Here is a 57,671-nt window from a genome sequence, read left to right on the forward strand (position 1 = left end):
AGGGGATCGAACCCCCGACCACCTCGTTGTAAGCGAGGGGCTCTACCGCTGAGCTATACGCCCGTGCTCATTTCGCGGCCACAGACTAGACGAGAGCCGCGGTCCGGCGCGAAGCGGCCGGCCGGGAAGGCCCGGGGACAGACGTCGGACCGCCGGTGTCTCGGGTCACCAGCGGTCCGACCCGGGGAGCGTAGGCCCCGCGCCGGGCGTGGTGCGAGCGATCCCGGGAAAGCCGCCCGGGCGGTCTAGTCCCGCGGGGCCGCTCAGGTCAGGGCGTGCAGCTGGCGCAGGTGCTCGTCGAGGTCACGGCCCTCGGGCATCGCGTTGTGCACCGACCAGCGCACCCGGCCCTCGCGGTCGATGACGTACGACGAGCGCCGCGGTGCGCCGATCCGCTCGTCGAAGACGTCGTAGGCCCTGGTGACCGCGCCGTGCGGCCAGAAGTCCGAGAGCAGCGGGAAGTTGTGTCCCTCGGCGTCGGCGAACGCGCGCAGGGCGAACATCGGGTCGCAGGAGATCGCGAGCACCTCGGTGTCGAAGGTCAAGAACTCATCGAGGCGGTCGCGCACCCCGGCCAGCTCGCCGGTGCACACCCCGGAGAAGGCGTAGGGGTAGAACAGCAGCGCGACGGCCTTGGTGCCGCGGAACGACGACAGCGTCACGTCCTGGCCGAACTGGTCGCGCAGGGTGAAGTCGGGCGCCAGCCCGCCGAGGGACAGACCCGCGATGCCCTCCTGGTCGGTGCTCACGACGACTCCTTCCTGACGGGCGTGCCCGGTGTATCCGGCCGGGCCAGATCCCGCTTGAGGACCTTGCCGGTGGCGTTGCGGGGCAGCTCGTCGAGCATGACGATGTCCCGCGGGACCTTGAACCTCGCCAGATTCTCCTTCACCCACTCGCGCAGCTGCACGTCGGTCACCTCCGCGCCGTCGCGGAGCACGACGTAGGCCACCAGACGCTTGCCGTACTGCTCGTCGTCGACGCCGACCGCGGCCACCTCGAGGACGGCCTGGTGGCGGGCGAGGCAGTCCTCGACCTCGCGCGGGAAGACGTTCTCGCCGCCGCTGACGATCATCTCGTCGTCGCGTCCCTCGACGTAGAGCCGGCCGTCGGGCCCGAAGCGCCCGACGTCGCCGGTGGCCATCAGCCCGTCGATCATGTCCTTGCCGCCACCGCCGCTGTAGCCCTCGAAGAGGATCGTGTTGCCCACGAAGATCCGGCCCGGGGTGTCCGGCGCCGCGGGCTCGCCGTCCTCGTCGTAGACACGTACGACGGTCCCCCACGGCGGCCGGCCAGCCGAGGTGGGCGCCTCGCGCAGGTCCTCGGGGGTGGCGATCGAGGCGTAGGCGACCTCGGTGGAGCCGTAGATGTTGTAGAGGTGGTCCCCGAAGTGGTCCATCCAGCCCAGCGCCAGGTCGCCGGGCAGCGCCGAGCCCGACGACGCCACCACCTGCACGGTGGGCAGGTCGTGGGCGGCCAGGACGTCCTCGGGCAGCGCCAGGATGCGCTGGAGCATGACCGGGATGACCACCACGCACTCGCAGCGCTCGTCGGCGACGACCCGCAGCGCGTCCTCGGGGTCGAAGCGACGCCGCAGCACCAGCGTCGTGCCGAGCAGCATCGCCAGCGCCATGTGCGCGTAGCCCCAGGTGTGGAACAGCGGGGCGGCCACGTGGGTGCGCCAGCCGGCGCGCAGCGGCATCCGGGAGAGCAGCGAGACCGCCGCGTCGATCCCGGGCTCCGCCCGGGGCGCGGCCTTCGGGGTGCCGGTGGTGCCGGAGGTCAGGATCACGATGCGCCCGTGGCGCTGGGGTGCGTCGAGGTCGTCGCCGCAGGACGCCGCGATCAGGCCGTCCAGCGTCAGCCGCTCCCCCGCGGACCCGGCGTGGCCGTCGCTCCACGCGACCACCCGGATGCCGGGGACCTCGTCGGCGAGCAGGCCGGCGAACTCCTCGTCGTGGATCACCACGCGCGGCCCCTCACGCTCGAGGACCTCGAGCAGCTGGGGGCCGGCGAAGGCGGTGTTGAGGTAGAGCGCGTCGGCACCGAGGCGGTTGATCGCGATCGTGGCCTCGACGAAGCCGCGGTGGTTGCGGCACATGAGCGCCACCGAGTCGCCCTCGCCGACGCCGAGCTCGCGCAGCCCGCGGGCCAGCGCGTTGGCGCGGCGGTGCAGCTCGGCGTAGGCCAGCGAGCCACGCTCGTCGATGATCGCGACCCGGTCCGGCGTACGCAGCGCGACACTGGCGAACCCGCCGCCGGGGCCGGTCCCCCAGCGGCGCAGGGTGCTCATGAGCCCGAGCAGGACCGAGGGGCCGTGAGGGCGGATGACGCCGGAGCCGAGCAGCACCCTGCCGGCCGTGGCCGTCGAGGCGAGCCGGGCCGTCAGGGTGTCGAGCACAGGTGGGTTCCTTCGGTGCCGCGGAGGGAGCAGTACTGCCCCAGCCGGTCAGGCCGGGGTCTTGGGTGCCACCAGTCGCGTCGCCGCCCAGTCCTTGCTGACGGTCGCCGTCGTGGTCTGCGCGAGCCCCGCGATCGGAGCCGCCTCGGCGATGTCGGACGCGTCGACGGCGTTCGGCCTGCCGACCTTCGGGGTCATCAACCAGATGGAGCCACCGCCGACGAGGTCGGTCAGGGAGTCGACGAGTCCATCGACGAGGTCGCCGTCGTCTTGTCGCCACCACAGCAGGACCGCGTCCACGACGTTGCCGTAGTCACCGTCCACCATGTCGGCGTCGAGGGCGTTCTCGATGGCAACGCGGAGTTCGTCGTCGGCGTCGTTGTCCCAGCCAAGTTCCTGAATGACCATGCCGGCCTTGAAGCCGAGCCGGGCAGCCGGATCGGCAGGGGCGCCTGTCTGGGTGGACCCGCCACCCGCGGTCGAACTCACTGAGGCCTCCAGACATCTGATGAGATACGGCCCCCCGGGATGTCGGAGAAGCCGGATGTGAGGAGTAGTCCAGCGGAGTCGGAGCCGCTGCGCAAGCCGGTACACGCCACGACCTCGTCGTACGGCGTCCCGGGACCGGCTCCGCGGGGGCCCGCGGCGGGCGCTGGGGACCCTCGTGGCGGGGTCGAGTGGAGACCTGGCGCACCCCGTTCCCTCATCTACTGGGCGGTAGATACCGCCTACTTTCGCGGCGTGGGAACATGGCCGGGTGACCGAGGAAACACCCTTCCCTTCAGGCACTCGCTCCGGCAGCACCCCTTCTGTGATCCACGAGGGCCTGCCGACCCAGCTGCCGGACATCGACCCTGACGAGACCGCGGACTGGCTCGCCTCCTTCGACGCGCTCGTCGACGAGCGCGGCCGCTCCCGCGCCCGCTACATGATGCTGCGCCTGCTCGAGCGCGCCCGTGAGATGCAGGTCGGGGTGCCCGCCCTGCGCTCCACCGACTACATCAACACGATCCCGCCCGAGCGCGAGCCGTGGTTCCCGGGCGATGAGGAGATCGAGCGCCGCATCCGCGCCTTCATCCGGTGGAACGCCGCGGTGATGGTCTCCAGCGCCAACCGCAAGGGTCTGGAGGTCGGCGGCCACATCGCCACCTACCAGTCCTCCGCGAGCCTCTACGAGGTCGGCTTCAACCACTTCTTCCGCGGCAAGGACCACCCCGGCGGCGGCGACCAGATCTACTTCCAGGGCCACGCCTCCCCCGGCATCTACGCCCGCGCGTTCCTCGAGGGACGCCTGGAGGAGGAGCAGCTCTACCGCTTCCGCCAGGAGGTCCAGCACGGCACCGGCAAGGGCCTGTCCTCCTACCCGCACCCCCGCCTGATGCCGGACTTCTGGGAGTTCCCCACGGTCTCCATGGGCCTCACCGGCATCAACTCGATCTACCAGGCGCGGTTCAACCGCTACCTGCACAACCGCGGCATCAAGGACACCAGCGACCAGCACGTCTGGGCGTTCCTCGGCGACGGCGAGATGGCCGAGCCCGAGTCGCTCGGCGCGATCCGGATCGCCGCCCGCGAGGAGCTCGACAACCTCACCTGGGTCATCAACTGCAACCTGCAGCAGCTCGACGGCCCGGTCACCGGCAACGGCAAGATCATCCAGGAGCTGGAGGCCAACTTCCGCGGCGCCGGCTGGAACGTGATCAAGGTCGTGTGGGGCCGCGAGTGGGACGACCTGCTCGCCCGCGACGTCAACGGCGTGCTGGTGAACAAGATGAACACCACCGCGGACGGCGACTTCCAGACCTACTCGGTCGAGGACGGCGCCTACACCCGCGAGCACTTCTTCGGCGGCGACGAGCGGCTGCGCAAGATGGTCGAGCACATGAGCGACGCGCAGATCGCCAAGCTGCCGCGTGGTGGCCACGACTATCGCAAGGTCTACGCCGCGTTCGACGCCGCGACCAAGCACGTCGGCCAGCCGACGGTCATCTTGGCCAAGACGGTCAAGGGCTGGACGATCGACGCCCTCGAGGGCAAGAACGCCACCCACCAGATGAAGAAGCTGACCCCGGAGGACATCAAGCGCTTCCGCGACCGCCTCTACCTCCCGATCTCCGACCGCGACCTGGAGCGCTCTTATGAGGAGACCGGCGCCGCGCCGTTCTTCCACCCGGGCGCCGAGTCGCCGGAGATCCAGTACATGATGGAGCGCCGCCGTCAGCTCGGCGGCTCCGTCCCGCGCCGCGTGCAGCGCTCCAAGCCCCTGACGCTCCCCTCGGACGCGGCGTACAAGGACCTCAAGCAGGGCGGCGGCAAGAACAAGATCGCCACCACGATGGCCGTCGTACGCCTGCTCAAGGAGTGGATGCGCGACCCCGAGATCGGCAAGCGCCTGGTCCCGATCGCGCCGGACGAGTACCGCACCTTCGGCATGGACGCGATGTTCCCGAGCGCGAAGGTCTACAACCCGGCCGGCCAGCAGTACGAGTCGGTCGACCGCAAGTTGTTGCTCTCCTACAAGGAGTCCAAGCAGGGCCAGATGCTCCACGAGGGCATCTCCGAGGCCGGCGCCGTCGCCTCGGCGACGGCCGCCGGGTCGGCGTACGCCACCCACGGCGAGCCGATGATCCCGTTCTACATCTTCTACTCGATGTTCGGGTTCCAGCGCACCGGCGACTCGATCTGGGCGATGGCCGACCAGCTCTCCCGCGGCTTCCTGATCGGCGCCACCGCCGGTCGCACCACGCTGACCGGCGAGGGCCTGCAGCACGCCGACGGCCACTCCCCGCTGCTGGCGGCGACCAACCCGGCGGTCGTGCACTACGACCCGGCGCACGCCTACGAGATCGCGCACATCATGCAGAACGGTCTCGAGCGGATGTACGGCACCGGCGGCCCCGCGGGCAACGGCGAGAACGTCATCTACTACGTGACCGTCTACAACGAGCCGGTCACCCAGCCGGCGGAGCCGGCCGACGTCGACGTCGAGGGCATCCTCAAGGGCATGCACCAGACGGCCGTCGCCGAGGGCGAGGGCCCGCGGGTCACCCTGCTCGGCTCCGGCGTGGGCTACCCCTGGATCGAGGACGCGGCGCGGATCCTGCGCGAGGACTGGGGCGTGCAGGCCGACCTGTGGTCGGTCACCTCCTGGAACGAGCTCGCCCGCGACGCCATCGCGGCCGAGGAGTGGAACCTGCTGCACCCGGGCGAGTCCTTGCGCACGTCGTACGTCGAGGAGCGCCTCGTCGACGTCGAGGGCCCGGTCGTCGCGGTGTCGGACTTCATGCGGGCCGTCCCGCTGCAGATCGCGCGCTGGGTGCCCGGGGACTACCGCGTGCTCGGCGCCGACGGGTTCGGCTTCGCCGACACCCGCCCGGCCGCGCGCCGGTTCTTCCACATCGACGCCCAGTCCGTCGTCGTCCAGGCGCTGCAGGCGCTCGCCGACGCCGGGCAGATCGACCCCGCCCAGGTGGAGAAGGCGTTCACCACCTACCGCATCGACGACCCGACGGCGGTCGCCGACGTGGAGCAGGAGGGCGGCGACGCCTGAGTCGCCTCCGCACCCGTGCCAGGGCCCGTCACGCCTCGCGTGGCGGGCCCTGGCGCGTCCGCGGGGCCTGTCGGGTCAGGCGGGGCCGTTGGCGACCGCGTGCAGCGGGTCGCTCGCCGGGTCACTCATCGGGGCCGCGCCGGTGCGCAGCAGCGCGCGCCAGCGCGCACGGGAGTACGTCGCGGGCGGCGTCTCCTCGACGAAGTCGGCCAGGAGGCGGGCGAAGCGCACCGGGTGGTCCTTGTGCGGGAAGTGCCCGGCGTCGTCCAGGATCTCGACCCGCGCCGCCGGGGCGAGGCGGGCCACGACCTCGGCGTGCTCGACCGGGATCACCGCGTCGTCACGACCCCAGAGCACCGCCATCGGCAGCGCGCTGGTGAGGTAGGCCCGGTCCGCCATCGTGACGATCTGGCCCTGCCAGTCCACCACCGCGCGCACGACGTGGCGCAGCGCGTGGCGAGTCGCCGGGTCGCGCAGCGAGTCATAGATCGTGGCGACCTCGCCGAGGTCGCGGGTGCGCGGCAGCCCGCTCGCCGCGAGCATCCTCATGCCGACGACGCCGACGTGGCGGACTCCGGGCGCGGTGAGCACGCCCATCACCTGGTGGAAGCCGGGCGTGGTGACGGCCCGCACCAGCGGCGAGACCTCGGGCCCGAGCCCGCCCGGCGCCACCAGGACCAGGCGCTCGGTGCGCTCGGGGAACTGGTAGGCGAACTGCATCGCCACCCCACCGCCGAGGCTGTGCCCGACCACCGTCACCCGGTTGATGCCCAGGACGGTGAGCAGGTCGCGCATCGCGTTGGCGTAGCCGCCGACGCTGTAGTCGGCGCGCGGCTTGTCGGAGCTGCCGTGGCCGAGCAGATCGGGGGCGATGACGGTGTGGCGCCGCGCGAGCTCGTCGATGACCGGTGACCAGGTGGTGTGGTCGCAGCCCATCCCGTGCAGGAGCAGCAGCACCGGCCCGGTCCCGACCTTGACGAAGGCGCGCCGGTGACCGTGGATCGTCACCGACTGCACCTCGTGCGCCGCCTCAGCCACCACCGTCTCCCGCCGTCGAAGCCAGAGGACCGATTCAACCAGACCGGGGCCTGCGCGGCGGGCGGACGCGGTCTAGCCTCGGGGCGTGTCCCGCCGCGTTCCCGTCACCGCTCACCCCCGCGCCACCGCCGCCCTGCGACGCGCGACCGGCTCGCTGAGCACCGCGGCGATGGCCCGCATGGAGACCGAGTACGCCTGGTTCCGCGCCCTGAGCGCCGAGGACCGCTCCTGGGTCGGGATGATCGTCCAGGCCGGCGTCAAGGGCTTCGTGGACTGGTACCGCCGCGACCCGGGGCAGGCGCCGGCCCCCGAGGGCTCGCTGCTGGCCGCCTCGATCTTCGGCGCGGCGCCGCGTGCGCTCGCCGGCGTGATCACCCTGCGCCAGACCGTCGACCTGGTGCGTCTCTCGATCGAGGTGGTCGAGTCCAACCTCGACGACCTGCTCGACGCCGAGGACTCCGCCGACGCCCACGTCGCGGTCTCCCGCTATGCCCGCGAGATCGCCTTCGCGACCGCCGAGGTCTACGCCCGTGCCGCGGAGGTCCGCGGCGCCTGGGACGCCCGGCTCGAGGCGCTCGTGGTGGATGCCGTGCTGCGCGCCGAGACCGACGAGGCCATGCTCTCGCGGGCCAGCGCGCTCGGCTGGTCGGCGCGCGGCGACGTGGCGGTCGTGCTCGGCGCCGCGCCCGCACGTCGTACCGAGACCGACCTCTTCGAGGAGGTACGCCGGGTCGCGCGGGCAGCGGGACTGGAGGCCCTCTGCGCGGTGCAGGGCGAGCGCCTGGTCGTGGTGCTCGGCGGCGCCGACGACACGCGCGCGGCCGGTGCCGCGGTCGCCGACCTCTTCGGGGACGGCCCCGTCGTGGTGGGCCCGGTGGTCAGCGACCTCGGCGCTGCTCACGCCTCCGCGCGAGCAGCCCTCTCCGCCCACCGCGCCGCGGCCGGCTGGCCCGAGGCGCCGCGGCCGGTGCTGAGCGACGAGCTGCTGCCCGAGCGGGTGCTCGCCGGCGACGGCCACGCCCGCCGGCTGCTGGTCGACGAGGTCTACCTGCCGCTCGTGCGGGCCCGGGCGGCGCTCGCGGAGACCCTCGCGGCGTACTTCGGGGCGGGCGGCTCGATCGAGGGCACCGCGCGCCTGCTCTTCGTGCACCCCAACACCGTGCGCTACCGCCTGCGCCAGGCCGCCGAGGTCACCGGCTTCAGCCCCTCCGACCCCCGCGACGCCTTCACCCTCGAGATCGCGCTGGTGCTCGGCCGCCAGTCCGGGCGCGGCGCGGACGAGGTGTGACCGGGAGACCACCGGGGCTTTTTGTAGGGTTCCCACAACAGATCGCGACCGACTTTCGTGAGCGCCGGCGCGGATTCCGGGCCCGCCGACAGGCAGAGTGGTCCGTGTGCTCGTCATCGTTGCTCCCGGCCAGGGCGCCCAGTCGCCCGGCTTCCTGAGGTCCTGGCTGGAGGACCCGACCTTCGCGTCGCGGTTCGACTGGCTCTCCACCGTCGCCGGCATCGACCTCGCCCACTACGGCACCGAGGCCGACGCCGACGCCATCCGGGACACCCGGATCGCCCAGCCGCTGCTGGTCGCCACCGGTCTGGTCGCCGCCCTCGAGCTGTTCCCCCACCCCACCGACGCGTTCAGCCGCATCGGCGCGGTCGCGGGCCACAGCGTGGGCGAGCTGGCCGCGGCCGCCGGCGCCCGGGTGATCACCGCCGAGCAGGCGATGGTGCTGGTGCGCGAGCGCGGCAACGCGATGGCCGCGGCCGCCGCCGCGACCCCCACCGGGATGACCGCCGTCCTCGGCGGCGACCGCGACGAGGTGCTCGCGAAGCTCGCCGAGCACGGCCTGACCCCGGCCAACGACAACGGGCCCGGCCAGGTCGTGGCCGCCGGCACCCTGGCCCAGCTCGAGGCGTTCGCGGCCGACGGGCCGGCCAAGGCCCGCCTGATGCCGCTGAGCGTCGCCGGCGCGTTCCACACCGAGCACATGGCGCCCGCGGTCGGGCACCTGCAGAAGCTCGCCCGTTCGGTGTCGGTCCACGACCCGCGCACCCGCCTGATCTCCAACAAGGACGGCCAGGTCGTCCACGACGGCCAGGAGGTGCTGCGCCGCCTCGTCGGGCAGATCGCCAACCCGGTCCGCTGGGACCTGTGCCTGGAGACGATGGCCGACCTCGGCGTCACCGGCATCTTGGAGATGCCGCCGGCCGGCACCCTGACCGGCATCGCGAAGCGCGCCCTCAAGGGCGTCGAGACCTTCGCGCTGAAGACCCCCGACCAGCTCGAGGACGCCCGCGCGTTCTGCGACAAGCACGGCGAGGCCAGCCACTTCGGCGCCAGCCCGACCTGGCGCATGGTGGTCTCCCCGGCCAAGGGCACCTTCCACGTCGCCACCGAGGCCCGCGACCTCGGCGCGCTGCACGCCGGCGCCACGATCGGCGACGTCGCCAGCCTGCGCGACCGGATCCAGGTGACCGCCGCCCACGGCGGCCAGGTCGTCGAGTGGCTCGTCGAGGACGGCGACCCGGTCGCCCCCGGCCAGCCGCTGCTGCGCCTGCACCCCGAGGGCGCCAGCTGATGGCCATCCTCTCCCCCGCCACCGGCGCCCGGTACGCCGCGCTGAAGGGCGTCGGCGCCTACCGTCCCCGCCGGGTCGTGCCGAACTCCGAGATCGTGGACGCGATCGACTCCAGCGACGAGTGGATCCGCCAGCGCTCCGGCATCGTCTCGCGCCGCTGGGCCTCCCCGGAGGAGACCGTGCAGATGATGGCCTCCGCCGCGGCGCGCGACGCGCTCGCCGACGCCGGCGTCGAGGCCGCCCAGATCGACTGCGTCATCGTCGCCACGGTCAGCCACCTGATGCAGACCCCGGCCGTCGCCACGCTGATCGCCCACGAGCTCGGCACCGACGACGCCGCCGCCTTCGACATCTCCGCCGCGTGCGCCGGCTTCTGCCACGGCGTCGCCATGGCCAACGACATGGTCACCGGCGGCTCGGCCGGCCACGTGCTGGTCATCGGCGTCGAGCGGCTCTCCGACATCACCGACACCACCGACCGCGGCACGGCGTTCATCTTCGCCGACGGCGCCGGTGCGGCGGTGGTGGGCCCGAGCGACACCCCCGGCATCGGCCCGGTCGTGTGGGGCTCCCAGGGCGAGCACTTCGACCACATCCGGCAGCGCGAGGACTGGCGCGACGTGCTGGCCGCCGAGACGCCGCTGATGCCGCACCTCACCATGCAGGGCAACCCGGTGTTCCGCTGGGCGTCGTTCGCGATGGCCAAGATCGGCCAGGAGGCGCTCGACCGTGCCGGCATCACCGCCGACGAGCTCGACTGCTTCGTGCCGCACCAGGCCAACATGCGCATCATCGACGCGCTCGCCCGCTCGATGAAGCTGCCCGACACCGTGCGCATCGCGCGCGACATCGCCGAGATGGGCAACACCTCGGCGGCCTCGATCCCCCTCGCCCTGGAGCGCATGCGCGCCGACGGCGAGGCCCGCTCCGGTGACACGGCGCTCTTCATCGCCTTCGGCGCCGGCCTCGCGTACGCCGCGCAGGTCGTCGTCGTCCCCTGAGCCGGCCCCTCGGGGCCCGCACCACCGCAGGACCGCAGGACCGCACCACCCCAGCACCATCCACCAGCACCACCACGACCAAGGAGAAGCCCCATGGCCACCACCGAAGAGATCCGCGCCGACCTCGCCGAGATCGTCAACGAGGTCGCCGGCGTCGACGCCGCCGATGTCCAGCTCGACAAGTCCTTCGTCGACGACCTCGACGTCGACTCGCTCTCGATGGTCGAGGTCGTCGTGGCCGCCGAGGAGAAGTTCGGCGTCTCGATCCCCGACGACGAGGTCAAGAACCTCAAGACCGTCGGTGACGCCGTCGCGTTCATCGAGCGCGCCCAGGCCTGAGCCACCCCACCCCCAACGATCAGGAGCCAACACACGATGAGTCGAACCCGAGTCGTGGTCACCGGCCTCGGCACCACCAGCCCCCTGGGCGGCGACGTGGCCAGCACCTGGGAGGGCCTGCTCGCTGGGCGCTCCGGCGTGCGTCACCTCACCGAGGAGTGGGCCGCCGACCTGCCGGTCAAGATCGCGGGTCGGATCGCCATCGAGCCGACCGAGGTCCTGGAGCGGGTCAAGGCCCGCCGCCTGGACCGTTCGGCGCAGTTCGCCCTGGTCGCGGCGATGGAGGCATGGCGCGACGCCGGCCTGGAGAACGCCGTCCAGGACCACGGTCTTGACGGCGACCGGGTCGGCGTCGCCATGGCGTCGGGCATCGGTGGCGTGACCACCCTGCTCGACAACTACGACACCTTGAAGGCCAAGGGCCCGCGCCGGGTCTCCCCGCTCGCGGTGCCCATGCTGATGGCCAACGCTCCCGCCGCCAACATCAGCCTCTACGTCGGTGCCCGCGGCGCGGTGAACACCCCGATCTCGGCGTGCGCGTCGGGCAACGAGGGCATCGCCATGGCCATCGACCAGATCCGCCTGGGCCGCGCCGACGTCGTCGTCGCCGGCGGCACCGAGGCCGCGATCCACCCGCTGCCGATGGCGGCGTTCGCCAACATGATGGCGCTGTCCAAGAACGACGGGGACCCGACCACCGTGTCGCGTCCCTGGGACACCGGCCGCAACGGCTTCGTGCTGGGCGAGGGCGCCGGCGTCCTGGTGCTGGAGTCCCTCGAGCACGCCCAGGCCCGCGGCGCCCGCATCTACGCCGAGGTCCTCGGTGCCGGCATCACCGCCGACTCCCACGACATCGCCCAGCCCGACCCGGAGGGCCGCGGCGGCTCGCGCGCCATCCTGCGGGCGCTGGCGGAGTCCGACATCGACGCCTCCGCGATCAAGCACGTCAACGCGCACGCGACCTCCACGCCGCTCGGCGACATCGCCGAGGGCCTGATGCTGCACGCCACGCTGGGCGCCAGCGTCTCCGACGTGGTCGTCACCAGCACCAAGTCGATGACCGGGCACCTGCTCGGTGGCGCCGGCGCGCTCGAGGCGGTCGCGACGGTGATGGCGCTGCACGAGCGGGTCAGCCCACCCACGATCAACCTCGACGACTTGGACCCGCGGGTGGACCTGGACATCGCGACCACCGCACGTCCGCTCCCCCAGGGCGACATCGCGGCGCTCAACAACTCCTTCGGCTTCGGCGGCGCCAACGTCGCCGTCGCGTTCGGGAGCATCTGATGAGCGTCGTCGCCGCCCCCGCCTCCTCCCGCCCGGCCAAGCTGCCGCGCGAGGAGGACCCGCGCCACCCGCTCAAGCGGCTGACCGCGCTCTTCGACGACGGCACGCTGGAGCTGATCAGCCCCGACGACGACTCCGGCATGCTCGCGGCGACCGGACACGTCGACGGCGCCCCCGTCGTCGCCTTCTGCTCCGACGCCACCGTCATGGGCGGCGCGATGGGCGACCTCGGCTGCCGAGTCGTCGTGGACGCCTACCACCGCGCGATGACCGACCGGGTGCCGATCATCGGGCTGTGGCACTCCGGCGGCGCCCGGCTCGCCGAGGGCGTGCTCTCGCTGCACGCGGTCGGCCGGATCTTCCAGGTGATGACCCAGGCCTCGGGCAAGATCCCGCAGGTCTCGGTGGTGCTCGGCCCGGCCGCCGGCGGCGCGGCGTACGGCCCGGCGCTCACCGACGTGGTGATCCTCGGTCCCGAGGGCCGCATCTTCGTCACCGGGCCCGACGTCGTCCGCTCGGTCACCGGCGAGGACGTCGACATGCTGCGCCTCGGCGGCCCGGAGCCGCACGGTCGTCGATCCGGCGTCGTGCACGTGCTGACCGACACCGAGGCGGAGGCCCTGGAGCGGGCGCGCGCCATCGCCAGCCTGCTCGGTGCGCAGGGCAGCCTGCGCGTCAGCGACGTGGCGGACCGCGACCTCGAGGCACTGCTGCCGGAGTCGCGCAAGCGCGCCTACGACGTGCACCCGCTGGTCGAGGCCGTGCTCGACGAGGGCACCGTGCAGGAGCTGCACACCCGCTGGGCGCCCAACGTCGTGACCGCCCTGGGCCGCTTCGGCGGGCGCACGGTCGGCGTGGTGGCCAACAACCCCCTGCGCCTGGGCGGCTGCCTGGACTCCGCCTCCGCTGAGAAGTCCGCGCGGTTCGTGCGGATGTGCGATGCCTTCGGGATCCCGCTCATCGTCCTCGTGGACGTCCCGGGCTACCTGCCCGGTGTCGGGCAGGAGTGGGACGGCGTGGTGCGCCGCGGCGCCAAGCTGCTGCACGCCTTCGGCGAGTGCGTGGTCCCCCGGGTCACCCTGGTGACCCGCAAGACCTACGGCGGGGCCTACATCGCGATGAACTCCCGCTCGCTGGGCGCCACCAAGGTGCTGGCCTGGCCGGGTGCCGAGGTCGCGGTCATGGGCGCCGTCGCGGCGGTGCGCATCCTGCACCGCCGGCGCCTGGCCGAGGTCGAGCCCGACCTGCGCGCGCAGGTCGAGAACGAGCTCGCCGCCGAGCACGAGCGGATCGCCGGCGGCGTCGAGCGCGCCGTCGAGATCGGCGTCGTCGACGAGGTCGTCGCCCCCGCCGAAACCCGCTCCGCGATCGCCCGGGCCATCGACGAGGCCGTCCAGACCGACGGCGTACGCCGCGGGAACCACGGCAACATCCCGCTCTGAGGAACCGCACGCACGACGAAGGCCCCCACCTGTCGGTGGGGGCCTTCGTCGTGGAGCAGGAGGATCGCGCCGCTCAGACGACCTGGTGCAGCCAGCGCACCGGCGCGCCGTCACCGGCGTGGCGGAACGTCTCGAGCTCGTCGTCCCAGGGCTTGCCGAGCAGCTTGTCGATCTCGACGAGGACAGTGGTCTCACCGAGCGCGGCCTTGACCACGGCGGCCTTGAGCCGGTCCTCGGGGATCATGATGTCGCCGTGGATGCCCGTGACGGCGTGGAAGACGCCGAGCTCGGGGGTGTAGGAGTAGCGGGCGCCCTCGGTCCCGGACGTCGGCTCCTCGGTGATCTCGAAGCGCAGCTGGTTCCAGCCGCGCAGCGCCGAGGCGATGGCGGCCGCGGAACCCGTCGATCCGCTCCAGGAGAGCTCGGCACGGTAGGTGCCGGCCTGCGCCGGCTGAGGCGTCCAGTCCAGGCTCACGGGCACGCCGAGGACACCGCCCACGGCCCACTCGATGTGTGGGCACAACGCGGACGGCGCGGAGTGAACGTAAAGTACGCCCCTCGTCGCCGAGCGGCTGGTGGTGCGTGCGGTCACGGTGACCTCCTCCTTCTCCGGCGCGAGCTACGCCTTCCCCAGCGGTCTCGTCATGGAGGAGAGATCAGTCGTGTGACACAGGTTCAGTTCTCGGACCATTGTGGCCCATGATGCGCCTGCGCACCAGTGGTGTGAGGCGCGTGTCGCAAAAGTAGCGTGTTCAGGCGTTCCACGTGTGGGTGGGCGAGACGACGTTGGCGCCGTCGCGGACCGCACCGAGCAGCAGCCCGGGACCGCGCGGCGACGCCGCGGACGCCTCGGCCTCGTCGATGTCGACCAGGTCCAAGACCACGCAGGTGATGTTGTCGCGCCCGCCCGCCGCGAGCGCCGCGTGGACCAGGGCGGTCACCGCCTGCGCCGCGGCACCCTCGCGCAGCGTCCCTGCGATCGCCTCGTCGTCGACCAGGTCGCTCAGGCCGTCGGTGCACAGCAGCAGCCGATCGCCCGCGCGCACGTCGGCCACCGCGATGTCCGGGCCGGCGTCGGCCGGGTCGCCGTCGAGCGTGCGGAGCACGACCTTGCGCCACGGGTGGGTGGCCAGCACCGCGGCCGAGACACGCGACGTACGACGCAGCTGCTCGGCATAGGTGTGGTCACCGGAGAGCTGGGTCAGCACGCCGTCGCGCCAGCGGTAGGCACGCGAGTCCCCGACGTGCCCGAGCGCGACCTGCGCGCCGTCGCATGCCACCACCGTCAACGTGGTCGACATGCCGAGGCGGTTCAGGTCGCGCTGCACGGCGAAGCGGACCGCGGCCCGCGCGGCGTCCGTGGCGGCCGCGACCCGGGCCTCGAGGGCATCCGGCGGTCCGGCCGCGAACCAGCAGGCGCGCCAGCACGAGACGAGTGCGTCCACAGCCGTGGCGGAGGCGACCTCACCTGCCGCCGCTCCCCCGACCCCGTCCGCGACGACGGCGACCGAGCGCCCGACGTACCCCGAGTCCTCGTTGTGGACGCGCACCAGGCCGACCTCGCTCACTCCCGAGCCCGCGAAGCCGAGCATGGACCCCTCCTCTGCTGATCGTGAGTACAGCGTCGTGTGTTCGGCGCGGTCAAGCATGTAGGCGTCCGTCGTGGCCTACGCTCCGGGCCGTGGACCAGCCTGCGGACCAGCCCGCGCCCCTGACCGTCGTGCACCGCCGGGGCGCGCGTCTCGCGCTCACCGTGGTGGTCGGCGCAGCAGTGGTCGGCGCCATCGCGTGGTACGCCAACAGCCCGGCTTCCCTGCCCACGTCCGAGCAGCCCGTGCTGGCCTCGACGCCCGCGGGGGTCCCGGTCCATGTCGGCGTCTTCGGCGCCGAGCCCGACTTCGACAGGACCCTCGCGCTGAGCGGGGTGCGGGTCCGGGTGACCTCCGACGTCCCGGTCGAGGTGGAGCCGCTGCTGTGCCGCGGCGGCTCGTTCCGAGTCACCACCGTCCCGAGCACCTTCTGCGCGGACCTGCTCGACACCGAGGGCGAGAGCCTGACCCCGGGAGACACCGTCGTCCTGCGCATCAGCGGCGACCACGCAGGAACCGTGCAGATCGACCGGGTGCGCCTGGCCTTCCGCGAGGGCATCCAGCGGGGCGTGCGCCCCGCCGGAGCCCCCAGCCGGGTGACCGTGCTCGGCCGCTGATCAGTCTGCGAGGCGCTTCTCGAGGGCCTCGGCGCGGTCGGCCGCGTCGGTGAGCTCCTCGGCGTCGATCGCGTTGGTGCGGTGGAACCACGCCAGCGCGTCGGTGTAGCGCCCAGCGGCCTCGAGGGTGTCGGCGTAGGCGTAGCGCAGCCGCACGACCCAGGAGGAGCGAGTCTTGTTGTTGAGCGGCGCCAGCTCCAGCGTCCGGAGAGCGGCGTCGAACTGGCCGAGGTCCCGGCGGGCGCCGGCCTCGACGATCGTCATCTCCGCCTTGGCCTCGGGGGCGAAGTTCACCACCGACGGGCTCTTGGCGAGCTTGAGCGCCTGCTCGGGCTGACCGAGGGCACGGTGGCAGTCCGCCATGATCGGCAGGTACGCCGTGGCGCCGTTCATCCGCTTCGCCGCACGCAGCTCGGCGAGCGCCTCGGCGTAGTGTCCGGCGGCGTACGCCGCCTCGCCCACGGCCTCGCGGACGACGGCGAGCCGTGCCGCACGGGCCCGGGCGGCCATCGCGTGCTGGTAGGCGAGCTCGGGGTCGGTGTCGATGAAGTGCCCCGCGGCCACGAGGTGCCGCGCGATCCGGGCCGCGAGCTTCTCGGGCAGCCCCTTCAGCTGGGCGCCGACCGAGCGGTCGAGCTCATCACCGGAGATCTCGGGGGGCAGCTCGGGGCCGTCGTAGCGCGCCTGGTCACCGGTGCGCGGAGCACGCTCACGGCTATCGGAGCGACCGCCACGGTCGGGCCGGCCACCCCGCTCGGGGCGCCCGCCGCTGCGCGTACGGTCGCCGCCGCGCTCGGGACGTCCGCCACGGTCCGGCCGGTCGCCGCTGCGGGAACGCTCGCCGCCGCGCTCGGGGCGCTCGCTGCCGCGTCCACCGCTCTGCGGCTTGCCGCCGGAGGGCCTGCCACCCGAGGGGCGACCGCCGCGTCCGGGTCCGTCGCCCTGAGGGCGCTGGTTGCGTCGCTGGTCAGCCATCTGATCTGTGCTCCTGGGTCTGGCGTGGAACGCCGAATTCTATGACGAAATGCACGTAGGGGCCACCAGATGGTGGCCCCTACGGAATATTTGTCCGGCGGCGTCCTACTCTCCCACAACCTCTCGGTTGCAGTACCATCGGCGCTGAAAGGCTTAACTTCCGGGTTCGGGATGGGACCGGGTGTTTCCCTTTCGCTATGGCCGCCGTAACTCTATCGACTCCACCCATCAACACCCGCCGCAAAAAGTTGGGGTGTGTATCTGGGGAGCCAAGCCACTATTCACATGTTGTGCATGTGGTGTTGTGTTGGATCGTGGACGCGATCAATTGCGCGGTTGTCTTGATAGTTTCAGTAAAGTGAGTGTAAGACAAGCCCTCGGCCTATTAGTACCGGTCGGCTAGGCATTGCTGCTGTACACCTCCGGCCTATCAACCCAGTGTTCTGCTGGGGCCTTACCCCGTTAACCGGGTGGGAAACCTCATCTTGAAACGTGCTTCCCGCTTAGATGCATTCAGCGGTTATCACTTCCGAACGTAGCCAACCAGCCGTGCCCCTGGCGGGACAACTGGCACACCAGAGGTTCGTCCATCCCGGTCCTCTCGTACTAGGGACAGCCTTTCTCAAGTTTCCTGCGCGCGCGGCGGATAGGGACCGAACTGTCTCACGACGTTCTAAACCCAGCTCGCGTGCCGCTTTAATGGGCGAACAGCCCAACCCTTGGGACCTGCTCCAGCCCCAGGATGCGACGAGCCGACATCGAGGTGCCAAACCATCCCGTCGATATGGACTCTTGGGGAAGATCAGCCTGTTATCCCCGGGGTACCTTTTATCCGTTGAGCGACGCCGCTTCCACATGCCGACGCCGGATCACTAGTTCCGACTTTCGTCCCTGCTCGACATGTCTGTCTCACAGTCAAGCTCCCTTGTGCACTTACACTCAACACCTGATTGCCAACCAGGCTGAGGGAACCTTTGAGCGCCTCCGTTACATTTTAGGAGGCAACCGCCCCAGTTAAACTACCCATCAGGCACTGTCCCTGATCCGGATTACGGACCTAGGTTAGACATCTAGTACGACCAGAGTGGTATTTCAACGATGACTCCACAACCACTGGCGTGGCCACTTCACAGTCTCCCACCTATCCTACACAAGCCGAACCAAACACCAATACCAAACTATAGTAAAGGTCCCGGGGTCTTTCCGTCCTGCCGCGCGTAACGAGCATCTTTACTCGTAGTGCAATTTCGCCGAGTCCACGGTTGAGACAGCGCCCAAGTCGTTACTCCATTCGTGCAGGTCGGAACTTACCCGACAAGGAATTTCGCTACCTTAGGATGGTTATAGTTACCACCGCCGTTTACTGGGGCTTAAGTTCTCAGCTTCGAACTTGCGTTCTAACCGGTCCCCTTAACCTTCCAGCACCGGGCAGGAGTCAGTCCGTATACATCGTCTTACGACTTAGCACGGACCTGTGTTTTTAGTAAACAGTCGCTTGGGCCTGGTCTCTGCGGCCCTTCACGCTTCCCCAGCAAGTGGGTACACGATCCGGGCCCCCCTTCTCCCGAAGTTACGGGGGCATTTTGCCGAGTTCCTTAACCGTGGTTCGCTCGATCGCCTTGGTATTCTCTACCTGATCACCTGAGTCGGTTTGGGGTACGGGCGGCGCATAGCTCGCTAGAGGTTTTTCTCGACAGCATAGGATCACCGACTTCCCCAATTGGGTCCCCATCACACCTCAGGATCGACATCAAAGTCAGCCACCCGGATTTGCCTAGGCGGCTCCCTACATGCTTGGCCGTACACAACCATCGGTACGGTTCGACTACCTTCCTGCGTCACCCCATCGCTTGACTACTACCAGTTCGGGTCCCACGCTACGCCGCAGCCTCTTCTCCCGAAGGAGTCGATAACCACGGTTTCAGATGGTTAGCATCACCAGGTTCGTCATGGGCGCTACTTTGCCGGTACGGGAATATCAACCCGTTGTCCATCGACTACGCCTGTCGGCCTCGCCTTAGGTCCCGACTTACCCAGGGCAGATTAGCTTGACCCTGGAACCCTTGATCATTCGGCGCAGGAGTTTCTCACTCCTGATTCGCTACTCATGCCTGCATTCTCACTCGTGTCGCATCCACCACTAGATCACTCTGCGGCTTCACCCGCGACACGACGCTCCCCTACCCATCCACACACCCTTTCGGGCTCTCCACACAAGGTGGGTGCGAATGCCATAGCTTCGGCGGATGACTTGAGCCCCGCTACATTGTCGGCGCGGAATCACTTGACCAGTGAGCTATTACGCACTCTTTCAAGGGTGGCTGCTTCCAAGCCAACCTCCTGGTTGTCACTGCGACTCCACATCCTTTTCCACTTAGTCACCGCTTAGGGGCCTTAGCTGATGGTCTGGGCTGTTTCCCTCTCGACTACGGAGCTTATCCCCCGCAGTCTCACTGCCGCGCTCTCACTTACCGGCATTCGGAGTTTGGCTAACGTCAGTAACCTTGTAGGGCCCATTAGCTATCCAGTGCTCTACCTCCGGCAAGAAACACGCGACGCTGCACCTAAATGCATTTCGGGGAGAACCAGCTATCACGAAGTTTGATTGGCCTTTCACCCCTATCCACAGGTCATCCCCTCAGTTTTCAACCTAAGTGGGTTCGGTCCTCCACGCGGTCTTACCCGCGCTTCAACCTGCCCATGGATAGATCACTTCGCTTCGGGTCTTGAGCGCGCTACTGAAACGCCCTATTCGGACTCGCTTTCGCTACGGCTTCCCCACACGGGTTAACCTCGCAACACACCGCAAACTCGCAGGCTCATTCTTCAAAAGGCACGCCGTCACAAGATACAAGACCTCGCTCCGACGGATTGTAGGCACATGGTTTCAGGTACTATTTCACTCCCCGCCAGGGGTACTTTTCACCTTTCCCTCACGGTACTTGTCCGCTATCGGTCATCAAGGAGTATTTAGGCTTAACAGGTGGTCCTGCCAGATTCACACGGAATTTCAGGGGTTCCGTGTTACTTGGGATCCCACTCGACAGCCACAGCCTTACACCTACGGGGCTATCACCCTCTACGGCTCCACTTTCCAATGGAATTCGACTTCAACTGTGGTTTCTTACTGTCTGGATCGCCGGCAGACGACCCTGAATGGTCCCACAACCCCCCATACGCAACCCCTGCCGGGTATCACACGCATGAGGTTTAGCCTGATCCGATTTCGCTCGCCACTACTCTCGGAATCACTATTGTTTTCTCTTCCTACCGGTACTGAGATGTTTCACTTCCCGGCGTTCCCTCCACACACCCTATATATTCAGGTGCAGGTAACTGGACATGACTCCAGCTGGGTTTCCCCATTCGGACACCCCCGGATCACAGCTTGGTTGCCAACTCCCCGGGGCTTATCGCAGGCTCCTACGTCCTTCATCGGCTCTTGATGCCAAGGCATCCACCATGTGCCCTTCATAGCTTGTCTCACAAACACTCAACAAAAACTACAAAGACTTAATTGCAATATGCGCAACACACAACGTGTGTCACACAAGATGCTCGCGTCCACTATCCAGTTCACAAACAACCAACCCACCAACCACCACCACCCCAACTATCAAGGCAGCAACCGAAGGAGGCATCGAGCTCACAACCCAAAACTCGGGCTGATCCCTCAAAGCTCAACAGTGTGTCACACGACCATCCCCCACACCCATCCCCACCACGTTCCACACCCCACACCCAAAAGCATGAGGCAGTACTAAAGCAAAGACAGGCACCAGGCACAGCCTTCATCGACGATTCCACTAGTGAACACCACCATACGCAACCGAACAGGCGCCGGTTGTCGGGGCGTGTGCTCCTTAGAAAGGAGGTGATCCAGCCGCACCTTCCGGTACGGCTACCTTGTTACGACTTCGTCCCAATCGCCAGCCCCACCTTCGACGGCTCCCTCCCACAAGGGGTTAGGCCACCGGCTTCGGGTGTTGCCGACTTTCGTGACGTGACGGGCGGTGTGTACAAGGCCCGGGAACGTATTCACCGCAGCGTTGCTGATCTGCGATTACTAGCGACTCCGACTTCATGGGGTCGAGTTGCAGACCCCAATCCGAACTGAGACCGGCTTTTTGGGATTCGCTCCCCCTCACGGGATCGCAGCCCTTTGTACCGGCCATTGTAGCATGCGTGAAGCCCTGGACATAAGGGGCATGATGACTTGACGTCATCCCCACCTTCCTCCGAGTTGACCCCGGCAGTCTCCTATGAGTCCCCACCATAACGTGCTGGCAACATAGGACGAGGGTTGCGCTCGTTGCGGGACTTAACCCAACATCTCACGACACGAGCTGACGACAGCCATGCACCACCTGTATACCGACTAAAAGGGGCTCTATCTCTAGAGCTTTCCGGCATATGTCAAACCCAGGTAAGGTTCTTCGCGTTGCATCGAATTAATCCGCATGCTCCGCCGCTTGTGCGGGCCCCCGTCAATTCCTTTGAGTTTTAGCCTTGCGGCCGTACTCCCCAGGCGGGGCGCTTAATGCGTTAGCTGCGGCACGGAACCCATGGAATAGGCCCCACACCTAGCGCCCAACGTTTACGGTGTGGACTACCAGGGTATCTAATCCTGTTCGCTCCCCACACTTTCGCTCCTCAGCGTCAGGTAATGCCCAGAGAACCGCCTTCGCCACCGGTGTTCCTCCTGATATCTGCGCATTTCACCGCTACACCAGGAATTCCGTTCTCCCCTGCATACCTCTAGTCTGCCCGTATCGGAAGCCAGCTCAGAGTTAAGCCCTGAGTTTTCACTCCCGACGTGACAAACCGCCTACGAGCCCTTTACGCCCAATAATTCCGGACAACGCTCGCACCCTACGTATTACCGCGGCTGCTGGCACGTAGTTGGCCGGTGCTTCTTCTGTACCTACCGTCACTTGCGCTTCGTCGGTACTGAAAGAGGTTTACAACCCGAAGGCAGTCATCCCTCACGCGGCGTTGCTGGATCAGGCTTCCGCCCATTGTCCAATATTCCCCACTGCTGCCTCCCGTAGGAGTCTGGGCCGTGTCTCAGTCCCAGTGTGGCCGGTCACCCTCTCAGGCCGGCTACCCGTCGAAGCCTTGGTGAGCCATTACCTCACCAACAAGCTGATAGGCCGCGAGCACATCCTGCGCCGAAAAAACTTTCCACAACCCACCATGCGGTGAGTTGTCATATCCGGTATTAGCCACCGTTTCCGATGGTTATCCCGAAGCGCAGGGCAGATTACTCACGTGTTACTCACCCGTTCGCCGCTCGTGTACCCCCGAAAGGGCCTTACCGCTCGACTTGCATGTGTTAAGCACGCCGCCAGCGTTCGTCCTGAGCCAGGATCAAACTCTCCGTTGAAAACAACACCCACAACCACCCTCACGAGCAGTCATGGAAAAAGAGATGCCCCTGACAGGAGAAACTAGCTGACAAAAATTGTCTAACCAGAATCATTGTCAAAGAAACCATCAACACCACCAAGACCAAGTCCGGGCGAGTGTCGACGGGGCATAACAAACTAATTCGTCGACTATATGACACACTGTTGAGTTCTCAAGGATCAGACACACCCGGTGATCGGCCTCTCGGCCTCCCTGTCGGGGCTTGCACTACTTTACCTCGGACTTTCCCGCCTTGCAAACCGGCCCGTTTCCGTTTCCCTCACATTCAAAGAATGTGTTCGAGAAACAAAAACTTGGTTTCGGTCATTCGGCAGAATCTCCGTGGAGAATCTTGCCTCACAACCGACCGAGTAAGCAATTCGGGACTAGGTCCCGCGCCCGGCAACGTTTGGGAGTCCTTGACCGGATCCGCACCCGCTGCACTGGGGCAACGACGAGAAGATTACGTGCCGGGTCCCCCGGCGTACAACTCGGGGCAGCGTGACGCCGACCACCGTGCCGCGGGCCGTCGTCCGGCGCTGGTGCGGGCCGGCTGGATCAGCGGACCTCGACGCCGGCGAACTTCTTCTTACCCCGCCGCAGCACCAGCCATGCGCCGTCGATCAGCTCGCTGCGTGCCGGGACCGCGTCGACGTCCTCGACGCGGACGTTGTTGACGTAGGCGCCGCCCTCACCGATGGTGCGCCGCGCCTCGCCCTTGCTCTTGGCCAGACCGGTGTCGACCAGGAGGTCCACCACGCTCGGGATCTCTCCCCCGTCGACGGTGATCGAACCCGCCTCACGCAGGGCCGCGCCCAGGGTCTGTCCGCCGAGGCCGGCGAGCTCTCCGCCGCCGAACAGCGCTGCGGAAGCCGCCTTAATCCGCTCGGTCTCCTCCGCGCCGTGCACCAGCGTCGTCACCTGCTCGGCGAGCGCCTTCTGTCCCGCACGCAGGAACGGCTTCTCCGCGTGGGTGGTCTCGAGCTCCTCGATCTCCGCCCGGGAGAGGAAGGTGAAGGCCTTCAGCAGCTCGACGACCTTCTCGTCCTCGACGTTGAGCCAGAACTGGAAGAACGAGTACGGCGACATCATCTCCGGGTCGAGCCACAGGGCCCCGCCCTCGGTCTTGCCGTACTTCGTGCCGTCGGCCTTGGTGATCAGCGGGGTCGCGAAGGCGTGCGCGCGCCCTCCTTCGGCGCGCCGGATCAGCTCGACGCCGCTGGTGAGGTTGCCCCACTGGTCGGAGCCGCCGAACTGCAGCGTGACGCCGTGGTCGCGGTAGAGGTTGAGGAAGTCCATCGACTGGAGCAGCACGTAGCTGAACTCGGTGTAGCTGATGCCGTCCTCGAGGCGCCGCTTGACCACGTCGCGGGCCAGCATCCGGTTGACCGGGAAGTGCTTGCCGATGTCACGCAGGAAGTCGATCGTGGACAGGCTCGCGGTCCAGTCGTAGTTGTTGACCATCGTGGCGCCGTTGTCGCCGTCGAAGGACAGGAACGGCTCGATCTGCCCGCGCACCCGGCGCACCCAGTCGTTGACGGTGTCCAGGGAGTTCAAGGTGCGCTCGCCGGAGTCGCGCGGGTCCCCGATCAGACCGGTCGCGCCCCCCACGAGGACGTACGGCGTGTGCCCCGCCCGCTGCAGGCGCATCGCGGTGACGATCTGCAGCAGGTTGCCCATGTGGAGGCTGGGCGCGGTCGGGTCGAAGCCCACGTAGTACCGCACGCTCCCCTCGCCGAGCGCCTCGCGCAGCGCGTCGCGGTCCGTCGAGTGGGCGACGAGGCCGCGCCACTCGAGGTCGTCGAGAAGGGTGGTGTCGATGGGCACGGGAGGCCTTCCTGGGTCGTCGTTGCTCGGTACCAGCCTGCCTCATCGCTCGGGCCACCGGCCATCCGGGCGCGCTCCCACGAGACGTCTACAGTGGCTCGACGGGCCCGGACGGACCGGGTGGGAGGGACAGCTGGTGATCGCAGGCAGGTACTCCCTCGTGCGCGAGATCGGCCGAGGTGGCATGGGTGCCGTCTGGCTCGGCCGCGACGAGGTCCTGGGACGAGAGGTCGCGCTGAAGCGCATCGGACCGGCGCCCGGGCATGACGACCCGGAGGTCGCCCTCGAACGCGCGGGACGGGAGGCACGCCTCGCGGCGCGCCTCAACCACCCCCACGTGGTCGCCGTCTTCGACCTGCTCGGCGAGGGCGAGGACCGCTGGCTGGTGATGGAGTACGTCGCCGGGTCCACCCTCTCCGAGCTCGTGCGCTCGACCGGTCCGCTCTCCCCCGACCAGGCGGCGAGCCTGCTCAGCCAGGCGGCCGAGGGGCTCGCGGCCGCCCACGAGGCGGGGATCGTGCACCGCGACGTCAAGCCGTCGAACATCCTCGTGACCCCCGACGGGCAGGTGAAGCTCACCGACTTCGGCATCGCCCGCGGCGGGACCGACCTGACGCTGACCCGGACCGGCCTGGTGACCGGGTCCCCCGCCTACCTCGCGCCCGAGGTCGCCTCCGGGCAGCCCGCGACCGCGGCCTGCGACGTCTGGTCCCTGGGCGCCACCCTCTTCCACGCCCTCGCCGGCCACCCGCCGTACGACGTGGGCGACAACCTGCTCGGGGCGCTGTACCGCATCGTCCACGAGGAGCCGCCGCGGCTCGCGGATGCCGGGTGGCTCGACCCGCTGCTGCGCGGCACGATGGCGATCGACCCCGCCGAGCGCTGGACGATGTCGCAGGTCCGCGACTTCCTCGCCGCCGGGCCCGGGGCACCGATCCCGGCCCCCTCCGCCCACACCGCGTCGGGCCCCGTGCCTCGCGGCGAGTCCACCCGGGCGGTCGCGCCGGTCCCGGGTCGCGGTCGGGCGCCGGTCGCCGGCACCCGACGCCGCGGGCGCTGGGTCCCGGCCCTGCTGGGCCTGGCCGTGCTGGCGCTGCTGGCCGTGGTCGGTGTCGCCGTCCTCACCGACCGCGGCGAGACGCCGTCCGGCGGCGCCGCACGAGGAGACGCCGCGACGCCGACCGCGTCGCCCGAACCGACCACACCGACGAGCGACGACCTGCGCGCCTTCGTCACCGACTACCTCCAGCGCGCGGCCGCCGACCCGGCGGACGGCTACGAGATGCTGACCCCGGCGTTCCAGGAGGCCAGCGGCAGGCGTGCGGGGTACGACGGGTTCTGGGGCGGCGTCGCCGGCGTGCGCGACATCCAGGTGACCGAGGCCGACCCCGAGTCGATGACGGTGGCCTACAGCTACACCTACGACCTCGACAACGGCGAGAGCCGCACGGAGTCGGTGCGTCTGCAGCTGGTCTACGACGGCTCCCGCCTGCTGGTCGCCGACGAGGGCTGACGCCCTAGGGTGACCTGGCCCTCTCCCTGCACCAGCTCTCCCCCCTTCCCCCATCCCCTCTCCCCCCAGGAGGAACCGTGTCCGACCCCACCCCCGAGGACGGCCTCGACCTCGAGCGTCTTGCGATGCTGCGCGACCTCGACCCCGACGACACGGCGTACCTCGACCGGGCGATCGGGAACTTCGTCACCAACTCCCCCGAGGCCGGCGCGGCGGCCCGCGCGGCCGCGCTGCGCGGCGACCACGAGGAGCTGAAGGCGGTCACCCACAAGATGGTCGGCAACAGCCTCAACCTCGGGCTGAACTACGTCGGGACCGCCGCGCGGCGCCTGGAGCTGCTGGCCGGCGAGAGCACCACCGAGGGTGCTCTCCCGCTGCTCGACGAGCTCGACACCGCGCTGCTGCGCGGGCGCGAGGATCTGCTCGCCTTCCAGGCCTCCTATCAGGGCTCGCGTTCCTGAGCGTCGCCGCTGCGCGCCCCCGGTGGGTACTGGCGCTGACGAGCGCCTGCCCGGGGCGCCGTGGAGGAGGAACGCATGAAGTTCATCGTGACCGTGATCGTGCTGGCGTGGCTGGCCATCGGGGCCCTGGCCGCCTGGCAGCGTGGCTACTTCGGTGACGACCGCGACGTCAGCTGCACCAGCGCCGGTGACACGCTGCTCACCGTGGTCTCCGGCCCGCTGAACTACGCCGGTGTGAACCCCAAGGTCGACTGCACGCTTCCCGAGCCGTCGAAGTGACCCTGCCGAAGTGACCGTGCCGAACTGACCCTGCCGAACTGACCCTGGCCGGTTCCCCGTCCCCGGACGCGGGAACCGGCGGCGGGCCTCCGCTCAGGCGCAGGGCTCGTTGCGGCGCACCAGCTTGTTGTCGCCCCAGAGCCGGTCGCAGACCTCCTGCTTGCCGCAGCACCTCCCGACCCGCCGCCCGCCCAGCCAGCCCTCGGTCGAGCCGAGCTTGCGGTACGGGATCGGGTCGAGCGCGGCCTCCGGGCCGTCGTTGTCCGCGCACATGCGGGACTGCAGCGCCTCGGAGGTCTGGCGACCGGCGTGGCGCACCACGGGCGTGAGTCGCGCGAAGTCCACCCGCTCCACCGGCCCCACCGCCGAGATCGCGGCGACCGGTCCGTCCGCGGTCAGGATCGGCGCGGTGACGCCGACGACGCCCGGCATCCCGAGGCCGCGCTCGTAGCCCACGCCCCGCCGGCGGATCTCAGCCAGCTCCGCGTGCAGCAGCGACGGGTCGTCACCGTCGATGCCGCCCGGGGCGGCGCACTCACCGAGCAGGGCGTCGACCTCCTCAGGCGGGAGCCAGGCCAGGATGGTCTTGCCGATCGTCGCGTTCGTGACCCACCAGCGGCTGCCCACGTCCGAGGGCAGGGACAGCGCGAACGGCCCGCCCAGCTTGTCGAGGAACACCACCTCCGGACCCTCGAGCATGCACAGGTGCACGACGAGGCCGGTACGCACCTGCAGGTCCAGCAGCACGGGCGCCGCGGCCTCGCGCACCTGGTCGCGACTGGGCCCGCGGGAGCCGATCCGCGAGGCCCGATGGCCGAGGGAGTAGCCGGTCGTGTGCCGGCGTACCCACCCGATCTGCACCAGCTGATCCAGGATCCGGTGGCAGCTGGAGCGGGGCAGTCGCGCGCGCGTGCCGATCTCCTCCAGCGACAGCCGGGTCCCCCAGCGGTCGAAGCTCTCCAGCACGCGCGTCATCCGCACGATCATCGTGTCGCTGGGGGCACTCGCCGACGCAGGGCGGGCAGGGTCCATCAGTGCCTCCGGGGGGTCGTGACAATCGGCGTCCCCAGTTTGACGTCGGTCACATCGACCGCCCAATCCGGCACTCCCGCTGGCCGGGAGTCGCGTCATCGAGAGCTCGGAGCACTGGTCCTAGCGTGCATCTCCGCGTGGCGCCGCCGGCCCACCTGAACCTTGGAGGACAGCGCGATGACCATCGATGTGAGCGAGCCGGAGACCCGCCTCGCCCCGACCGCACCCCCCGTCCCGACCGGCACTGTCCCGACCGGCACCGTCAAGCCCGGCTCCGCCGAGATGCGCCGGGTGATGGGCCAGTTCGCGAGCGGCGTGACAGTCGTGACCGCCATCGACGACGGAGAGCCGGTCGGCTTCGTCTGCCAGTCCTTCGCCTCGGTCTCTCTCGACCCCCCGCTGGTGCTGTTCTGCGCCGCGCTCGGAGGCACGACCTGGCCGCGCATCCAGCGCGCCGGCCGGTTCAGCGTGAACGTCCTGGCCGAGGAGCAGCAGGACCTGTGCGCCCGGTTCGGCTCCCGCGCCGGACGCCGCTTCGAGGGCCTGGACTGGGCGCGGTCCCGGTGGGGCACCCCCAGCCTCCCGGGAGTCCTGGCCCGGGTGCACTGCGAGATCGACGCCGTGCACCGCGCCGGCGACCACGACGTCGTCATCGGCGCGGTCGACGAGCTGGAGTGGGTGGGCCACGCGGACCCGATGGTCTTCTTCCGCGGCGCCTTCCGCACGAGCGCTCAGCCGACCGCCGGCCCCCGATGACGGCGGCCGAGCAGCCCCCGGGCGTCGGGCTCTTCCTCGACCTGCGCAACCCCGAGCGCTGGCGGCGGCCGTGGCCGGACTTCTACCGTCGCCAGCTCGACCTGATCGCCGAGGCCGAGCACCAGGGCGCCGACGCGGTCTGGTTCACCGAGCACCACGACGCCGACGACGGCTACCTCTCCCAGCCGCTGACCTTCGCCGCGGCCGCCGCCGCGCGCACGTCACGCATGCGGATCGGGACCGCCGTCGTGCTCGCGGCACTGCGCCACCCCCGCCACCTCGCCGAGGAGGCCGCGATCGTGGACCTGGTCTCGGCGGGACGCCTCGAGCTCGGCATCGGCGCCGGCTTCGTCGCCCACGAGTACGCCGCGTTCGGCCAGGACCTCGCGCAGCGCTACCGCCTCACCGACGACGCGGTCCGCGAGGTCCGGCGGCTGCTCGGCGTGGTGAGCCCCGGCCCGGTCCAGCAGCCACCGCCCCTGTGGCTGGGCTACCAGGGACCTCAGGGCGCGCGCCGGGCCGGGCGGATGGGCACCGGCCTGCTCTCCCTGGACCGCCGCCTGCTGGAGCCGTACGCCGCCGGGCTGGCCGAGGGCGGGCACGACCCGTCGACCGCGCGCATGGGCGGGCTGCTCGACCTGATCGTGGCCGAGGACCCGGAGCGGACGCTGGCCCGGGTGCTGCCGCACTTCGTGCACCAGCTGAACTCCTACCGGCGGATGGCGGCGGGACCCGGCGCCGCCCACCGTGACCTCACGGACCAGGAGGTGGCCGCCGACACCCGCGGGCCGGGCCGGATCCCGGGACTGAGCGTGCTCACGCCGCAGGAGGCCACGGCGACCATCCGCCGGCGTACGGCCGGGATCCCGGCGCGTCACGTCTACTGCTGGGCCAGCGTCGCCGGGATGCCCGACGACGTCGTGACCGAGCACCTGTCGCTGCTCCTCGGCCCGGTCACGACCGCGGTGCGCACCCCGGCTGCCCCCGAGGTCGCGACCTCCTCCTGAGCCACCGCGGCACACCCGGCCCCACTCCCGTTTCCCGGGAGCGACATTCGGCGCGCGTGACCGCGGTCACGGATGGTTGCGCCCCGGACAGGCCGCTCGGGTCGCCTGCTCCCGCGCAGTCCCCACGTGCTCGCACGTCCCCACTTTTTGTCCCACTTTGTCGGCCCCGCACCACTACCCAGGAGGTAGGCATGAGCGCCACCACCCCCAGCGACGAGATCCGGTTCATCGACTCCGGCGACGGCTACTCCCGCTTCGCCCGCGGATGGCACTGCCTCGGGCTGGCGGATGACTTCCGCGACGGCAAGCCCCACGAGCTCAAGATCTTCGGCCAGACCGCCGTCGTGTTCGCCGGCGAGGACGGCGAGATCAGCATGCTCGACGCGTTCTGTCGCCACATGGGCGGCAACCTCGCCCACGGTGAGATCAAGGGCAACGAGATCGCCTGCCCGTTCCACGACTGGCGCTGGAACGGCGAGGGCCGCTGCACCAAGGTCCCCTACGCCCGTCGTACGCCGCTGCGCGCCCGCACGCTGCGCTGGATCACCATGGAGCAGAACGGCCTGCTGTTCTGCTGGAACGACCCGCAGGGCAACCCGCCGCCGGCGGACGTCACGATCCCCGAGATCCCCGAGTACGACAGCGGCAAGTGGACCGCCTGGTCGTGGAAGTCCTACCTGGTCGAGGGCGCGCACTGCCGCGAGATCGTGGACAACGTCGTGGACATGGCGCACTTCTTCTACGTGCACTACCAGATCCCGCGCTACTTCAAGAACGTCTTCGAGGGCCACGTGGCCAGCCAGTACATGAACTCCACCGGCCGCGAGGACATCAAGACCGGCGTCCAGATGGACCTGCCGGACGCGGTCACCCGATCCGAGGCCAGCTACTTCGGCCCGTCGTTCATGCTCGACACGATCTGGACCGAGGCCGACGACCAGGTCATCGAGGCCAAGCTCGTGAACTGCCACTACCCGATCAGCGACAACTCCTTCCTGCTGCAGTACGGGATCATCGTGGAGAAGCTGCCCGGCATCTCCGACGAGGACGCCCAGGCGATGGGCCAGACCTTCGTCGACGGCCTCGAGGTGCAGTTCCTCCAGGACGTCGAGGTCTGGAAGCACAAGACCCGCATCGAGAACCCGCTCCTCACCGAGGAGGACGGGCCGGTCTACCAGCTGCGCCGCTGGTACGAGCAGTTCTACGTCGACGTCGAGGACGTCACGCCGGACATGACCAAGCGCTTCGAGTTCGAGGTCGACTGCGACTACGCGGTCGAGACCTGGGAGGCCGAGAGCCGCGTCGAGTCGTCGTCCACCGCCACCACCGGCGCCTGAGCCGCACCCAGCCGAAGGAACACCCACGATGAACGACATCCGTCGTCAGATGATCGACCACGCAGACAAGCTGCGTGAGCAGGCCGAGGAGTCCGAGCAGCTGTGCCGGCTCCCCGACGAGACCGCGGCCCTGCTGCGCAGCGCCGGCTCCATCCGGATGCTCCAGCCGAAGGAGTACGGCGGCCAGGAGACCCACCTCGCCGAGTTCGCCGAGACCGTGATGGAGACCGCCAAGATCTTCGGCTCCGCGGGCTGGGTGCAGGGCATCGTCGGCGTCCACCCCTGGCAGCTCGCCTTCGCCGACCCGCGGGTGCAGGAGGAGGTCTGGGGCGAGGACGAGGACACCTGGCTCGCCTCGCCGTACCAGCCCAACGGCCGCCTGGTCCCCGAAGGCGAGGACGGCTTCCGGTTCTCCGGTCGCTGGCAGTTCTCCTCCGGGACCGACCACTGCCAGTGGATCTTCCTCGGCGGCCTGCTCGCCGACGCGGACGGCACTCCGATCAACCCGCCGAAGATGGTGCACGTGATCCTGCCGCGCAGCGACTACGAGATCGTCCCGGACTCCTGGAACATGGTGGGCCTGCGGGGCACCGGCTCGAAGGACGTCATCGTGCGCGACGCGTACGTGCCGGCGTACCGGGTCATGGACTGCGACGAGGTCATCGACGGCACCGCGGTGCGCAAGGCGGGCCGCGACGAGACGCTCTACAAGATGCCCTGGTCGTGCACGTTCCCCGCCGGCATCACCTCGGCGATCATCGGCATCGCCGAGGGCGCGCTCGAGACGGCGCTGGGCTACCAGCGCACCCGCATCAACGCCCACGGCACCGTGGTCAAGGAGGACCCCTACACCCTGTCCGCCCTGGGCGAGGCCGCCGCCGACATCCACGCCGCGCGCGGGGAGATCCTCGGCAACATCAACCGGCTCTGGGACATCGTCGACTCCGGCCGCGAGGTGCCCTTCGAGACCCGCGCCCTCGGCCGGCTGGCCCAGGTGCGGGCGGCACACCGCGCCGTCGACGCCGTCGACCGGATCTTCGCCCGCTCCGGCGGCAGCGCCATGCGGATGGACCAGCCGCTCCAGCGCTTCTGGCGCGACGCTCACGCGGGCCTCAACCACGCCATCAACATCCCGGGCCCGACGTACCACGCCAACGCGCTGACCCACATGGGCCTGGAGCCGCAGGGCGCGCTGCGCGGCCTGATCTGACCCGCCCGACCGTCACACGAGGAGACATCAGATGACCGAGATCCGAGAGATCCGTGCCCTGGGGTACGTGACCGTGGCCGCGACCGACATGGAGCGCTGGCGGGAGTTCGCCTTCGACGTGCTCAGCTTCGGCGAGGGCAGCGGTCCCGACCCGGACGCGCTGTACCTGCGGATGGACGAGCGCGCCGCCCGCATCGTGGTGCACCCCGGTGACACCGACGGCGTGCGGACCGTGGGCTGGGAGGTCCGCGACCACCTCGCCCTGGCCCGGGTGGAGAAGACGCTCGCCGACGCCGGCTACGCGCCGAAGCGCCTGAGCGCGGAGGAGGCCGACGAGCGGCGCGTCGAGGAGGTCATCGCCTTCACCGACCCCTCGGGCCTGCAGGTCGAGATCTTCTTCGGCCCGGTGCTCGACCACTCGCCGCTGGTCACGCGCCACGGCAGCCGCTTCGTCACCTCCGGGGTCGGTCTCGGGCACGTCGTACTGCCGACCACCGACCTCGAGGCGTCGCAGAAGCTCTACCTCGACACCCTCGGCTTCCTGCCGCGCGGTGCGATGAAGCTCGAGACCCCGCCCGGCGTCCCGACCCAGCGCATCCGCTTCATCGGCGTCAACCAGCGCCACCACAGCCTCGCGCTGTGCCCGGCGCCGGCGATGAAGGACCCCGCCCTGATCCACATCATGGTCGAGGTCGACTCCCTCGACGACGTGGGCCGCGCGCTGGACCGCTCGAACAAGGCCGGCTACTCGCTGTCGTCCACGCTGGGTCGCCACACCAACGACAAGATGATCTCCTTCTACGTCCGCGCCCCCGGCGGCTGGGACGTGGAGTACGGCTGCGAGGGCATGCTCGTCGACGAGTCGCACTACACGGCCGAGGAGATCACCGCCGACAGCTACTGGGGCCACGACTGGTCGGGCTCCGAGCCGCTCGCGGCGTTCAGTTGAGCGCCCGCACCCGCCGAACGGAGGACCCGTGAAGCAGATCAGCTGCCACACCTGCGGCAACCGCGTGCTGGTGGAGAAGTACAGCCCGATCCACACCAGCGTCCAGTGGCTGCAGGACGCCGAGGCCTGCCCCGAGCTGCGCGAGGGCGCGACCGGGGCGGGCGGCACCGCGCTCGTCCCCACCTGCGCCAAGCTGCGGGCGTCCATCGTCGCCGCCGACCGTGCCGGTGAGCTCCCCGAGACGACGTACGCCGAGCCCGCGCCGCTGCCGCGCGACCTGCTCGACGCCGTCGCCCGCGGCGAGTGAGCGACAGCCACGGCGCCGTCGACCCGGGTGGCCTCGCCGCCCGGGTCGACCGGCTGGACTCGACCGAGCAGATCCGCCAGCTCGCCTACCGCTACGCCCAGGCCCTCGACAGCCGGGACGTGACGGGGCTGGCGGCGCTGTTCGTCGAGGACGTCACCACGCACGACGGCCGGGTGGGCCGGGAGGCGCTGGCCGAGTGGTACGACCCGGTGCTGCGCCCCTACGGCATCACCTTCCACCTGGTCGCCAACCACGTCATCGAGTTCACCGACGCCGACCACGCGACTGGGACGGTCTACTGCCGTCCCGAGCACGAGGTCGACGGGGAGTGGATCGTGATGCCGATGCAGTACTGGGACCGCTACGAGCGCCGTGACGGGCAGTGGTACTTCAAGTCCCGCAGCACGCACGTGTTCTACGCCGCCGACGTCGCCGCGAGCCCGCTCGCCGCACCCGGCCGGTTCCACTTCCCCGGCAACCCGTTCATCAGCCGGGCGGACCTGCCGGAGCGGTGGCAGACGTGGCGGGACTTCTGGTCCAGCTGATCAGGCTCCCCCGCATGACCGTGGCTCGCGCCACGACAGGAACTGCCGCACGGCTAGGGCCGAGAGCTGCCACGCCAGATAGCACAGCGTCCCGACGACAAGACCGGGCCACAGGTGCAGCCACGCCGGCCACGCGACGCCGTCCCCGATGGAGGCGATCAGGAAGATCCAGAGCACGACGGCACCGAGCCACGGGAGCGCCCAGGCCAGCGCCTCCTGCTTGCGGCTGAGGTGCTCACGGGCGTAGACCCGAGCCAGGAACGCGCTCGCCACCGCGACGTATGCCGCGCCGATGAGCGACAGCGGCCAGGCGCCGAGCAGCGCGAGAAGCAGCAACCACAGCGCGCCGGAGACCAGGTTGCCCACGAGGACCGGACGGTCGAGGCGCGCGCGAGGCGCTGCCTCCCCGATGGAAGGAAGTTCGGTCACCGTCATACCGGTCCATTGTGCCGTCTATGTCCGCCGGGCGAACCGGATATCACCATTCGGCAATTGCTGGTGCAGATATCGCTCGTCGTGGATCAGATGGTGGTGATGGCTGCAGAACAACATCGCGTTGTCGAGATCGGTCTTTCCGCCCGCGGACCACGGCTTCGAATGGTGCGCCTCGCACCACGTCGCGGGAATCGTGCAGCCATGCGCCCGACATTCCTTATCCCGAATGGCCAACGCCTTTCGCTGACCCGGACTGAAAAGACGGGACGCGCGCCCCAGATCGAGCGGCACCGAACGAGTCCCCAGCACCGCCGGCACCAGATTGGCGGTGCAGGCCAGTCGCCGCGCCTCCCCGGCGGTGATCCGCGACCCGTCCGCCAACGTCGCCGAGCCCAGCCCCTCGACCAGTGCCGTCAGGTCCATCGTGATCACGAGCGTGGTGGCGTCCCCGCCGTGCAGCGGAAGGCGGTTCGGGTCGAGGGACTCCAACAGGCTGCAGAACGCCTCCCCCAGCCGCCGCTCGTACGGCACCCGCCGACCGTCGTCCGCTGCCTTGCCCTCAGCTGCTCGACGCGGGTTCGTGAACGACTCCAGCAACGTCGTCAACCGCAACGCGACGCTCTCGGGCACCCGCGCCTTGATGAGCGCGGTCCCGTCCCCGAGCCCCTGCACCTTCAGCGTCGTACGCCGCCGCGCCGCCCGCTCCGCGTCGCGCAACCGGCGCTCCTCGAGCTCATCGACCCACTGCGGCGCCACCACCTCGAGGATCCGCTCCCCCAGCCGCTGCAAGGCACGCGGCCCGAAGTCGGCCGACTTCTCCACAAGGTAGGCCTCGGCGCGGGCCAGCACGTCCGCCCACTCATCCGCGCTCGCCTCGACCAGCCGACCGGCGCAGCACAGCTCGTCGAGCGCTGCGACGATCACGTGACCCTGATCGATGCTTGCGTGCCCCTCGACCAACGCCCGGCCCACGAGCTGCCAGCGCTGCTCGCACGCCGCCCCGAGCCGCTGCGCCCGCCGCGCCGAGCCACCCGACACCTGCGAGCGCTGCGCCACCCACGACGCCACGTCGCGGAACCCCTCAGCGTCGGCTACATCATCAGCGCACGCCATCACCCGCGCCTCGAGCGCCTGCACCCGCGAGGAAGCCCGCGCCATCAGCAGGAGCACCTCCCGCTTGTCGGTCAACGACAAGAACGTCGGATCCAGCTTCGCGAACTCATCGAGATCAACATCCAGGCGCTCGGCACCGGCGACGAAGGGATGGACCGGATCGGTCATCGACGCCTCCCGAGTGCAGATGCGGGTCGCTAGGTACTGCTAATCGTACATCCGTTCGAATATGGCGACCATCGTCACAATAGGGTAAGCGGGTACCGCCCGCCCAGCCTTTCCGTAACGCCCATGTCACTGGGCTTCAGTTGCTGAGTATCTGCGGCGTCCGCATCTCGAAGCCGTGACGTCACTACCCCTGTCGGCTGAGCTCGAGGGACCACGGCCGGCATGGCATGCTCACTGGGGTGCCGATGTGCCGTCCCCGAGAAAGGCGATAGTGAGTGCTCGACGACGATGACCTCGTGAGCGACGAGCATCACGAGGCGGGCCCGGCCGGCCATGGCCGAGACGCGCCCGACCAAGGCGACGCCCTGTGGGCTCCAGAAGACTTCCGCGCTGACCCGCGGGTGCACCTCGGCCCCGAGGTCCTCGCTTTGCCTGCGGCCCTAGCGCTGCCAACGGTGCAGGATGAGGTAGCTGCCGCGGTGCGTCGCGACCCACTCGGCAGGGGGTGGCTCAGCTGGTTCGGTGCCGTGCCAGTGGTACCCGCCGGCGACAGCTTCCCGTGGCCGCGCCGGTCCGACGGTCGCCCCCTTGCGCACGTCCTACAGCTAGACCTCGAGGCCGAGCGGCGCAACCACCGTGCGGCACGATTCGACCTCACCGGCCTTCCCGGTGATGGCTTGCTCCAGTTCTTCCACGACCTTGAGACATACGGCGAGCCGGGTGACGCAAACAGCCTTGCGTGGCAGGTGCGCTGGCTGCCCAAGGCCGAGGACCACGCCAGCTCCTTCGCGCTCGCGGCCGCTCCCGACGATCTCGAGCCCGGCTGCCGTGCCGAGCTGATGCCGTTGAACACCGAGGTGTTCGCGACTGCGCGGTCACCGCTAGACCTGCCCGACGACCTGCCCGACGACGTTCAAGAGCGCTACGGACGTGTCTTCGACTGGCTCAACGAGTACCCCTACGCGCGCAACACCCTGAGCCGCAGCGATGACCGTAACCCCCTGACCCCTTGGCAGGACGGCTACGAGCCGCTCGCTCCGGTGTCCCGCGCGGGAGGGCACGGATTCGTCGAAGAGAACCCCGACTACCGAGAGCACCTCGAGCAGGCTCTGCCGCTCGCGCCTGGGGACAGCCACGTGCTGCTCCTTGAGCTCAATCCCGACCAGCTCGGTGCCCCGAGTGACTGGTTCCACGGAGTACGCCCGGTGCAGGTGTGGATCCGCGCCAGCGACCTCGCTCGCCGGGACTTCCACGAGGTCTGGGCGCAGATCCGCACCGATGCGTAAGCGCTGAACCGCTGACGCCCGCGATGCGGCGCGCGCGGGTGGTGCCATGGGCGTCCTTGGCGGCAGGCTCGGGTCTCCAGGATGCCTCGACCGTCGTAGGGGTTCCCAATGGGGGCAGGGGGCGGGTTAGTTGCCGCCTCCGGGCCCTTCGCCCGGAGTGGCGAAGGGGGGACGTGGTGGCGGAGCAGTCGCAGGTACTTGATGGCGTGGTGCTGCCCAACGGCGTGAGCATCGGCGTGGAGGTGGTCGGCGGCCGAGGAGCGATGGATGTCTCGGCCGATGGGGCGTTCGACTTCGACCAGGCGGGTTCCCGTCACGATTCTCTCCGGGCTGACCCTGCCCCGATCCTCCGCTTCCCATCTAAGAACCCCGTCCGTCGGCCAGCGCGGCCGCGACCCGACGTACAGCGGATCCGGGAAGCCCGCGCGCCGTGTGGTGTTGCGTGCAGTTGCGGGAGAGCAGCCCATCGTGCTGCGAGGTCAGAGGCCTTCTAGTAGAAGGCCCGCTGGTCGTTCGTCGTCATGGAGCGGGACCGTTCGGCGCGCTCGGACGAGCGCAATCCCTGCACATGCTGACGACAAAGTTGTGTCAATCGCTGTGTCAGAAGGCACACATCCTGCGGCCATCCTCAGAGTTTTCGCAGGTCAGACTGGTAGGGCGGGTGGGGCTCGAACCCACGACCCAAGGATTATGAGTCCTCTGCTCTAACCGACTGAGCTACCGCCCCTGGCTTGCACCACCGGTCGGCGCGCGCATCGACGCCGCCCGGACGGGGCGACCCTATCGGTCCGGCGCGACCGTCTCGGCGGCGCGTCCCGGAGCGATCGGGACAGCTCGGGTCGAGCCGCCGCTCGATCTCGGCGCCTGCGGGCACCAGACGGCTAGACCGGCGCGCGTCGTACCCCGCAGGGACGCCGCGAACCGCTGTCTTAGGTTAAATTCGTCGCGATGGAAACCTCACCGATCGTCGGGGGCCCGCTGGACGGGGCGGAGGCGCAGCTGCCTGTCGGTGGCGCCGTGCCGAGCGAGCACCAGATGCTCCTGAGTCGGGTCGGTGACACCTGGCACGCCTATCTCCTCGTGCCCCGGCCGGACTCCGAGGAGCGGGTCCTGAGCCACCTCGGCGAGGTCGACCAGCTGCCTCAGCTGCGTGACGACACCACCGTCGCCAGCATCTCCGCTGTCGCCACCGCCTGACTGTCCCTCGGGCTACCCAGTGCGCTAGTCCCGGACCTCCGGGGCCGCGTCGGTGTCACCCGTGGACCCGCCGCGACGGAGCACCTCCGCACGCGCCCGCGCGATGCCGCCGTGCTCCAGCGCGGCCAGAAGCGACTCCCCCGCCCAGACCGTGCGGCCGCGATGGCGTACGACGACCCGCATCCGCGCCGCGAGGTGCTCGATGGCGCCGGGCACGTGGCGCCGCTCCGCCGGCAGCGGCACCGGAAGCACGTGAGCGCGCCCCAGGTCGCCGCGGCCTTCGATGTCCACGCTCCAACGGGCGCTGCGGCCGCGCAGCGACCAGCGCTCGTCGGACACCGCGGCACGCACCGGGGAGACGACCGGATCGCCCAGGCGCAGCACCCGGCCGTCGGGCAGCCGCACGACCACCGCGGTCACCGTGGTCCGCAGCGGCCCGGCGCTGACCTCGCCGCCCGCGAACGCCACGCACACGCCGTCCTCGGCGAAGCCCTGCGCCTGCCCCCACCACCAGGAGTCCGGGAACCCGCCGCGCCCCCAGTTCTTCTCGCCGTACGCCGTCCAGCCGTCGAGGTCCCAGGTCTGCTCGCCGAGCACCGCGGTGCCGTGGACGCGCCCGCCGAGCAGCCACGGGTGCCAGTACTGGTTGAGCGCCGGGACGCTCTGGAAGACGCTCGATCCGCCGAGGGAGCGCCGCGGCCACGGCACCGCATCCACCAGACGGGCATCCACGCGCGCGTCGGGACCCAGGTCGACGTGCAGCGCGTCGGCGGTGCCGTGGAACGCCTCCCCGGCCCGGACACCCAGCCCGTCAGCCAGGGCCGTCGCGTGGGGGTGCACGGTGGTGCGCAGGAAACCGCCTGGGTGGGCGGCCAGCCCGAGCGTCGCCCAGCGGCCGTCGGCCGCCCGGTTGACGCCGTTGAGCGCGATCAGGACGCGTCCGGTGCGCGGGTCGGTGAATCGCCAGAAGTAGCCCTCCATCGCCACCCCGTGGGCGCGCAGCGGGTCGCCCCACGGGAGGTCCGCCCCGCTGGCGCGGTAGCGCGCCAGCAGCCGTCGGGCCGCCCGGGCGGGCGCCGCGTTCACGGTGGAGTCGAGGTCGGGCACGCCCGCACCATGCCCGCCCGGAGCCCACCTCATGCCGCTAGCGTGGCGCCATGGGTCGGATCCGGGTCGGCATCTCGGGGTGGACGTACGCTGGGTGGCGCGGCGACTTCTATCCGAAGGGCCTGCCGCAGCGTCTCGAGCTCGCTCACGCGGCCAGCCGGCTGAGCTCGGTGGAGATCAACGGCTCCTTCTACTCCCTCCAGCGCCCCACGTCGTACGCCGCGTGGCGCGCGCAGACCCCCGACGACTTCGAGTTCGCCGTCAAGGGTGGCCGCTTCATCACCCACATGAAGAAGCTGCGCGACGTCCAGGTGCCGCTGGCCAACTTCTTCGCCTCGGGCGTGCTCGCGCTCGGCCCCAAGCTCGGTCCGGTGCTGTGGCAGCTGCCCGCGACGCTGCCCTTCGACGCCGAGCGCCTCGACCACTTCTTCACCCTGCTGCCCCGCACCACGGAGGAGGCCGCCGCGCTGGCGCGCCAGCACGACGCGAAGGTCGCCGAGGACCGGGCCCTCACCGTCACCGAGGACGACCGGCCGATCCGCCACGTGCTGGAGTTCCGCAGCGAGTCGTTCTGCACCGAGGAGTCCTTCGACCTGATGCGCCGCCACGGGATCGGCTGCGTCGTCGCCGACACCGCCGGCCGCTTCCCCCAGGCCGAGGCGGTCACCAGCGACGTGGTCTACGTGCGCCTGCACGGCGACACCGAGCTCTACACCAGCGGCTACTCCCCCGAGGCGCTCCAGTCCTGGGCGGCACGCTGCCGCGAGTGGGCGCGCGAGCAGGACGTCTACGTCTACTTCGACAACGACGCCAAGGGCTTCGCCCCGCACGATGCCGTCGCGCTCAGCGCGCTGCTCGAGCTCTGACCGCAGGGACTCTCGACTCGAGGGTCAGACGTCCGGACTCGCCGGTCGGAGGTCGCGGGAGCGCCGCATGTGGACCGTCACCAGGCAAGACCCGGCGAGCAGGATCACCGCGACAGCGACGAACGGCCACGGGCTCCACCGGTCAGCGCAGCTCGTCGCGCCGTCCGCGAGGGCCTCGCACACTGCTCCGGGCCCCGAACGGTTGATCCAGGCGAGGTAGAGGGGCGCTGCCGACAGGCCGCCCCCGAGGGCGACGACCGAGTGAGTGCTCAGAGGCTTCCAGAGCGCGCCGACCACTGCGAGCGCAATCGCCACCGGAAGCAAGAAGATGCCGATCGTCAGGAGGCCGGCGACTCCGAACCCCAGAAGTGCACCAGTCGCTGCCCACCAGGCATACGCCCAGACGGGAGGACGCCGACGGGCGTTCTGCACACGAGCAGCGGTCGGGGCCTGAGTCATGGGGTAACCGTCGATCTCTCGGGTGGAAGTGAACCTCCCACCCTTCAACGGGAGCGTCAATCCCGAGCTAGCCAGGTCGTAGTGCTTGGCCCCGGAGTTCTGGACGATGTAGACCGGACCGTCCGTGACGCCGTCGAGGTCGGTCTTGTTCTCGTTGTTGAAGCCGCGCGCGTAGACGTGGTCGTGGCCCATCTGCACCAGGTCGATGTTGTGCTCCTGGAACACCGGCACCCATGGTCCGCGCAGGTGCGGCTCGTCGCGACCGGCGGAGGCCGAGTAGACCGGCTGGTGGAAGGTGACGACGTTCCACTTGGACGGGGACTCGCCGAGGATGTGGTCCAGCCACGCCGCCTGGTACTCGACCCAGAGCGCGGCGACGCGGGTCGACGGGCACTCCGCACCGGAGCAGGACGGCAGCACGTCGGGCCGCAGGAACGTCGAGTCGGTGGTGGCGTTGATCGTGATGAACCGGACGCCCTCGATCAGGTCGCCGGCGTGGACCGAACCGATCGCGTCAGGGGCCTTCTCCTGGGCCAGCTGCACGACCTTCGGCCAGGTGGAGTCCAGCCCCACCTGCGCGTCGCCGTAGTAGACGTACTCGAACTCCTCCGCGTCGGGGGCGGCGGTCCGGAACGTCGTCCACTCGCTCCAGGCGTCCTGGTTGCCGACGCGATAGGTGTACGCCGTCGCCGGCTTCAGCCCGCGGACGGTGGCCGAGAAGTGCGGGTTCGGGCCGCCTGCCTCTCACCGCAACCGCCGGACCGCCCCAACTTCGCGAGGTCATGGCCGAGCTCGAGGCCCTCGCCAAGGTCCCCCGCCGTCAGCGCCGATGGAACGGCCCTGCCACCTCCCGCAGCCCCCGACCGACCGAACTCTCGACAGCCCGAGCTCCCCTACGACACCCAAGGCGACAACCGAAGGAGAACACTCCGATTGCACGTAGAGGCACGGGACGAGCAGCGACGCTCGCCACGATCACGGTCCTGAGCCTGACCAGTCGCGCAAACGACAGCGCCTAAGGCGACGACCAGCAGTCGCAGACACCAAACGCTCCTAACGCGACCGCCGATCGTGACAGCGCGACCGATTCCGACCCAACCGGAGCCTCAGAAGGGCCGATCGCTCGCGAGCAAGCCGAACGGATCGCCGTCGGCGCCGTCGGCGAGGGTGGGGCCACCTGGAGCGGACGCGAAGACGAACGCGGCGCCGCCTGGGAAGTAGAAGTCACCCGCCCCGATGGCACCGAGGTCGACCTACTGGTCGGGGAGGACGGCACCATCGTCGCCCAGATCCCCAAGTTCGCCGCCGATGAGACCCCCGGCGGCTGTGGCGCAGGCGATACCGGTGGCGGAGTCGGCAGCGGCGGCAGCGGTGTCTCGCAGCGCCAGGCCGAACAAGCAGCCCTCGCCGCTGTCGGCGAGTGTCGCGTGACCTGGAGCGGACGTGAGGACGACCGGGGCGCTGCGTGGGAGATCGAGATCACCCGACCCGACGGCAGCAAGGTCGACGTGCTGATCGCAGCCGACGGCAGCTTCGTGGGCTAACCCCAGGCCGCTCAAATCCGGCGTCCGTTGCGCAGCAGGAATCAAAGTGGGGCCCCGCTGCGATATCTCGTTAGAGGATGGGCTCGCGGAGCGACCCGGTGCCCGATGGGCTCGCGGAGCGACCCGGTACGGGATCCGCTATCGGCGCAGCGTCCCGAATCCAACACCTCAGTGGGGAAAGCGACAGTCTCGGCCGCCGAGCCAGTGCTCGGCCGCCGTGGGCATTCGACACGATCGCTCGCGGCGAGCGGGTCCAGGTCGCCGCCGACCGCCGGCATCCGTCGCGGCTCGTGCTCCCCGTCGTCCCCCGCGTGCAGGTGCCCGCCAAGGCGCCCCGGGCGTGCGGGTCGCTGCGCAGCCAGCCGTGCCGGACCTACCGGGCCGCTGATCGTCCGACGACCTGGTCAGTCGGCGAGCCGGAGCGACGCGGCGGCGTACCCGTCGCCCCGGCAGGCGAGGCGCACCTCGATCGGCGCGGCCCCCTGGACCGCGGCGCCGACGACGACCTCGTCGTCGCCGCCGGCGGTCGCGGACGTCACCTGCGTCCGCAGCACGACCCGGGTGTAGCCGGGCATCGGGAGACCGTCGCCGGCGTCGACCGCGAGGGTGAGCGTGTACGGCGCGGGCGGCGTGCCCCGGGCGAAGTCCAGCGCCGTCGCGCGGACCGTCGTCGGCCCGGCGAGACGGCACGGCTCGGGGTCGAGGAGCTCCCGGAGGTCGGCCGGGACGGTGCCGTCGCGGGGCGCCAGCACCTCGCCGTCGGCGGTGACCACCGCCTCCGCCGGGTCGCGGTCGCCGAGCGCGTGGAGGGTGACATCGACGTCGCGGCTCTCGCCGTTGCCGTCGTCGCAGCCCGGCACGACGCCCGTGCCGAGCGCGCGGCCGGGCTCGGGCATCCGCGCCTGCTCGCCGATGCCGGAGTAGACACGTCCCTCCCACCGCACCTCGAAGGCGCAGCTCGCCGCGCCCCCACCGCTCCCGGGATGGTCGCGGACCAGCAGCACGGCCGCCCCCGCGCCCGCGACGACCACGGTCGCCGCGGCGGCCGCCGCGAGCCACGGCGTACGCCGACGGGGTGAGCCGTCCTGGAGGCCGGTCGGTGCCGTCGGAGCCTGCTCTAGCGGCCGCACGGTGGTGACCTCGTCGGCCTGCGCGCGGAGCGCAGCGCGCAGCCGTCGCTCCGCCTCGATGGTCCGGGTGTCGTCGGTCATGTGCTCACGCCTCCTCGGGGTTAGGGGAGTCGGCCAGGGCGGCCGCGATCCGCGGCAGGGCGCGGTGGACGAGCGAGCGGACGGTCGCGCGGGAGCAGCCGAGCGCCTCGGCGATCTCGGCGTCGGGTGCGTCGAGGTAATAGCGCATGACCACGGCCGCACGCTGGCGGCCTGTCAGCCCCTCGAGCGCGCCCCACACCCAGTCGTGGAGGGACAGGTGCTCCGTGCCGTCGGCAACCGGCCGGTCGGGCACCTCGCCGGACCAGTCGCGCCGGGAAAGGTCGCGGGCCTGGCTGCGCCACTCGTTGACGATCCCGCGCCGCAGGTAGGCCTCAGGGTTGGCGACGCGATCCCACGTGCCGGCGGCGAGCAGGCGCAGCAGCACCGTCTGCACGACGTCCTCGGCACCGGCCTGGTCGCGCCCGGTAAGCAGGTGGGCGAACCGCACGAGCGCGAGGTGTCGCCGGGCGACGTACGACTCGAACGTCTCCGGCAGCACCTCGCTCACCTCGTGCTCTCTCAACTGTCTAAACACACCTTGTAGACGGCGATGTCCCCGCGACTGTTGCACACCTGCGGAACTAGCCGTAGATGTCCTTCAGGCCGAGGAGGTCGCCATTGCCGAGGGTGCGCTGGCTGTTGTCGCAGTCGTCGAGCTGGGTGCTCATCGTCAGGTTGCCGTGCGAGCTCTCCGAGACGTGTCCGAGGCCGTAGCTGTGGCCGAACTCGTGGAGGGCGACTCCGCGCAGGTCGAACCGGTTGGAGCAGCTGGAGGGCTTGTTGTAGTAGAAGGACTTGTCCGTGGTGTTGAAGCGGACGTCGGACTCGAGGATGTTGTTCTTGTTGAACGGCTGCGGCAGCGTCCACGTGCACTCGGCCGCCAGCGGCGTCGTGTTGCCGGGGTCGTCCAGGTTGCCGAAGTCGACGACGCTCTTGCCGTCGCGCCCGTCCAGGGAGCCGTCGCCGCACACCGACTTGCCGTCGCCGTAGAGGTGGAAGTCGCTCTCCAGTTCGGAGACGCCGTTGTAGTAGGCGGACACGGCGTACTCGCTGTAGCCCGGCGTGATGTTGCAGTTGTTGTGGCCCTCCGAAAGCCACGTCAGCGCCTCCTTGAGGGCGTCGCGGGTCTCGGAGGTGGTGAGGCCGGCGGGCCGCACGCCGTCGCCGAGCCACCAGTTCCACCGGCCGGCTTGCTCCGCGTCCTTGGTCGTGAACGCGCTGTCGCTGCAGGCGCCGGGCGCGGATGCGGTGAGCTGGCTGCCGGCCGAGATTTGCTCGTCGGGGTAGGCGATGGAGCCGTCCGCGGCGACTCTCACGCTCGCCATCTCGGCCCCGTCGACGTAGTAGGCCTCCATGGTGAGGGTGACGCCGGGCTCCGGGATCTGGAGCTCGAGGCCGCCCTCGACCTCGATGAGCTCGCCGACGAGGCCGCAGGCCTCGACGTCGGTGCCCTCTGGCACCGACTCGTCGGTGAGAGTGGTGGCCACCGGCGACGGGCAGGCGGACCGGCCGTCGGCGTCGCTGGCGCTGGCATCGGCGGCCAGGAGACCGACCGGGAGAAGGCAGGCGGCCGCGGCGGCGGCCAGGGTAGACAGACGCATCGAACCCCCATCTCGAGAAGTTGCTGGAGGCCAATGAGTGCGTCGCTCCGGGCCGTCGAGCGTGGCGAAATGCCGGTACTCGTCCTCCCCAAGGAGGAGTGGACTAGTGCATGCCATTGGGGTCGGTGAAGACCCGGAGGCCCGCCCGGGAGTCCCCTCAATACGTCCCGTTCAAGGAACCGCCATCGGTGAAGCCGTAGGCCGGCAGACACGCCGCTACTCATGCGTCCCGGATGCCCCGCCTACGACTGGGTCACCTTCCACACGTTCCGCAGGTCGGTGGCGACCCTGATCGATCGTGAGGTGGGCATCGACGCCGCGCAGGCCCAGCTCGGTCACGAAGACAGCGACATCACCCGCGACTTCTACATCCACAAGTTCAAGGTCGCACCCGACCTGACCGTCCATCTTGAGAGGTTCCGGCCGTCTCGCTGAACCCCGCGCCGCCCCCAATCGGGCCGACGGGAACGCGCGACGCAGGCGTGAGATCTGCCCAGGCGCAGACCCGCGTTGGGGGCCTCGCCCGGCGGGAGTTTCTGGCCTGTTTCTGGACAGTTTTCCCACCAGATTCAAATTACAGAGGGCCCCTGCCTGGACGTTTGTCCAGGTCAGAGGCCCTCTCTCTGCTCCCCCGGTTGGACTCGAACCAACAACCCTCCGGTTAACAGCCGAATGCTCTGCCAGTTGAGCTACAGGGGATCGGTGCAGCGCGGGAAACACTAGCAACTGCGGGGCCGGGTGCGAAATTCGGGGCCCTGACGGGCCTCCCCGCAGCCGGCGGTCGCTCAGCCGGGCTCGAGCTCGGCGCGCGCCTGGGCCAGGGCGGCGTCGGCCACCCGGCGTACGGCGGGCTCGTCGGGGTCGATCCCGGCGTCGTAGTGCACCAGCCAGGTGAGCTCGCGGGCGCCCGACGGCGCGCGGCGGGCCACGACGCGCAGGCCTCGGTCACCGCGCACGACGACGTGCACCTGGAACACGATGCTCGCGGTGACCCGCTCGCGCACCAGCTCCAGCAGCCGCCCCGGCTCCTCCAGCGCCAGCGCGTGCACCGGGCGCACCTGGCCCCAGGGACCCAGCTCGGTCACCCGCAGCACGCCGGCCTCGCTGTCCCAGTCGGCCGCCTCGACCCGCTCCCACGCCAGTCGTACGACGGGGCCCGCGGCGGTCGGGACGTACAGCGCGTCGCGGGTGCCGGCGACCGGCCCGCGTCCCGAGGTGGCCGCGGCGAGCACGCGCTCCCCCGGACCGACCTCGATGTCCGCGGCGCCCGGCACCGCGGCGCCGCGTCGGCCCACGAGGGCGGCCAGCCGGGCGATCATGCGGCCCCGATGATCCGGTCGCGCAGCGCGCGCCGGTGCTGCTCGAGGGCGGCAAGCTCGCCGAACATCTTGTTGTACTCGGCCGGGTGCTCGACCGGGTTGGTGCGCTGCAGGCGCGACTTGACCTCGGCGATGCGGCGCAGCGCGGTCAGCTCGAGCAGCCGGTTGACGTGCAGCGCGACGTAGGCGCCGTCCGGCGCCTTCGCGGTGAGCAGCGGCTCGACGGCGAGCGCGCTGATCGCGGAGGAGACCTCGGGGTCGGTGGCGGCGTCGCGCAGCCGCGCGGCCCACCCGGCGTCCCCGGATCCGACCGCCGGACCGCCCTGGGCGGCCACGACCGCCCACACGCCTCGGTAGGTGGGGTGGGTGAAGTCCTCGGGCCCGATCTCGGAGGTGGTGCGCCCGATCGCCATCGGGTGCTGCACGACGAGCTTGAGGGTCTCGCGCTCCAGGCCGAACCGCGGGTCGCGCAGGTCCGGCAGCCGGCGTCGCGGCGGTGCCGCCGGCGCCTCGGCGGGCGCCGCGGACCGGACCGGCTGGCGGCGCTGCCCGGGCAGGTCGGCGGGACGCTTGGCGGCGCGCTGCACCTCGCCGCGCGCCTGGTCGGGGTCGATGCCGATCATCTGGGCCAGCTCGCGGGCGAACGCGTCGACCTTCGAGCGGTCGCGCACGCTGGAGACCAGCCGGGCGCCCTCGCGCAACGCGTCGATACGACCGTCGGCGCGGTCCAGGTCGTACTTGCTGACGATGTTGCTCAGCACGAAGCGGTACAGCGGCGTGCGCTTGGCGACCAGCTCGCGCACCGCCTCGTCGCCCTTCTGCAGGCGCAGGTCGCACGGGTCGAGTCCGTCGGGCTCCACCGCGACGTAGGTCTGGGACACGAAGTTCTGGTCGCCCTGGAAGGCCCGCAGTGCGGCCTTCTGGCCGGCGGCGTCGCCGTCGAAGGTGAAGATGACCTCGCCGCGGAACTCCTCGTGGTCGTGCAGGAAGCGGCGCAGCACCTTGGCGTGGTCGTCGCCGAAGGCGGTGCCGCAGGTCGCGACCGCGGTGCCGACACCGGCCAGGTGGCAGGCCATCACGTCGGTGTAGCCCTCGACCACGACCGCCTGGGTGGTCCTGGCGATCTCCTTGCGGGCCAGGTCGAGGCCGTAGAGCACGTGGCTCTTCTTGTAGATCGGCGTCTCGGAGGTGTTGAGGTATTTGGCGTCGATGCGGTCGTCGTCGAAGATGCGGCGCGCGCCGAAGCCGATGGTCTCCCCGCTGGCCTCGCGGATCGGCCACAGCAGCCGCCCGCGGAACCGGTCGTACGGCGAGCGGCCGCGCGCGACGAGGCCGCCGACGACCAGCTCCTCCTCGCTGAACCCGCGGGCGCGCAGGTGGCGGAAGAGGTCCTCGCCGCCGCGCGGGGCGAAGCCGACGCCGAAGGTCTCCGCGGCCGTCTGGTCGAAGCCGCGGTCGGCGAGGAACTGGCGCGCGACCTGGGCGTCCGGGGTGAGCAGCTGCTCGGCGTAGAACTCCTGGGCGACGCGGTGCGCCTCGAGCAGCTTGCTGCGCTGCGGGCCCTTGGGGCGGTCGACGCGCTCGTCGCCCTCCTCGCGCTTGAGCTGCACGCCGAACTTGTCGGCCAGCCGCTCGACGGACTCCGCGAAGGACAGCGCCTCGACCTCCATCAGGAAGTTGATGACGTCGCCGCCCTTCTGGCAGCCGAAGCAGTAGTAGAACCCCCGGCTCGGGGTGACCTGGAACGACGGGGACTTCTCGTCGTGGAAGGGACACAGGCCCTTCTGCGAGCCGCCGCCGGCGTTGCGGAGCGTCACGTAGGAGGAGACGACCTCGTCGATGCGCGCCTTCTCGCGCACCTCGCTGATGCTCTCCTCGCGGATCCGGCCTGCCACGCGCCGATCCTACGGTCCGGCCCCCGGGCGCCGGGCGGCACCTGTGGAAACCTCAGTAGTCCCCGGTGATCACGTTGGCCAACGGCTCCCCCGCCGCATAGCGGTGCAGCTGGTCGCGCACCAGCCGGTGCGCGCGCGGCCACATCGCGCTGCTGGCCCCGCCGACGTGCGGGCTGATCAGCAGGTTCGGCACCTCCCACAGCGGGCTGTCGGCCGGGAGCGGCTCGACGTCGGCGACGTCGACCGCGGCGCGCAGCCGGCCCGCCCGCAGCTCCGCGAGCAGGTCGTCGGTGACGACCACCGCGCCGCGGGCCACGTTGACCAGCAGCGCGCCGTCCTTCATCCGGGCCAGGAAGTCGGCGTCGACGAGCCCGCGGGTCTCGTCGGTCAGCGGCACGATCAGCACGACCACGTCGGCGTCCGGCACCAGTTGAGGCAGCTCGGTGAAGGCGTGCACGCCCGCGCGCGCGGTCCGCGCCACCCGCACCACGTCGACCTCGAAGGGCCGCAGCCGCGCCTCGATCGCCTCGCCGATCGCGCCGTACCCGACGAGCAGGACGCGCTTGTCGGCCAGCGCGGGACGCCACTCGAAGGCCCACTCGTGACGGTCGTGGGCGCGCACGAACTCCGGCACGCCGCGCAGCGAGGAGAGGATCAGCGTGAGCGTGAGCTCGGCGGTGGAGGTGTCGTGGATGCCGCGGCCGTTGCACAGCGTGACGCCCTGCGGCACCCGGCTGCGCACGTTGTCCACGCCCGCGGAGAGGGTCTGCACGACCTCCAGGCTGCGCATCTGCGGCAGCACGTCGCCGACGTCGGGACTCATCCGGTACGGCGTGACGTAGAACGCCACGTCCCCGACCGAGTCCGGGACCTCGGCGGTCGGGTCGACCACCTCATAGCGCAACCCCGCGGGCGGGTCGCCGAGGAGGTCGGGGTCGAAGGGCAGCCAGACGAGCGGTGCGGTCACACCCCGGACCCTAGCCAGTCACAGCCGTCAGGTCCGCGCACCCGGTCCGGCCACGGTCAGGCCGGACGCCCGCTCAGCCGCTCGTGCCACGCCACCGCGCTCGCGTCGGTCAGCGAGGCGACCTGGTCGATGACCACCCGCAGCCGCCCGGCGTCGTCGGCCGCGGCGTGCCAGTCATCGACGAACGCGCGCTGGAGCTCGTCGGGTCCCCGGTGCGCCAGCCTGGCCACCAGCCCCATGATCAGCTCACGCTGGCGCTCCATCAGCCGCACCCGGTCCTCGGCCTGCATGACGTAGTGCGCGGCGATCCCCTTGAGCACCGCGATCTCCAGCATCGTGCTCCGCGGCACGACCAGGTCGGCGCGGTGCCGCACGAACGGCCCCTCGCCCGCGGCGAACGTCGCGTGCTGGACCGCGCCGCAGAAGCGGCCGATCAGGTCGCTGGTGAGGTTCTTCAGGGCGGCCTGGGCGCGCCGGCTGCCGTCGTAGGCCACCGTGGGCCAGCTGTCGATCGCGGTCAGGTCGGTGAGCACCGCGTCGAGCTCGGCGTCGTCGGCCTCGGGGACGTACCAGGCCCGCACGGTCTCCCACACCGCCGCGCGGTCCAGGCGGGTCAGGTCGACGCGGTCCGCGACCACGCCGTCCTCCACGTCGTGCACCGAGTAGGCGACGTCGTCGGCGAGGTCCATCACCTGCGCCTCGACACAGGTGCGGGTGCCCTGCGGCGCGCCCCGGCGCATCCAGGTGAAGACCGGGAGGTCGTCGTCGTAGACGCCGAACTTGCGGACGAAGCGCGGCGTGCCGTCGGTGTGCACGCCGCTCGGATCTCCGGCGGCGAGGCGGCGCCAGGGGTACTTGGTGCAGGCGTCGAGGGTCGCGCGGGTGAGGTTGAGCCCCACCGAGCGACCGGTGTCGTCGAAGGTCTTGGCCTCGAGGCGGGTCAGCAGGCGCAGCGTCTGGGCGTTGCCCTCGAACCCGCCGCAGTCCTCGCTCAGCTCGGCGAGCACCTGCTCGCCGTTGTGACCGAACGGCGGGTGGCCCAGGTCGTGGGCGAGCGCGGCGGTCTCGGCGATGTCGGGCAGGCCACCCAGGGCCCGGGTGATGTCGCGCGCCACCTGCGCCACCTCGAGGCTGTGGGTGAGCCGGTTGCGCACGAAGTCGTCGGTCTGCGGTCCGACCACCTGGGTCTTGCCGGCGAGGCGGCGCGACGCGGCGGCGTGCACCACCCGCGCCCGGTCGCGCTCGAACGGCGTGCGCGCGGGCGCGTCGACGCGCTTGGGAGGTTCGGGCACGAGGCGCTCGCGGTCCGTGGCGTCGTACAGGGCGAGGGGGTCGGCAGACATCGCGTCCGACTGTAGGCCCTCCCGGGGACGACCCCGCAGGTCAGCCTGTCGAGATCAGTCCCGCGGAGTTGGACGCCGCGGTGCCCCTCCCTGATCATCCGGTCATGCCCGAACGCCCGCACCACGCAGCGAAGTGGCTGCTCAGCGCCCGCGAGCGCGGCAACCCGTCCACCCGCCTCGACGCGCGACACTCGGGCGGCGCCGGCTGGTCGTCGGGCAACCGGGCCCGGCCGCTGGTCGACGGGGCGTCGTACTTCGCCGACCTCTACGAGCACCTCGAGGCGACCCGCACGGGCGACCTGGTGCTGTTCGCCGACTGGCAGAGCAACCCCGACCAGCAGCTCACCGACGACCCCGAGAGCACCATCGTGGAGGTGCTCGGCCGTGCCCTCGACCGCGGTGTCGACGTGCGCGCCCTGGTCTGGCGCTCCCACCTCGGCAAGCTGGGCTACAGCGCCGACGAGCACCGCGACCTCGGCCGACAGCTGCAGAAGCGCGGTGCCGACGTGGTCCTCGACATGCGGGTGCGCGCCAACGGCTCGCACCACCAGAAGATGGTGGTGGTGCGCCACCGCGACGACCCGTCCCGCGACATCGCCTACGTCGGTGGCCTGGACCTGTGCCACGGGCGCCGCGACGATTCCGCCCACGGCGGCGACCCGCAGGCCGAGCCCATCTCCGCCGAGTACGGCGAGCGCCCACCGTGGCACGACGTGCAGGTCGCCCTCGAGGGCCCCGTCGTCCACGACGTCGAGACGGTCTTCCGCGAACGCTGGGAGGACACCACGCCGCCGACGCGCAGCCCGCTGCGACGCCGCCGCGACGCCGCCCTGCGCCTCGACGAGGAGCGCCGCCCGCTGCCGCCGCAGGCACCCCCGCCTCCCCCGCGGGAGGAGGACCACACGGTGCAGCTGCTCCGCACCTACCCCAGCCTGGGGCCCGGCTGGGCCTACGACTTCGCGCCCGACGGCGAGCGCTCCGTCGCCCGGGGCTACAGCAAGGCCGTCGGCGCCGCCCGGTCGCTGATCTACCTCGAGGACCAGTTCCTGTGGGGTCGGGAGATGAGCGACGTGCTCGTCGCGGCCCTCCAGGACAACCCCGGACTGCGCCTGGTCTGCGTGCTCCCCCACTTCCCCGACCATGACGGCTGGTTCGCCCGCGACCCCCAGATCGTGGGCCGGCTGCGCGCGATCCGCCGCCTCCAGCTCCAGTTCAACGAGCGGGTCGCGTTCTACGGCCTGGAGAACGAGGCGGGGACACCCGTCTACGTCCACGCCAAGGTCTGCGTCATCGACGACGTCTGGACGTCGGTCGGCTCGGACAACTTCTGCCGCCGCTCCTGGACCCACGACTCCGAGCTGTCAGCGGTCGTGCTCGACGAGGAGCCGGCGGGCGGCTACGGGCAGTGGCTGCGGCTCCGCCTCGCTGCGGAGCACCTGGACCGGATGGAGTCCCAGGAGCTCGCCGCGGTGACCGCGACGCACGAGCCCAAGCTGTTCGACGTGATGGCCGACTGCGTGGACGCCGAGGCGCAGTTCGAGCTCTTCGCGCAGAGCGCCGACGCCCTGGACGCCTGGCACGCGGGCGGACGCCGCGGCCCGCGGCCCGCCGGGCGGCTGCGCCGGCTGCAGACTCCCACGCTCCCGGTCGCCCGCCAGCTGCTGGCCGCACCGTGGTATCGCTATCTCCACGACCCCGACGGGCGTCCCGGGCGCATCCGCCGGCGGCGTACGTTCTGAGCATGCTGCGACAGGAAGGCCGACCGTGACCGCCTCCACCCCTGCCCCTGCCCCGCGTTCCCGTGAGCAGGTGATCGCGCGCGGGCTGGAGTGGTGCGCGCGCTGGAGCGCCCGCTGGATCCTGATCTTCATCGCGCTGTGGCTGGCCAGCAAGGTGCTCGGCCAGATGTGGACGATCCTGCTGCCGGTCGTCCTGGCGCTGATCGTGTCCACGGTGCTCGCGCCGATCTCCTGGTTCCTCGAGCGGCGTCTGCGGATGCCCCCGTCGCTGGCCGCCGCCAGCACGCTGCTCGGCGCGATCGCCGCGATCGTCGCGATCGGGTTCGCGCTGGCCCCGTCCACCGCCGGCCAGGCGGGCGCGATCGCCGACGACGCGGCCGCCGGCCTGGACCGCATCGCGCAGTGGCTGCGCGACTCCGACCTGGTCACCGGCAAGCAGGTCGACACCGCGATCGACGCGGTGCAGGACAAGCTCACCGCCTCTGCCTCGACCATCGCCTCCGGCGTCCTGGTCGGGGTCGGTGCGGTCACCAGCGCACTGGTGACGCTCATCGTCACCTTGATCCTGACGTTCCTCTTCCTCAAGGACGGGCGCCGCTTCCTGCCCTGGCTGCGCCGTCTCGCCGGCCCCAGCGTGGGCACCCACCTCGCCGAGGTCCTCGGCCGGGCCTGGGCGACGCTGGGCGGGTTCATCCGCACCCAGGCCCTGGTGAGCGCGATCGACGCGGTCTTCATCGGCCTGGGACTCGTGCTCGTCGGCGTCCCGCTCGCGCTGCCGCTGGCCGTGCTCACGTTCTTCGGCGGTTTCGTGCCGATCGTCGGCGCCTTCGTGGTCGGCGCGCTCGCGGTGCTGGTCGCGCTCGTCTCCAACGGCTGGGTGGGCGCGCTGATCATCCTCGGTGTCGTGCTCGCCGTGCAGCAGCTGGAGGGCAACGTGCTCTCCCCGTGGCTGCAGTCGCGCAGCATGAGCCTCCACGCCGCCGTGGTGCTCCTGTCCGTCGCCCTCGGATCCTCTCTGTTCGGCATCGTCGGCGCGTTCCTGGCAGTGCCCGTGACCGCGATGATCGCGGTGGTCTTCCGCTACCTCGACGAGCAGGTCACCGCCCGCTCCGAGGCCCCGGTCGTGTCGGCGCCGCCCGCGGACGCGGCCGACGACGACGCAGACACCGGACCTCGGCGCGGTCCGGAGCCCGAGACCCCGCCGGCCTGAGCAGTCCCCCGGGGCGCGACCGGTCCGGGGGCCGCGCCCTCGCGGAGGTGCTGGGTCGACTACCGGCCGAGAGCCGCCTGGGTGCGGTCGGCGTCGACCTGGCCCCGGTCCCCGTCGACGGCCTCGAGGTGGTGGAGCCGGGCCACTGTAGGCACGAACGCGGCGAGCCGGGCCGCCCCGAAGGGACGGCCCGGCTCAGCGGCGTACGACGAGAGGTTGCTCAGTAGGTCGTGACGTGCACGTGGTCGTAGTGGTTGGCGGTGACCGAACCGCGGTCCTCCATGCCTCGCCACCCTTCGCCGGAGCGCTCGACCGACCAGATCTGCTGGGCGTAGATCAGGTAGCTGACGCCGAGCTCGGCGCGGTTCTCGCGGATGAACTCCGCGATCTCCCAGCCGAGGTCGCCGCTGACCATGATGTCGACGGCCAGGCCCTGACCGTGCTCGCCGTCGCTGCGCAGCGTGCCGTAGGTGGTGATCTCCGGGAACGCCGCACAGACCGCCTGGTGCACCGCGACGATGTTCGGGCTCACACCGGAGGGCACCGATGTGCCGTTGGTGCACGCGCCGCCGATGCCGGCGACCGGCTCCTCGGCGCTGAGGTAGCCGGAGGTGACCCAGCGCGACGCGCCGTCGATGACGACCTCGTCGCGGCCGTAGAGCTCACGACCGGTGATCAGGACCTTGTCGCCGGCCTCGAGGGTGCCGACCTGCGTGGCCTGCTCGCCCGGGAGGGTCCACAGGTTGAGGTCCTCGGTCACCCAGAGCCGGGTGTCGGCCTGGTCGATCGCGGACCGCACGGCGGCCGGGTCCATCATCTTCTCGGCCGGGGTGAGCTCGCGGAGCTCGAAGCGCGAGGCGCTGCGGGAGAGCACGGGGCGGCGCTCGGCCGCCTGGGTGGGAGCGGGGGTGGCCGCTGCCTTGCTGGGCGCGGCGGAGGCGGAGGGCGTCGTCTTCGCGACGGCGCTCACGCTGGAGCTGGAGGCGTGGAGCACCTCGGAGCCGTTGGGCTCGCCCAGGGTGACCCCCAGGGCGACGGCTGATGCGGTTGCCAGGACAGCCAGGGGGGCGGCGATCACAGTGGCACGGGGCGTACGGCGGGCATTGGTTTCCCGCTTGTGGCGATGTGCCACAGCGCTGATCCTTTGCTGTTGCGGGGCAGAAACACGCGCCGGTTCCGCAGGTTGCGGGTCCCCGGCGCTTGCGCCAGACAACCACATGCCGCGGAGCCGTCCCCAATCTTTGGGTGTTTTCAGCACCGTGTGTCGCCTCACGCCGCCACCCGGCGGGGTCAGCCTCCGGAGCCCGCGTCCAGGTCGTCGACGACGGCGCAGCCGGCGCCGTCGGAGTCATCCAGCCACCCCTCCGGGAGTGCGACCCGCTTGCGCGCGGAGCCCTGCCGGCCGCGGGGCGCGCCGAGCTCGGAGGCCGGGAACGGCTCGGTCGGGTCGAGCTCGTCGAGCAGCCGGTCCAGGGCGGCGAGGCTGTCGACCAGGCCCAGGTTGCGGCGCAGCTCCCCGCCCGCACGGAAGCCCTTGAGATACCACGAGACGTGCTTGCGGAACTCCTTGCAGCCGCGCTCCTCCCCCATGTGCTGGGCGAGCAGCTCAGCGTGGCGGCGCATCATCGCGCAGACCTCGCCGAGCGCCGGGAGCGTGGCGAGCTCCTCGCCGGCGAACGCGGCCGCGAGGTCGCGGAACAGCCACGGCCGGCCCAGGCAGCCGCGGCCGACCACGACGCCGGCGGCACCGGTGTGCGACATCATCCGCAGCGCGTCGGCCGCCTCCCAGATGTCGCCGTTGCCCAGGACCGGGATGTCGACGTGCGCGACCAGCTCGCCGATCGCGTCCCAGTCGGCGACACCGGAGTAGGCCTGCTCCACCGTGCGCCCGTGCAGCGCGATGGCGGCGCACCCGGACTCCTGGGCGATGCGCCCGGCGTCGAGGTAGGTCAGGTGGTCCGCGTCGATGCCCTTACGGGTCTTCATCGTCACCGGCACGTCGTACGGCGTGGCCGCGGCGACCGCCTCCTCGAGGATGCGGGCCAGCAGCCCGCGCTTCCACGGCAGCGCCCCGCCGCCGCCCTTGCGGGTGACCTTGGGGACCGGGCAGCCGAAGTTGAGGTCGATGTGGGCGACGCCGTACTCCTCGCACAGGATCTGCGCGGCCCGGCCCACGGTGACCGGGTCGGTGCCGTAGAGCTGCACCGAGCGGGTCGTCTCCAGCTCGTCGAACACGAGCATGTCGCGGGTGTGCTGGTCGCCCTCGACCAGCCCGCGGGAGGTGATCATCTCGCAGACGTAGAGCCCCGCGCCCTGCTCGGCGCACAGCCGCCGGAACGCCGCGTTGGTGACCCCGGCCATCGGGGCCAGGACGACCGGCGTCGCGACCTGCAGCGACCCGAGCCGCAGGCCAGGGAAGGCCGCGTGCGCGGGCGTGCGGGGAGCGGAGGTCGTGGTGGTCACGCGCACATTGTCGACCGCTCGGCGCAGGCCCCCAAATTGCTCGCCCGGTCCGGACGCGGCGAGCGGCACGCAGGCGTGACCTGCGTGCCGCTCGTGGTCTCAGTTCTTCTTCTTGCCCGGCTTCGCGGGCTCACCGAGCGTGCGGACCTTGCCGGTCCAGGTGATCGGGTCGAACTCCTCGGTGGGCCGGAAGCTCACCGCGGTCAGCCGCCCGCGGTCCGGCGCGAGGTAGACCAGGCAGACGTCGCGCTCCTGCCCGGGACGGAACTTCTTCGGCAGGTCCCCGCTGTCGCAGGGCTCGAACGTGCTCGCGAAGCGCGAGTAGCGCACCAGGGTGTTCTTGGCATCGACGATGTAGAGCGGCACCTCGACGCCGCCGAGGTCGGTGTCACCGACGTTGGCCACCCGCGCCCGCACGAAGTACGGCGTGGTGCGGCGCACCGCAGGCTCCAGCTTCCAGCCCTCGAAGGACTTCTCGAAGGTGGTGCGCTCCAGGCGGTTCACGGTGATCTCGAGGACGCCGACGGTCTTCTGCCGCGGCTCCCACGCGACGACCGCGGTGTCCCCGAGCTCCAGCTCCGTGCCCGGCTCGGTCAGCTCCACGCCCTCGGGCACCGGCAGGTACGGCTCGGCCGTCTCCGATCCGCCGTCACCGGGCTCCGCGCCGGACGACGACCCCGAGCCGGTGCCGGCCGAGCCGTCGCTCGTGGTCGCAGCGGAGCTCCCCGCGTCACCGGAGCCGGTGTCGCCGCCGTCGTCGGAGGAGCAGCCCGCGAGCAGGGCCGCACCCAGCGCCAGCGCCGCGACCGAGGAGGTCGCGGCGCCCAGCATCCGCCGTAGGGGGCTCGCTGCGGTGCGCACGGGACCTCGCTCAGCAGCCGAGCAGGCGCTCGGCGAAGTAGCGGCTGATCCCGTCGAGGCTGATGCGCTCCTGCTCCATCGTGTCGCGCGAGCGCACCGTGACCGCGTTGTCCTCGAGGGTGTCGAAGTCGACGGTCACGCAGAACGGCGTGCCGATCTCGTCCTGGCGGCGGTAACGGCGACCGATCGCGCCGGAGTCGTCGAAGTCGACGTTCCAGTTGCGGCGCAGCTCGGCGGCCAGGTCCTTGGCCTTCGGGGACAGGTCGGCGTTGCGGCTCAGCGGCAGCACCGCCACCTTGACCGGCGCCAGGCGCGGGTCGAGGCGCAGCACCGTGCGCTTGTCGACGCCGCCCTTGGTGTTGGGGGCCTCGTCCTCGGTGTAGGCGTCGACCAGGAACGTCATCAGGCTGCGCGAGAGTCCGGCTGCCGGCTCGATGACGTACGGCGTGTAGCGCTCGTTGTTGGCCTGGTCGTAGTAGCTGAGGTCCTGGCCGGAGTGCTTCGCGTGGGTCGAGAGGTCGAAGTCGGTGCGGTTCGCGATGCCCTCGAGCTCGCCCCACTCCGAGCCGGCGAAGCGGAAGCGGTACTCGATGTCGACGGTGCCCTTGGAGTAGTGGGAGAGCTTCTCCTTCGGGTGCTCGAACAGGCGCAGGTTGTCGCGGTCGACGCCGAGGTCGACGTACCAGTTCAGGCGCTCGTTGATCCAGTACTGGTGCCACTCCTCGTCCTCGCCGGGCTTGACGAAGAACTCCATCTCCATCTGCTCGAACTCGCGGGTGCGGAAGATGAAGTTGCCCGGCGTGATCTCGTTGCGGAAGCTCTTGCCGGTCTGGGCGATGCCGAACGGCGGCTTCATGCGGCTGGAGGTCACCACGTTGGCGAAGTTGAGGAAGATGCCCTGGGCGGTCTCCGGGCGCAGGTAGTGCAGCCCGGAGCCGTCCTCGAGCACGCCGAGGTGGGTCTTGAGCATGCCGGAGAACTCGCGGGGCTCGGTCCAGGCGCCACGGGTGCCGCAGTTGGCGCAGGCGACGTCCTTGAGGTCGACGTCGTCGGGGTTCGCGATCCCCTTCTTCTCCGCGTAGGCCTCCTGGAGGTGGTCGGCGCGGAAGCGCTTGTGGCACGACTGGCACTCGGTCAGCGGATCGTTGAAGGTGTCGACGTGGCCGCTGGCCACCCAGGTCTCGCGCGGCAGGATGATCGAGGAGTCGAGGCCGACGACGTCGTCGCGCGAGGTGACCATCGACTTCCACCACTGGCGCTTGATGTTCTCCTTCAGCTCCACGCCCAGCGGGCCGTAGTCCCAGGCGGAGCGGGTGCCGCCGTAGATCTCGCCACACGGGTAGACGAACCCCCGGCGCTTGGCGAGAGAGACGACGTGGTCGACGGCGGATGCGGGCGGCTTGGCCACTTCGAGGAGCTCCTGTTCGCGGCCGGCTG

General features: G+C 70.5%; 48 protein-coding genes, 3 tRNA genes, 3 rRNA genes and 1 pseudogene (1 of these 55 running past the window's edge). 24 read left to right on the plus strand and 31 right to left on the minus strand.

The window, feature by feature from the left end; all coding sequences use genetic code 11:
• The 4 genes from GFH29_RS13385 to GFH29_RS13400 form a co-directional block, all read right to left on the minus strand.
• Positions 1-63 (minus strand) — tRNA-Val (locus GFH29_RS13385) (it extends 9 nt beyond the left edge of the window).
• A 200-nt stretch (positions 64-263) separates the two neighbouring features.
• Complete coding sequence (locus tag GFH29_RS13390) at positions 264-728, minus strand: peroxiredoxin (RefSeq protein WP_153325783.1); 465 nt, start codon at positions 726-728, stop codon at positions 264-266.
• A gap of 17 nt (positions 729-745) precedes the next feature.
• The gene (locus GFH29_RS13395; RefSeq protein ID WP_153324337.1) at positions 746-2,401 is read right to left on the minus strand and encodes an AMP-binding protein; all 1,656 of its coding nucleotides are present in this window, start codon (positions 2,399-2,401) and stop codon (positions 746-748) included.
• Positions 2,402-2,449: 48 nt separating this feature from the next.
• On the minus strand, positions 2,450-2,890 hold the full coding sequence (locus GFH29_RS13400; RefSeq protein WP_153324338.1) for a DUF3052 domain-containing protein: 441 nt from the start codon (positions 2,888-2,890) through the stop codon (positions 2,450-2,452).
• Between the two features lie 322 nt (positions 2,891-3,212).
• Here GFH29_RS13400 and aceE point away from each other — a divergent pair, with 322 nt between their 5' ends.
• Entirely contained in the window at positions 3,213-5,951 is a 2,739-nt protein-coding gene (gene aceE, locus GFH29_RS13405) for a pyruvate dehydrogenase (acetyl-transferring), homodimeric type (protein WP_228387481.1), read from the plus strand.
• A gap of 75 nt (positions 5,952-6,026) precedes the next feature.
• Here the strand turns inward: aceE and GFH29_RS13410 are convergent, their stop codons facing one another.
• On the minus strand, positions 6,027-6,989 hold the full coding sequence (locus GFH29_RS13410; RefSeq protein ID WP_228387482.1) for an alpha/beta fold hydrolase: 963 nt from the start codon (positions 6,987-6,989) through the stop codon (positions 6,027-6,029).
• Positions 6,990-7,074: 85 nt separating this feature from the next.
• Between GFH29_RS13410 and GFH29_RS13415 the strand changes: the two genes are divergently transcribed.
• From GFH29_RS13415 to GFH29_RS13440, 6 genes are all read left to right on the plus strand, one after another.
• Positions 7,075-8,277, plus strand: a complete 1,203-nt coding sequence (locus tag GFH29_RS13415; protein ID WP_228387483.1) for a PucR family transcriptional regulator — start codon at positions 7,075-7,077, stop codon at positions 8,275-8,277.
• 106 nt (positions 8,278-8,383) lie between these two features.
• Positions 8,384-9,568, plus strand: a complete 1,185-nt coding sequence (locus GFH29_RS13420; RefSeq protein ID WP_153324340.1) for an acyltransferase domain-containing protein — start codon at positions 8,384-8,386, stop codon at positions 9,566-9,568.
• A complete protein-coding gene (locus GFH29_RS13425) occupies positions 9,568-10,569 on the plus strand; it encodes a beta-ketoacyl-ACP synthase III (protein ID WP_153324341.1) in 1,002 nt (333 codons plus the stop codon). Before GFH29_RS13420 ends, GFH29_RS13425 begins: the two co-directional genes overlap by 1 nt.
• Positions 10,570-10,662: 93 nt before the next feature.
• Positions 10,663-10,908: an acyl carrier protein gene (locus GFH29_RS13430; protein ID WP_153324342.1), complete on the plus strand. Its 246-nt coding sequence runs from the start codon at positions 10,663-10,665 to the stop codon at positions 10,906-10,908.
• Between the two features lie 36 nt (positions 10,909-10,944).
• Positions 10,945-12,195: a beta-ketoacyl-[acyl-carrier-protein] synthase family protein gene (locus tag GFH29_RS13435; RefSeq protein WP_153324343.1), complete on the plus strand. Its 1,251-nt coding sequence runs from the start codon at positions 10,945-10,947 to the stop codon at positions 12,193-12,195.
• Positions 12,195-13,637: an acyl-CoA carboxylase subunit beta gene (locus tag GFH29_RS13440; RefSeq protein WP_153324344.1), complete on the plus strand. Its 1,443-nt coding sequence runs from the start codon at positions 12,195-12,197 to the stop codon at positions 13,635-13,637. The genes GFH29_RS13435 and GFH29_RS13440 overlap by 1 nt, the downstream gene beginning before the upstream one ends.
• 73 nt (positions 13,638-13,710) lie before the next feature.
• Here GFH29_RS13440 and GFH29_RS13445 read toward each other — a convergent pair whose 3' ends face one another.
• Entirely contained in the window at positions 13,711-14,229 is a 519-nt protein-coding gene (locus GFH29_RS13445; RefSeq protein ID WP_153324345.1) for a DUF3145 domain-containing protein, read from the minus strand.
• 160 nt (positions 14,230-14,389) lie between these two features.
• Entirely contained in the window at positions 14,390-15,229 is an 840-nt protein-coding gene (locus GFH29_RS13450; RefSeq protein WP_194289092.1) for a PP2C family protein-serine/threonine phosphatase, read from the minus strand.
• A gap of 89 nt (positions 15,230-15,318) precedes the next feature.
• On the opposite strand from GFH29_RS13450, the gene GFH29_RS13455 reads away from it, so the two are divergent.
• The gene (locus GFH29_RS13455) at positions 15,319-15,843 is read left to right on the plus strand and encodes a hypothetical protein (RefSeq protein ID WP_153324347.1); all 525 of its coding nucleotides are present in this window, start codon (positions 15,319-15,321) and stop codon (positions 15,841-15,843) included.
• Here the strand turns inward: GFH29_RS13455 and GFH29_RS13460 are convergent, their stop codons facing one another.
• From GFH29_RS13460 to tyrS, 5 genes are all read right to left on the minus strand, one after another.
• Positions 15,844-16,818 carry a tetratricopeptide repeat protein gene (locus GFH29_RS13460; RefSeq protein WP_153324348.1) on the minus strand — a complete coding sequence of 325 codons (975 nt, stop codon included), beginning with the start codon at positions 16,816-16,818 and terminating at the stop codon, positions 15,844-15,846.
• Between the two features lie 92 nt (positions 16,819-16,910).
• A 5S ribosomal RNA gene (gene rrf / locus GFH29_RS13465) occupies positions 16,911-17,027 on the minus strand.
• A gap of 156 nt (positions 17,028-17,183) precedes the next feature.
• Positions 17,184-20,302: ribosomal RNA gene (locus tag GFH29_RS13470) — 23S ribosomal RNA — on the minus strand.
• A 383-nt stretch (positions 20,303-20,685) separates the two neighbouring features.
• Positions 20,686-22,204: ribosomal RNA gene (locus GFH29_RS13475) — 16S ribosomal RNA — on the minus strand.
• Together the 16S, 23S and 5S rRNA genes form the textbook arrangement of a ribosomal RNA operon.
• A gap of 581 nt (positions 22,205-22,785) precedes the next feature.
• On the minus strand, positions 22,786-24,054 hold the full coding sequence (tyrS, locus tag GFH29_RS13480) for a tyrosine--tRNA ligase (RefSeq protein ID WP_153324349.1): 1,269 nt from the start codon (positions 24,052-24,054) through the stop codon (positions 22,786-22,788).
• A 136-nt stretch (positions 24,055-24,190) separates the two neighbouring features.
• Here tyrS and GFH29_RS13485 point away from each other — a divergent pair, with 136 nt between their 5' ends.
• From GFH29_RS13485 to GFH29_RS13495, 3 genes are all read left to right on the plus strand, one after another.
• Positions 24,191-25,567, plus strand: a complete 1,377-nt coding sequence (locus GFH29_RS13485) for a serine/threonine-protein kinase (RefSeq protein WP_194288945.1) — start codon at positions 24,191-24,193, stop codon at positions 25,565-25,567.
• A gap of 77 nt (positions 25,568-25,644) precedes the next feature.
• Complete coding sequence (locus GFH29_RS13490) at positions 25,645-26,028, plus strand: Hpt domain-containing protein (protein ID WP_153324351.1); 384 nt, start codon at positions 25,645-25,647, stop codon at positions 26,026-26,028.
• Positions 26,029-26,103: 75 nt separating this feature from the next.
• Positions 26,104-26,307: a hypothetical protein gene (locus GFH29_RS13495; protein WP_153324352.1), complete on the plus strand. Its 204-nt coding sequence runs from the start codon at positions 26,104-26,106 to the stop codon at positions 26,305-26,307.
• A 93-nt stretch (positions 26,308-26,400) separates the two neighbouring features.
• Here GFH29_RS13495 and GFH29_RS13500 read toward each other — a convergent pair whose 3' ends face one another.
• Entirely contained in the window at positions 26,401-27,339 is a 939-nt protein-coding gene (locus GFH29_RS13500; protein WP_194289554.1) for an IclR family transcriptional regulator, read from the minus strand.
• 177 nt (positions 27,340-27,516) lie between these two features.
• Between GFH29_RS13500 and GFH29_RS13505 the strand changes: the two genes are divergently transcribed.
• From GFH29_RS13505 to GFH29_RS13535, 7 genes are all read left to right on the plus strand, one after another.
• The gene (locus GFH29_RS13505) at positions 27,517-28,095 is read left to right on the plus strand and encodes a flavin reductase family protein (RefSeq protein ID WP_153324354.1); all 579 of its coding nucleotides are present in this window, start codon (positions 27,517-27,519) and stop codon (positions 28,093-28,095) included.
• Positions 28,092-29,102: an LLM class flavin-dependent oxidoreductase gene (locus tag GFH29_RS13510; RefSeq protein WP_153324355.1), complete on the plus strand. Its 1,011-nt coding sequence runs from the start codon at positions 28,092-28,094 to the stop codon at positions 29,100-29,102. The genes GFH29_RS13505 and GFH29_RS13510 overlap by 4 nt, the downstream gene beginning before the upstream one ends.
• A gap of 191 nt (positions 29,103-29,293) precedes the next feature.
• Positions 29,294-30,439: a Rieske 2Fe-2S domain-containing protein gene (locus GFH29_RS13515; RefSeq protein ID WP_153324356.1), complete on the plus strand. Its 1,146-nt coding sequence runs from the start codon at positions 29,294-29,296 to the stop codon at positions 30,437-30,439.
• 28 nt (positions 30,440-30,467) lie between these two features.
• On the plus strand, positions 30,468-31,649 hold the full coding sequence (locus GFH29_RS13520) for an acyl-CoA dehydrogenase family protein (RefSeq protein ID WP_153324357.1): 1,182 nt from the start codon (positions 30,468-30,470) through the stop codon (positions 31,647-31,649).
• Positions 31,650-31,680: 31 nt separating this feature from the next.
• Positions 31,681-32,598 (plus strand): VOC family protein, encoded by a 918-nt coding sequence (locus GFH29_RS13525; RefSeq protein WP_153337313.1) that lies wholly within the window; start codon positions 31,681-31,683, stop codon positions 32,596-32,598.
• Between the two features lie 28 nt (positions 32,599-32,626).
• Entirely contained in the window at positions 32,627-32,905 is a 279-nt protein-coding gene (locus GFH29_RS13530) for a hypothetical protein (protein ID WP_153324358.1), read from the plus strand.
• Positions 32,902-33,450: a nuclear transport factor 2 family protein gene (locus GFH29_RS13535; RefSeq protein ID WP_153324359.1), complete on the plus strand. Its 549-nt coding sequence runs from the start codon at positions 32,902-32,904 to the stop codon at positions 33,448-33,450. Before GFH29_RS13530 ends, GFH29_RS13535 begins: the two co-directional genes overlap by 4 nt.
• On the opposite strand, the gene GFH29_RS13540 is transcribed toward GFH29_RS13535, so the two are convergent.
• Both GFH29_RS13540 and GFH29_RS13545 read right to left on the minus strand, forming a co-directional pair.
• Positions 33,451-33,885 carry a hypothetical protein gene (locus tag GFH29_RS13540; protein ID WP_153324360.1) on the minus strand — a complete coding sequence of 145 codons (435 nt, stop codon included), beginning with the start codon at positions 33,883-33,885 and terminating at the stop codon, positions 33,451-33,453.
• 18 nt (positions 33,886-33,903) lie between these two features.
• A complete protein-coding gene (locus tag GFH29_RS13545; RefSeq protein WP_153324361.1) occupies positions 33,904-35,166 on the minus strand; it encodes an HNH endonuclease signature motif containing protein in 1,263 nt (420 codons plus the stop codon).
• Between the two features lie 275 nt (positions 35,167-35,441).
• On the opposite strand from GFH29_RS13545, the gene GFH29_RS13550 reads away from it, so the two are divergent.
• Positions 35,442-36,452 carry a DUF1963 domain-containing protein gene (locus GFH29_RS13550; protein ID WP_153324362.1) on the plus strand — a complete coding sequence of 337 codons (1,011 nt, stop codon included), beginning with the start codon at positions 35,442-35,444 and terminating at the stop codon, positions 36,450-36,452.
• 650 nt (positions 36,453-37,102) lie between these two features.
• Here the strand turns inward: GFH29_RS13550 and GFH29_RS13555 are convergent.
• Positions 37,103-37,179: transfer RNA gene (locus GFH29_RS13555), tRNA-Ile, on the minus strand.
• Positions 37,180-37,400: 221 nt separating this feature from the next.
• On the opposite strand from GFH29_RS13555, the gene GFH29_RS13560 reads away from it, so the two are divergent.
• Entirely contained in the window at positions 37,401-37,649 is a 249-nt protein-coding gene (locus GFH29_RS13560; protein ID WP_153324363.1) for a hypothetical protein, read from the plus strand.
• Positions 37,650-37,673: 24 nt separating this feature from the next.
• Here GFH29_RS13560 and GFH29_RS13565 read toward each other — a convergent pair whose 3' ends face one another.
• Positions 37,674-38,789, minus strand: a complete 1,116-nt coding sequence (locus tag GFH29_RS13565) for a tocopherol cyclase family protein (protein WP_153324364.1) — start codon at positions 38,787-38,789, stop codon at positions 37,674-37,676.
• Positions 38,790-38,806: 17 nt separating this feature from the next.
• On the opposite strand from GFH29_RS13565, the gene GFH29_RS13570 reads away from it, so the two are divergent.
• On the plus strand, positions 38,807-39,622 hold the full coding sequence (locus GFH29_RS13570; protein ID WP_153324365.1) for a DUF72 domain-containing protein: 816 nt from the start codon (positions 38,807-38,809) through the stop codon (positions 39,620-39,622).
• A 24-nt stretch (positions 39,623-39,646) separates the two neighbouring features.
• On the opposite strand, the gene GFH29_RS13575 is transcribed toward GFH29_RS13570, so the two are convergent.
• The 5 genes and pseudogenes from GFH29_RS13575 to GFH29_RS13590 form a co-directional block, all read right to left on the minus strand.
• Complete coding sequence (locus GFH29_RS13575) at positions 39,647-40,654, minus strand: metallophosphoesterase family protein (protein ID WP_228387484.1); 1,008 nt, start codon at positions 40,652-40,654, stop codon at positions 39,647-39,649.
• A gap of 63 nt (positions 40,655-40,717) precedes the next feature.
• A pseudogene (locus GFH29_RS20925) lies at positions 40,718-40,792 on the minus strand (hypothetical protein); the annotation flags it as partial.
• Between the two features lie 1,237 nt (positions 40,793-42,029).
• Entirely contained in the window at positions 42,030-42,836 is an 807-nt protein-coding gene (locus GFH29_RS13580) for a DUF6281 family protein (protein ID WP_153324367.1), read from the minus strand.
• 4 nt (positions 42,837-42,840) lie between these two features.
• Complete coding sequence (locus GFH29_RS13585) at positions 42,841-43,344, minus strand: SigE family RNA polymerase sigma factor (protein WP_153324368.1); 504 nt, start codon at positions 43,342-43,344, stop codon at positions 42,841-42,843.
• 73 nt (positions 43,345-43,417) lie between these two features.
• On the minus strand, positions 43,418-44,437 hold the full coding sequence (locus GFH29_RS13590; RefSeq protein ID WP_228387485.1) for a matrixin family metalloprotease: 1,020 nt from the start codon (positions 44,435-44,437) through the stop codon (positions 43,418-43,420).
• 222 nt (positions 44,438-44,659) lie between these two features.
• Between GFH29_RS13590 and GFH29_RS13595 the strand changes: the two genes are divergently transcribed.
• Positions 44,660-44,872: a tyrosine-type recombinase/integrase gene (locus GFH29_RS13595; protein ID WP_153324369.1), complete on the plus strand. Its 213-nt coding sequence runs from the start codon at positions 44,660-44,662 to the stop codon at positions 44,870-44,872.
• A 191-nt stretch (positions 44,873-45,063) separates the two neighbouring features.
• Here GFH29_RS13595 and GFH29_RS13600 read toward each other — a convergent pair.
• From GFH29_RS13600 to GFH29_RS13620, 5 genes are all read right to left on the minus strand, one after another.
• Positions 45,064-45,136: transfer RNA gene (locus tag GFH29_RS13600), tRNA-Asn, on the minus strand.
• Positions 45,137-45,222: 86 nt separating this feature from the next.
• On the minus strand, positions 45,223-45,756 hold the full coding sequence (locus GFH29_RS13605) for a hypothetical protein (protein ID WP_228387486.1): 534 nt from the start codon (positions 45,754-45,756) through the stop codon (positions 45,223-45,225).
• Positions 45,753-47,651 (minus strand): DNA primase, encoded by a 1,899-nt coding sequence (gene dnaG, locus GFH29_RS13610; protein ID WP_153324370.1) that lies wholly within the window; start codon positions 47,649-47,651, stop codon positions 45,753-45,755. Before dnaG ends, GFH29_RS13605 begins: the two co-directional genes overlap by 4 nt.
• 52 nt (positions 47,652-47,703) lie before the next feature.
• Entirely contained in the window at positions 47,704-48,618 is a 915-nt protein-coding gene (locus tag GFH29_RS13615) for a 2-hydroxyacid dehydrogenase (protein WP_153324371.1), read from the minus strand.
• Between the two features lie 56 nt (positions 48,619-48,674).
• A complete protein-coding gene (locus tag GFH29_RS13620; protein WP_153324372.1) occupies positions 48,675-49,961 on the minus strand; it encodes a deoxyguanosinetriphosphate triphosphohydrolase in 1,287 nt (428 codons plus the stop codon).
• A 104-nt stretch (positions 49,962-50,065) separates the two neighbouring features.
• Here GFH29_RS13620 and GFH29_RS20875 point away from each other — a divergent pair, with 104 nt between their 5' ends.
• Together GFH29_RS20875 and GFH29_RS13630 are read left to right on the plus strand one after the other, a co-directional pair.
• Entirely contained in the window at positions 50,066-51,700 is a 1,635-nt protein-coding gene (locus tag GFH29_RS20875; protein ID WP_153324373.1) for a phospholipase D family protein, read from the plus strand.
• A gap of 25 nt (positions 51,701-51,725) precedes the next feature.
• Positions 51,726-52,910 (plus strand): AI-2E family transporter, encoded by a 1,185-nt coding sequence (locus tag GFH29_RS13630; protein WP_153337315.1) that lies wholly within the window; start codon positions 51,726-51,728, stop codon positions 52,908-52,910.
• Between the two features lie 220 nt (positions 52,911-53,130).
• Here the strand turns inward: GFH29_RS13630 and GFH29_RS13635 are convergent, their stop codons facing one another.
• The 4 genes from GFH29_RS13635 to GFH29_RS13650 form a co-directional block, all read right to left on the minus strand.
• Positions 53,131-53,988 carry an SH3 domain-containing protein gene (locus GFH29_RS13635; protein ID WP_153324375.1) on the minus strand — a complete coding sequence of 286 codons (858 nt, stop codon included), beginning with the start codon at positions 53,986-53,988 and terminating at the stop codon, positions 53,131-53,133.
• A gap of 212 nt (positions 53,989-54,200) precedes the next feature.
• Entirely contained in the window at positions 54,201-55,319 is a 1,119-nt protein-coding gene (gene dusB / locus GFH29_RS13640; protein ID WP_228392132.1) for a tRNA dihydrouridine synthase DusB, read from the minus strand.
• 153 nt (positions 55,320-55,472) lie between these two features.
• Positions 55,473-56,234, minus strand: a complete 762-nt coding sequence (locus tag GFH29_RS13645) for a hypothetical protein (RefSeq protein WP_153324377.1) — start codon at positions 56,232-56,234, stop codon at positions 55,473-55,475.
• A 10-nt stretch (positions 56,235-56,244) separates the two neighbouring features.
• Complete coding sequence (locus tag GFH29_RS13650) at positions 56,245-57,642, minus strand: glycine--tRNA ligase (protein ID WP_153324378.1); 1,398 nt, start codon at positions 57,640-57,642, stop codon at positions 56,245-56,247.
• Between the last annotated feature and the right edge of the window lie 29 nt (positions 57,643-57,671).

The sequence above is a fragment of the Nocardioides sp. dk884 genome, from assembly GCF_009557055.1.
Lineage (GTDB): Bacteria > Actinomycetota > Actinomycetes > Propionibacteriales > Nocardioidaceae > Nocardioides.

Excerpts from the sequence above, each read along its gene's own strand:
- GFH29_RS13595 (WP_153324369.1), top strand. The coding sequence starts at position 44,660 with ATGCGTCCCGGATGCCCCGCCTACGACTGGGTCACCTTCCACACGTTC.
- GFH29_RS13505 (WP_153324354.1), top strand. The coding sequence starts at position 27,517 with ATGACCATCGATGTGAGCGAGCCGGAGACCCGCCTCGCCCCGACCGCA.
- GFH29_RS13430 (WP_153324342.1), top strand. The coding sequence starts at position 10,663 with ATGGCCACCACCGAAGAGATCCGCGCCGACCTCGCCGAGATCGTCAAC.
- GFH29_RS13580 (WP_153324367.1), bottom strand. The coding sequence starts at position 42,836 with ATGACCGACGACACCCGGACCATCGAGGCGGAGCGACGGCTGCGCGCT.
- GFH29_RS13500 (WP_194289554.1), bottom strand. The coding sequence starts at position 27,339 with ATGGACCCTGCCCGCCCTGCGTCGGCGAGTGCCCCCAGCGACACGATG.
- GFH29_RS13460 (WP_153324348.1), bottom strand. The coding sequence starts at position 16,818 with ATGGCTGACCAGCGACGCAACCAGCGCCCTCAGGGCGACGGACCCGGA.
- GFH29_RS13525 (WP_153337313.1), top strand. The coding sequence starts at position 31,681 with ATGACCGAGATCCGAGAGATCCGTGCCCTGGGGTACGTGACCGTGGCC.
- GFH29_RS13590 (WP_228387485.1), bottom strand. The coding sequence starts at position 44,437 with ATGCGTCTGTCTACCCTGGCCGCCGCCGCGGCCGCCTGCCTTCTCCCG.
- GFH29_RS13515 (WP_153324356.1), top strand. The coding sequence starts at position 29,294 with ATGAGCGCCACCACCCCCAGCGACGAGATCCGGTTCATCGACTCCGGC.
- GFH29_RS13510 (WP_153324355.1), top strand. The coding sequence starts at position 28,092 with ATGACGGCGGCCGAGCAGCCCCCGGGCGTCGGGCTCTTCCTCGACCTG.
- GFH29_RS13425 (WP_153324341.1), top strand. The coding sequence starts at position 9,568 with ATGGCCATCCTCTCCCCCGCCACCGGCGCCCGGTACGCCGCGCTGAAG.
- GFH29_RS13620 (WP_153324372.1), bottom strand. The coding sequence starts at position 49,961 with ATGTCTGCCGACCCCCTCGCCCTGTACGACGCCACGGACCGCGAGCGC.
- GFH29_RS13495 (WP_153324352.1), top strand. The coding sequence starts at position 26,104 with ATGAAGTTCATCGTGACCGTGATCGTGCTGGCGTGGCTGGCCATCGGG.
- GFH29_RS13435 (WP_153324343.1), top strand. The coding sequence starts at position 10,945 with ATGAGTCGAACCCGAGTCGTGGTCACCGGCCTCGGCACCACCAGCCCC.
- GFH29_RS20875 (WP_153324373.1), top strand. The coding sequence starts at position 50,066 with ATGCCCGAACGCCCGCACCACGCAGCGAAGTGGCTGCTCAGCGCCCGC.
- GFH29_RS13560 (WP_153324363.1), top strand. The coding sequence starts at position 37,401 with ATGGAAACCTCACCGATCGTCGGGGGCCCGCTGGACGGGGCGGAGGCG.
- GFH29_RS13565 (WP_153324364.1), bottom strand. The coding sequence starts at position 38,789 with ATGAGGTGGGCTCCGGGCGGGCATGGTGCGGGCGTGCCCGACCTCGAC.
- GFH29_RS13605 (WP_228387486.1), bottom strand. The coding sequence starts at position 45,756 with ATGATCGCCCGGCTGGCCGCCCTCGTGGGCCGACGCGGCGCCGCGGTG.
- GFH29_RS13570 (WP_153324365.1), top strand. The coding sequence starts at position 38,807 with ATGGGTCGGATCCGGGTCGGCATCTCGGGGTGGACGTACGCTGGGTGG.
- GFH29_RS13520 (WP_153324357.1), top strand. The coding sequence starts at position 30,468 with ATGAACGACATCCGTCGTCAGATGATCGACCACGCAGACAAGCTGCGT.
- GFH29_RS13440 (WP_153324344.1), top strand. The coding sequence starts at position 12,195 with ATGAGCGTCGTCGCCGCCCCCGCCTCCTCCCGCCCGGCCAAGCTGCCG.
- GFH29_RS13545 (WP_153324361.1), bottom strand. The coding sequence starts at position 35,166 with ATGACCGATCCGGTCCATCCCTTCGTCGCCGGTGCCGAGCGCCTGGAT.
- GFH29_RS13450 (WP_194289092.1), bottom strand. The coding sequence starts at position 15,229 with ATGCTCGGCTTCGCGGGCTCGGGAGTGAGCGAGGTCGGCCTGGTGCGC.
- GFH29_RS13540 (WP_153324360.1), bottom strand. The coding sequence starts at position 33,885 with ATGACGGTGACCGAACTTCCTTCCATCGGGGAGGCAGCGCCTCGCGCG.